The sequence below is a fragment of the Streptomyces sp. NPDC088923 genome (assembly GCF_044749745.1).
GTDB lineage: Bacteria > Actinomycetota > Actinomycetes > Streptomycetales > Streptomycetaceae > Streptomyces.
Window position 1 is genome coordinate 55,238 of sequence record NZ_JBIVIO010000006.1, and the last position, 46,736, is coordinate 101,973.

Here is a 46,736-nt window from a genome sequence, read left to right on the forward strand (position 1 = left end):
CTGAAGTCGAAGTAGCGGCGCCCGCGACCGACGGGGCTCCCTACGTCAGCCGCCGGTCCGGCTGGACCAGGTCCCAGCCGTCCGCCGTGAGCCGGGGCAGGAAGCGCCGCAGCGCTGCGACCGTCTGGGAGCGGTCCCCGCCGCCGTCGTGACACAGGACGACGGCGCCGGGGCGCGCCCCGGCGAGGACGCTGCGGGTGATCGCGGCGGCGCCGGGGCGGGACCAGTCCTGCGTGTCGACGCTCCAGGCGAGCGGTTCCATGCCGTGCCGGGCGCCGAGCGCGTACACGCTCGCGTCCCACTCGCCGTAAGGGGCGCGGAACCAGGCGGGGGCGCGGCCCGTGGCGCGGCGGACGGTCTCGCCGGTACGGACGATCTCCTCCTCGACGGCCGCGCGTCCGAGCCCGGTGAGCCTGCGGTGGTCCCAGGTGTGGTTGCCGATGAGGTGGCCCGCCTCGGTGATGCGGCGCAGCAGCGCCGGGTGTTTCGCGGCCTCCCTGCCGCACACGAAGAAGGTCGCGCGGACCTCGTGGGCCGCGAGCACGGCGAGGACTTCGGGGGTCCAGCGCGGGTCGGGCCCGTCGTCGAAGGTGAGCGCGAGCGCGTGCCCGGCGCGGGAGAGCCGGGCGAAGGGCGCGGTGCGGACCGGGGGCGCGGGGGCGGAGGTACGGGGGCCCGGGACGGGCTCCGGGGGCTTCGCGTCGCTCTTCTCGGGGGGCCGCGCCCGGTGGGCGCGGGGCGGGGGAAGACGGCGGGACGGGGTCGTCGCCCCGGGGGGCCGCGCGCCGGTCGCGCCCGAGCAGGCCGCCGCGAGGGGGGTGAGGGCGAGGAACCCGGCCGTGCGCAGCAGTGCCCGGCGCGAGGGGGCGCCGGGCGCGGGGTCCGGTTCGCGGCGGGGCGCGACTGTGCTTCGTACCGCGTGCATGGGCAGATCCCACGCACTCCGGACACTTCGGGCACCGGCGCAACGCCGTCACAAGGTGTGCGGTACACCCGGCCGGACCAGCACTGTGACCGGCCGGGGCCAGGCACTAACCTCACTGCGTGACCGAACAGAAGCCATCCCAGTTCGAACGCGGCACCGACGGACCGAAGGTGATCGTGGTCGGCGTCGACGGTTCCGCTTCCTCCTCCCGCGCGGCGGCCTACGGAGGCGGACTGGCCAGGCGGCAGGGCGCGCTCCTGGCCTTCGTGTACGTGCAGCCGCTGCTCTCGGCGGGGGCCGCGATGGGCGCCCCCGTGGCCGAGACGACCGACGAGATCGCCGAGTCCATCATGGAGGAACTGCGCCACGGCACCGAGCTCTTCAAGGGCATCTTCGACCTGCGCTGGGAGTTCCACACCTTCCGCGGCGATCCGTACACGGGCCTCGTGACGGCGGCGGACGAACTCAAGGCGGACGCGGTGGTGGTCGGGGCCTCGGAGCAGGCCGGCCACCGCTTCGTGGGCTCGGTGGCGATCCGTCTCGTCAAGACGGGCCGCTGGCCGGTCACGGTGGTGCCGTAGGCGGGGAGGGAAGCCGGGCGCGGGGCGGGGGACGCGCACCGCACCGGCGCGCGCTCCCGGCGGAGCGACCCCGCCCCTTCCCGCCCCGCGACGGCCTCAGCGGCCCTCCACGAGCCCGTCCTTCGCCGCGCCCCGGCTCAGGACGGCCTTGCGCAGGCGGTCGCGGACAGCGGTGAGGTCGCGGCCCTTCGCGATCGCGTCGTCCACGTCGACGACGCGGTTCACCTTGAGGTCGTACCACTGGGGCAGGAACTCGGCCTTGGTGACCTCCCAGCGGGCACCGGGCTTCGCGGGCGGGCTGAAGGTGAAGCGGCCGAGGGTGCTCTCGTTGCCGCGCGGGTCGTGCACGTCCTCGTCGTTGATCATCCGGCCGGCGATCTGGTCGCCCATGCCGTAGATCACCCACGTGCCGTTGACCTTCTCGTATGCCTGCGGGACGTGGGCGTGCGTGCCGACGACGAGGTCGATGTCGGGCCGCTCACCGGTGCGCGAGGCGGTGAGCGCCTCGGCGAGCTGGCGCTGCTGGGCGTCGGGGGCGGTCTGCCACTCGGTGCCCCAGTGCATGCTCACGACGACGACGTCGGCGCCGGCCTCGCGCGCGGCGCGCGCGTCCTGGACGACGCGGCCCTCGTCGATGAGCCGGACGGTCCAGGGCGCGTTCTTCGGCAGCGGCTTGTCGTTGGTGCCGTACGTGTAGCTGAGCTGGGCGACCTTCGCGCCGCCGGCGGTGAGCCACGCGGGCCGGTGCGACTCCGCCTCGCTGCGCCCGGTGCCCGCGTGCGCGATGCCCGCGCGGTCGAAGGCGCCGAGGGTGCGCGAGACGCCTGCGGTGCCGTCGTCGAGGCTGTGGTTCGACGCGGTCGAGCAGGAGTCGTAGCCGGTGGAGGCGAGGGCGGTGGCGACCTGCGGGGGCGAGACGAAGTCGGGGTAGCCGGTGTAGGGGCCGTCATCGTCCCCGTACACCGTCTCCATGTGGCAGATCGCCAGGTCGGCGCGCGAGACGACGGGTTCGACGCCCGAGAGCATCGGGCGGAAGTCGTAGCCCTTGCCGCCCGCGTCGGCGTGCGCCGCCCGGATGACCGAGTCGTGCGGGAGGACGTCGCCCGAGGCGAGGAGCGTGAAGGCGCGGCGGTTGTCGGACGGCGACGGCGAGGCGGGCGGCGAGGCGGGAGCGCCGCCCGCGCCGCTGGGGCGGGCGTGCACGGCCGGGGCGCTCTCGGAGCCGGTGAGTCCGGCACACGCGGTGGCGGTCGAGGCGAGGCCTGCGAGCAGCAGGCCGGTGCGCAGTCGGGCCAGGCGCGGCCGGACGGGGCGGGGGCGGGCGGCGCGGGGAAGCGCGGGGCGGGGCATGGCGACCTCCGGAGGACGACACACGTGCGTAAATATGACAAACCGACAAGACATAGCCGCGCCAGGGCACGCAAGTCCCCATCCCGGGCGGCGCGCGAATGCAACCGCAACAGCCCCGGCCCCCGGCGCACGCGCCCCCGTTCGCGCCGTCCGCCCGCTCCCCCGCCACCCGGTACGCGCCCGTGCCGACCGTTCGTCGCACCGCTCGTCGAGCGCTTCGACCGCCCGTCGCACAGCCGCGTACGGCGTATGTGCGCCCGGCGGCGGGTGCGCTGGCATACCGCCATGACACCGCCGACGACGACGATGCCTGCCGCCCTCTCCGCCATCCCGCGCCAGCGCTCCCCGCGCCGCGCGGGGGCGCTCGACGCCGAGCGGGAGCGGCCCCGCGAGCGCACGGGGGAACGCGAACTCGCCGAGTTGCAGCGGACACACGGCCACGCGCTCTTCGCGCTGCTGCTGCGGCTGTGCGACGGCGACCGGCAGCGCGCCGAGGACCTCGTGCAGGAGACCCTCGTGAGGGCCTGGCAGCACCCCGAGGCGCTGCGCCGTGCCGACTACGCCTCGGTGCGGCCCTGGCTCTTCACCGTCGGGCGGCGGCTCGCGATCGACGCGCGCCGGGCCCGCAGGGCGCGCCCCGCCGAGGTCGGCGAGGTGCTGCTCGACCACGCGCCGCCGTGCGCCGACCACGCCGACCGCTCCGCCGCCGCGCTCGACGTGCGCGAGGCGCTGCGCGGACTGAGCCCCGAACACCGTGACGTCCTCGTCGAGGTGTACTTCCGGGGCGCGAGCGTCGCGGAGGCGGCGGCGACGCTCGGCATCCCCGCCGGGACCGTCAAATCACGCGCCTACTACGCGCTGCGCTCCCTACGGAGCGTTCTGCCCGGATACACCCCCGCGACGCATTGAAACCGGACACTGAGTCAAGTCTCCGTAAAGACGCTTGCCGTGATGGCCCCTCGGGTAATCGGCTGTACTCGTCGATCTGAGGAGGACGTACGCGATGGGCAACGGGAGCGGGGAGACGGCCGGAACCGGCACACTCGTGGTTCCGATGGGCTGGCTGTACGCCGAGTACATCGCCGAGGAACTGCTGCGCAGCGGGGATCTGATGCCCCCGGACTCCTTCGAGTTCCGCGCCGGCCGCGACGCGCTCGCGCTGACGGTCTACCTGGCGGACACCGAGGACGAGCTGAGCGGCATCCGGGTCATCACGCAGCTGGAGACCTGGCTCGCGCTCACCGCGCACGACCAGCCGTGGCAGGACTGGGTGGCCGAGCGGCTCGCTCAGGCCGCCGCGTCCCGCCCGGGGCCGCGCCGCCGCGCCGAACTGCGGCTCGCGCGCGGGGCCTGGCGGTGGCTGCGCGAGACGGAGTTGCTGGCCCCGGACCTGGACGCGGTGCCGGGCGGGGCGGCGGTCCCGGAGGAGGAGCGGCCGAAGGTGTGGACGGCGGCGTGGCGGCTCGGGCTGCCGCTCGGGCACCTGGCGATCCACCTCTTCTGAGCGCTGCGGCGCGGGTGGCGCGGAGGCCGGGAACCGTCACGGTCACGCGCGGTGCGGCATCGGGGTCGAGTGCACGCCCGGGTGGTACTTCGGCAGCCGGACCGTGATGCGCGTGCCCGCGCCCACCCCCGTCTCGATCACGAGGCCGTGGTCCTCGCCGAAGACCTGGCGCAGGCGCTCGTCCACGTTGAGCAGCCCGATGCCCGCCCCCGGGCCCCCCTCGCCGCGCAGGACGCGGCGCAGCCGCTCGGGGTCCATGCCGACGCCGTCGTCCTCGATGACGACCTCGGCCTCCGCGCCCGCGTCCCGCGCCCCGATCGTGATGCGGCTGCGCGTCACCGCGCCCTCCAGACCATGCTTGACGGCGTTCTCGACGAGCGGTTGCAGGCACAGGTACGGGAGGGAGACGGGGAGCACCTCGGGCGCGATCTGAAGCGTCACCGAGAGCCGTTCCCCGAAGCGGGCGCGGACCAGCGCGAGGTACTGGTCGATCGAGTGCAACTCGTCGGCGAGCGTCGTGAAGTCCCCGTGGCTGCGGAACGAGTAGCGCGCGAAATCGGCGAACTGGAGCAGCAGTTCGCGGGCCCGCTCCGGGTCGGTGCGCACGAACGAGGCGATCGCCGCGAGCGAGTTGAAGAGGAAGTGCGGGGATATCTGCGCCCGCAGCGCCTTGATCTCGGCCTCGATCAGGCGCGTGCGGGAGTTGTCCAGCTCCGCGAGTTCGAGCTGCACCGAGACCCAGCGGGCCACCTCGTCGAGCGCGCGCGCGAGGACGGCCGACTCGCGCGGCGCGTACGTGACGAGCGCGCCGAGCACGCGCTCCTCGACCACGACGGGCGCGGCGACCGCCCAGCGGGACGTGCAGCCCGCCTCGGGGGCGCAGCCGCAGTCGAAGGCGGCGCTGCGCCCGTGCGCGAGCACCCCTTCGAGGCGCGCGGGCAGGTGCGCCGCGTGGTGTTCGCCGTGCCCGGCCCAGGCGAGCACGCGGTCCTCGTCGGTGAGGCACAGGGCCTCGGTGCCCAGAAGCGTACGGAGTCTGCGCAGCGCCTTGCGCGCGCTCTCCTCGCCGAGGTCGGCGAGCCCGGCGCGCAGCGGGGGCGCGGCGAGCGAGGCGGTGTGCAGGGTCTCGAAGGTGGCGCGCTCGACGGGTGTGCCGAGGTCGCTGCGGCCCGCCGGGTGGGCGGTGCGGCGGCCGAGGAGGAAGCCGCCCGCGAGGAGGAGCGGGCACAGGGCGAGGAGCAGGGCGGTCGCGGTCACGGGCGCCCTCCCGGGGCGGTCACGGGCGCTCCCCGAGGGGGTCGTCGTCGGCGCGCAGCGCCTCCGGCAGGTGGAGGCGGGCCATCGTGGCGCCCGCGTGCGGCGGGAGGCTCTTCGGGGTGGCGAGCGAGACGAGGATCATCGCGAGGAAGCCGACGGGGACGCTCCAGACGGCGGGCCAGGCGAGCAGGGTGTGCAGCCACCCGGTGCGCACGACGCCCGCGACGGTGAGCGTGACGGCGAGGAGCGCGCTGCCCCCGCCCGCGAGCAGCCCCGCGAGGGCCCCGGGCGGGGTGAGGCGGCGCCACCAGATGCCGAGCACGAGCAGCGGGCAGAAGGACGAGGCGGAGACCGCGAAGGCCATACCGACCGCGTCGGCGACCGGGACCCCGGCGACGAGCAGCGAACCCGCGAGCGGCACGCCGACCGAGAGCACGGCGGCGAGCCGGAAGTGGCGCAGCCCGCGCGGCGGCAGGACGTCCTGGGTGAGCACGCCGGTGACGGCCATCGTGAGCCCCGAGGCGGTGGAGAGGAACGCGGCGAAGGCACCGCCCGCGACCAAGGCGCCGAGCAGGTCGCCGCCGAGGCCCCCGACGACCCGGCCGGGGAGCAGCAGCACGGCGGCGTCCGCGTCCTGGGTGCGGCTCAGCTCGGGCGCGTAGTGGGTGCCGAGCCAGCCGTAGAGCGGCGGGAGGAGGTAGAAGGCGCCGAGGAGGGCGAGGACGACGACGGTCGTGCGGCGCGCGGTGCGCCCGTCCGGGCTCGTGTAGAAGCGGACGACGACGTGCGGGAGGCCCATCGTGCCGAGGAAGGTGGCGACGATGAGCCCGTACGTGGCGTAGAGCGGGTGGTCGGCGCGGCTCGTGGCGAGCGGCTGCCCGGAGCCGGCGCCGCCGAGGTAGGCGCTCTCGGCGGGGAGCCCGGCGGGCGCGGCCGGGTCGCCGTGCGCGGCGAGGAGGAGGAAGAAGGCGGGGACGAGGAGCGCGGTGAGCTTCAGCCAGTACTGGAAGGCCTGCACGAAGGTGATGCTGCGCATCCCGCCGGCCGCGACCGCGAGGACGACCACGGTCGCCACGAGCGCGCCGCCGAACCAGCGCGGCGCCCCGGTGAGGATCGCGAGTGTGAGCCCCGCGCCCTGGAGCTGGGGCAGCAGGTAGAGCCAGCCGACGCCGACGACGCAGCCGCTCACGGCGCGGCGCACGGTGGCCGATTCGAGGCGGCCCTCGGCGAAGTCGGGGAGCGTGTACGCCCCGGAGCGACGCAGTGGCGCGGCGACGAGCAGGAGCAGGACGAGGTAACCGGCGGTGTAGCCGACGGGGTACCACAGCATGTCGGGGCCGTGCAGGAGGACGAGTCCGGCGATGCCGAGGAAGGAGGCGGCGGAGAGGTATTCGCCGCTGATCGCGGCGGCGTTGAGCGAGGGGCCCACGGTGCGCGAGGCGACGTAGAAGTCCGAGGTGGTGCGCGAGATGCGCAGTCCGAAGCCGCCGATCAGGACGGTCGCGAGGACGACGGCGGCGACGGCGGGGACGGCGTACGCCTGGTTCACGCGGCACCGTGCCCGTCGTCGGCGCGGCGGGGCGCGGGGAGGGGGCCGATCCGCTCGTGCGGGTGCTCGGCGCCGCGCACGAGGCGGGCGAAGTCGCGTTCGTTGCGCTCGGCCCTGCGCACGTACGCCCACGCGAGGGCGACGAGCACGGGATAGCAGGCGAATCCGAGGACCGCCCAGGTGGTGGCGGGGCTGCGCAGGGCGCCGAGGAAGAGGGGGAGTGTGACGACGGGCAGCGCGAGGACGGCGAGCGCGGCGAGGCCCGTGCGCAGCTGACTGCGCATGAGGGAACGCACGTAGGCGGCACCGAGCGGGGTCTGCTCGTGGATCTCCAGTTGCGTGCGCCGCCCGCCGGGCCGGCGCACGGCCTTGCGGTCCCCCGTCACGACCTCGCGGCGGGGAGCTTGCTCTGCGGGCACGGGCGGAGTGTAGGGGTGACAGGGGCTGGGGCGAAAGGCGTGCAGGTGGAGCGCGGCAGTGCGCGCGAACGGGTCAACCCCCCGCCCGCTTGAGCAGTAACTCGCGCAGGCGGCTCGCGTGGCGGCGGGAGACGGCGAGGACCGCCGTGCCGATGCGGACGCTCATGCCGCCGCCGTCCAGGCGCAGTTCCTCGACGCGGTGGAGGGCGACGAGGTGGCTGCGGTGGATGCGGACGAAGCCGTGCGGCTGCCAGCGCTCCTCCAGGGTGGTGAGCGGGACGCGCACGAGGTGGCTGCCCTCGGCGGTGTGCAGGCGCGCGTAGTCGCCCTGGGCCTCGGCGTAGGCGATGTCGGCGACGGGCACGAGGCGCGTCACGCCGCCGAGTTCGACGGGGACGTGCGCGGCGGTCGTGGTGGCCGGGAGCGCGGGGCGCGGCTCGCGGGCCTCGACGCGCTCGACGACGCGGCGCACGGCCTCGGCGAGGCGGTCCCTGCGGACCGGTTTGAGGACGTAGTCGACGGCCTTGAGGTCGAAGGCGGTGACGGCGAAGTCCTCGTGCGCGGTGACGAAGACGACGAGCGGGGGCCGCGCGAACCCGGCGAGCAACCGTGCCACGTCGAGCCCGGAGAGCCCGGCCATGCGGATGTCGAGGAAGAGCACGTCGACGGGCTCCGCGCCGCCCCCGTCCTCCATCCCCTGCCCGAGCCTGCGCAGCGCCTCGGTCGCGTCGGTGGCGCCCTCGGCGCTCGTGACGCGCGGGTCGGCCCGCAGCAGGTAGAGCAGTTCCGCGAGCGCGGGTTCCTCGTCGTCCACGGCCAGTACACGCAGCATGGCGCTGGAGTCTAGGCGGTACGGGCCCGGGGCGACCCGGGGGCGGAGCCACCTTCTCGCGTCAACGGGGCGCCTCGCCCGTACGAGTGAGGTTCGGTGGCTCGCCCCACGGTGCCGGGACGCGCCTCAGACGCGGACCGTCAGCTCGACCGTCACCTCGTCGCCGGGGCCGATCGCGTGCGGGGTGCGCACCGCCTTCTTGAGGGGGAGGAGGTAGCCGCCTGCGCGCGGGATGAGCGAGGTCGTGAAGGCCGTCCCGGCGAGGCGGGCCTCGACGGGGACGCAGCCCCAGCCGTAGGTCGCGACGGCGGCGACCTCCCGGAGGTCGGCGGACTCGTCCTCGGGGAGCGGGAGGAAGTAGAAGGGCGCGGGTCCGCGCCACTCGATGACGCGGGCGGAGAAGACGGTGTCCACGGGCTCCCCTGGCGGTGGCGGCGGGCGGTGGGCCGCAGCGTACCCCCGGCCACCGAGGGCTACTTGATGAGCCGGGACAGGCGGCGGTCGGCGAGGGGTTTGCCGCCGGTCTGGCAGGTCGGGCAGTACTGGAGCGAGGAGTCCGCGAAGGAGACCTCGCGGATCGTGTCGCCGCACACGGGGCAGGGCTCGCCGGTGCGGCCGTGGACGCGCAGGCCGCTCTTCTTCTCGGCCTTGAGGCGGCCCGCCGCGAGGCCACGGGAGCGCGCGACGGCCTCGGTGAGGGTCGTGCGCAGGGCCTCGTACAGGCGGCTCGTCTCCTCCTCGGTGAGGCGGCCCGCGTTCTTGAACGGGGAGAGCTTCGCGGCGTGCAGGATCTCGTCGCTGTACGCGTTGCCGACCCCGGCGACGAGGCTCTGGTCGCGCAGGGCGCCCTTGAGCTGCCGGCGCTCGCCGCGCAGGAGTTCCGCGAAGGCCGCGCGGTCGAAGCCGGGGGCGAGCGGGTCGGGGCCGAGGCGGGCGATGCCGGGGACGGTCCGCGGGTCGTCGACGACGTACACCGCGAGGCGCTTCTGGGTCCCGGCCTCGGTGAGGTCGAAGCCCGAGCCGTCGTCGAGCTCGAGGCGCAGCGCGAGCGGGCCGCGTCCGGGCTTCGGCGGTGTGCCGGGCACCTTGTCCTGCCACCGCAGCCAGCCGGCGCGGGCGAGGTGCGTCACGAGGTGGGGGCCGCCGTCCGTGACGAGGTCGAGGAACTTCCCGTACCGGCGTACGTCCGTGACCTCGTGCCCCACGAGGGCGCTCGGCGGCGGCTCGTAGGTCTTGAGGACGTTGACCGCGACGGGCAGGACGCGCGTGGGGGTGCGTCCGACGAGGTGGTCGTCGAGGAAGTCCCGCAGGGCCTCGACCTCGGGCAGTTCGGGCATAGCTCCCAGATTGCCTCTCCGGCGGCGCGAAAGCCAGCCCCCGGCCGGGGGCCCGGCTCACGCCTCCCGGTGCGGCTCCGCGCGCTGCTCGCCCGGCCTTCGCACCTCGAACTCGCACCACACGCACTTGCCCGCGCCCCGCGCCTCCACGCCCCACGCGTCCGCGAGCAGGTCGACGAGCATGAGCCCGCGCCCCGACTGCCCCTCGGCGTCCGCCTCGCGGCGTCTGGGCAGGGCGCTGGAGGCGTCCTCGACCTCGACGCGCAGGCGGCGCACGGCTCCGGTCAGCACGCGCAGGGTGACGAGTGACGGGCCCTCCGTGTGGGTGAGCGCGTTGACGACCAGCTCGTCCGTGGCGAGCTCGATGTCGTCGGCACGGGAGCCGGCGCCCCAGGAGCGGACGGCGGAGCGGATCATGCGGCGGGCCTCGGCGAGGTCGCGCGGGTCGCCCGGCGCGACGTGCTGCTGGAGTCTGCCGCCGTAGAGCGGGGCGTCCGCCGTGGCGCGGCGGCGCAGGAGCAGTACGGCGACGTCGTCCTCGCCGCCGCGCCGCTCGACGCCGGTGGTGAGCAGGTCGGCGAGCAGCCGCAGGTCGCGCGGCCCTGTGCGCAGCTGTGTCGCGAGCTTCGCGAAGCCGTCGTCGAGGTCGGCACCGGGGACTTCGACGAGCCCGTCGGTGCACAGGAGCAGCGTCGCGCCCGGGTCCAGTTCCAGGGTCGAGACGGGGTAGTCGAGCGCGGCGAACTGCGAGGAGAGCCCGAGCGGCAGCCCCCCGGGGACGGGCACCCGCCGGGCGGAGCCGTCCGGCGCCATGAGGAAGGGATCGAGGTGTCCGGCGCGCACGAGCTGGAGCACGCCGGTGCTGAGGTCGGCCTCGGCGTAGAGGCAGGTCGCGAAGCGGTCGGTGTCGAGTTCGTCGAGGAAGAGCGAGGTGCGGGCCATGACGGTCGCGGGCGGGTGGCCCTCGGCCGCGTAGGCGCGCAGGGCGATGCGGAGCTGGCCCATGACGGCGGCGGCGTGCGTGTCGTGGCCCTGCACGTCGCCGATGACGGCGCCGGTGCGGCCGCCGGGCAGCGGCACGAGGTCGTACCAGTCGCCGCCGACGTCGCGGCCCGCGCTCGCGGCCCGGTAGCGCACCGCGACCTCGGCGCCCGGCACGTCCGGGATGGTGCGCGGGAGCATCGCCTGCTGGAGTCCCTGCGCGAGGTCCTTCTCCTGCTCGTAGAGCATGGCGCGCTGGAGGCTCTGCGCGAGGCTGCTGCCGAGGGCGATGAGGACGTTGCGCTCCTCGGCGGAGAAGGGGTGCGGGTGCCGGTAGAAGAGGCCGAGTGAGCCGATCGGCTTGCCCTGCGCGACGAGCGGCAGGTAGGCGGCGGCGACGAGCCCGAGGTGGCTGATGCCGGCCCACAGGCGGGGGTACTCGGCGGCGAAGGCGTCGGCGGTCTCCAGGTAGACGGGGCGCAGGGTGCGCACGACGTCGCTCATGGGGTACGGCTCGTCGACGCGGGTCCAGCGGGTGCCGGGGACGAAGCCGTCGGCCGGGCCGTCCGCGACGAGGCGGATACGGCCCTGTTCGAGGAGGCCGACGACGAGCGAGTCCGCGCCGAGGCGCACGAGGCCGTCCTGTTCGCGCAGGATGTCGAGGACGTCGCCGACGGTGCGGGCGGCGGCGAGGGCGGCGGTGGTGCGCTCGACGACGGTCGTGCGGCGGCGCAGTTCGGAGGCCTGCTCACGGCGGGCGGTGGTGTCGCTCAGCTCCTGGGTCGCGTCGCGCACGATGCCGAAGATGCGGCGGGCCCGGCCGTCCGCGTCGCGGCGGATGTAGCCCTGGGTGTGGGTCCAGCGCAGGGAGTCGTCCGCGCGGCGGATACGGAAGTAGCCGGCGTACGTCTCGTGGCCCGCGGTGATGGCGTCCTTGACGAGGGCGGCCATCCGGTCGCGCTCGGCGCGGGGCATCTGGGCGGACGCGGTGGTGGCCATGTCGTCGAAGCGCTCGCGGGGCAGTTCGAAGACGGCGAGCGCCTGCTGGTCCATGTGCATGCGGCCGCTGTCGAGGTCCCAGTCGAAGCTGCCCATGCGGTTCATGGCGAGGATCGGGTCGGGGCGGGCGGGCCAGTCGTCCGGGCGGGTGGCGGCCTCCCCCGTCGGGTCGCCGGAGGGGGCGGGCACGGGCTCGGGGCGCGGCGTGGGCTCCGGGCGGGGGCCGGTGGTCGCGCTGTGTCGCATCGCTCCCCGTTCTGCCATGAAGCTCCTCGGCCCTCGTCCGGTTCCGCCGGGTGGGGGCCTCTGCTCCGAGCACCCGCCCCCGAAAGGTAGGTTTTATACCATTTTGCTCCGTCGTGGAGGCGGGGGACAGCCCCGACGCCCGAAGCGTCGGCCTCCGCACCCGGCACCGCCCGTCCCGGGGCTCCCCCTCAGCCCTCGGTGCCCGGCCCGAGCCGCACGCTCCGGGCCGTCTCCTGACCGTCCCCGGTCGGGGTCTCGCCGGGTTCGGTGGAGGGCGGCACGGTCTCCCAGGGCCCGGAGGACTCGGGGCTCGGCTCCTCGTCGGGCGGCTCGGTGGGGGGCGCGCTGGGCATCGCGCTCGGCTCCCGTACCGCGTGGTCGTGGGTGCCGTCGTCGCCCACGGGCCGCTCCAGCCAGTGGCCGTGCGCGGGGTCCGCGAGGGTGAGCGCGGAGAGGGGGCGCGCGGCGGGCGCCACGGCGCGCACCTCGCCCCCCTCGTACCCCTTCCAGCGCGCGCCGCGCGGCGTCCCGACGCTGTCGCCGCTCGCGGGCCCCAGCGGGTTGCCGCAGACGCAGCGCACCCGGGGCACGCCGCGCGCGTCGACGAGCACGGAGGTGCCCGACTGGAGGACGGCGCGGTACGTGGTGACCTCGCCCCTGGCGTAGCCGTGGGCCGTGACGACGGTGTCGGCGCGCAGGACGACGGGGGTGAGGTCGTCGAGCCAGCGGTCGAGCCCGGCGGCGGGGGTCCCGGCCGCGCGGGCGAAGGCGGTGGCGCGCGGGCGGTCGGCGGTGAGCAGCCGGGACTGGGCGCGGACGTCGCAGCCGGTACCCGCCGGCAGGCCCGCGTAGAGCCCGGGGGTGTCCCCCGCGACCAGGCGGGGCTTGTCGTCCTCGCCGCCCTCGCCCTCGGGCAGCGGCTGCTCCGTCCGGGTGAGGGGCGTGGGCACCGCGCGGGTCGCCGAGGCCGTGAAGGGGTCGGGCCCGCGGGCCCCCGCGGCCTCCAGAACGGTGTCCTGCGCCGCCTCGGCGCGCTGCCCGCCGGCGCCGCACCCGGCGGCCCCGAGAGCGAGCAGGGCGAGCGCGGCCGACGCGAGGACGGCGGGGGTGGTCCGGAGAGCTGTGCGCACGGTGTCCTCCCGGCTCGGGCGGCGCCCCCGGTGGGCACGACCGCTCGGACCCGGCACGGACCGTACGGGACCGCTCCGGGTGCTGGGCCATTGTGTGCCGCCGGAACACGAAGTGCGCAAACGGGAGGAATCGCCACGCCGTGTCAGGAGGGCGCTCCTCGTCTTCCGGCGTCCCTCGTCTTCCGGGCGGCGCACGCTGCCGCGCGGCGGAGGCGGGGGACACGGGCGGCGAGCCGTGCCGCGTCCCCCGCCGGTGCCGCTCCTGATGTCCGGGGACGTTCCCGCCCCGGACGGCGGGTCGGGGTGGGGGGTCAGGGGTGGTCGGGCCGCTGCGAGGGGGGCGTGCCGCCGCCCTCGCCGCCGCCCTTGGCGCCCTTGTCGGTGCCGTGCGCCTGGTGGCCCGCGCCGCCGCGCGTGCGTTCGCCGCTCCGGGGGACGCGGTGTCCCGCGCCGTCCTGCGGAGCGGCGGCGCGCCGGTCGCTGCGCCTGTGGTCGGGTCCGGGGGAATCGGACATGGGGTTCTCCTCTCGTGGGAGGGTCCCGCACGGGTTCGTACGGGAAGTTCGTCGGCCTCAGGGAACCGGGCGCACCCGGGCCGCGCGCACCGGCCGCCAGGTGGAGACGAGCGCGGCGGCGAGGAGGAGTTCGGCGATGTCGCCGCCGTAGTACATGAGTTGCGCACCGGCGCGTACGTCGTCGACGGGCGCGTGCACGACGGTGCCCCAGCCCCCGTAGAGGGCCTGCGAGAGCAGCGCGTGGACGGCGATGGCTCCGCCGAGCCAGACGAGGCGGGTGCGCACGGCGGCCCGCGCGGGCAAGGGGTCGGGGCCGGCGACGACGTGGGCCCACAGGCAGCCGGCGAGCAGGAAGTGCAGGTGGAGCAGGGGGTGGGTCCAGGGGTGGGCGGCGCACCAGTCGTAGAGCGGCGTGCAGTAGAGCGGCACGAGGCTGCCCGTGGCGAGGAGGAAGGCGGGCGCGGGACGGGCCAGGAGGCGGCAGGGCGCGCTGGCGAGGACGGCGGTGAGACGGCGGGCGCGGGCGGCGGGCAGGGCGCGCAGGGTGAGGGTGAGGGGCGCGCCGAGCACGAGGGCGAGCGGCGCGTACATGCCGATCAGCAGGTGCTGGGCCATGTGTCCGGCGAAGCCGGGGTGGTGCCCGGCGCCGCCGAGGGGAGGCAGGAGCGCGACGGCGAGCAGGGCGAGCCCCGTACCGAAGGCGGCGGTACGGGCGACGGGCCAGGGGGCGCGCCGCCCGGCCCGTACCGTGAGCGCGAGGTAGGCCGCCGCGGCGCCGAGCAGGAGCGGGACGAGGAGGAGCGGGAAGAGCCGCTCCCAGGCCCCCGCCTGCCCGCCCGTCATCCCTGTCATCGCCGTCGCCCCCGCCCTCACGCCCCGGTCCCCCGCGCCGTGGGGGCCTCACCCGGTCGACGAAGCGGGCCACCGCCGCCGCGCACGAGGAGCCCGAGGACGAGCAGGACGGCGCCGAGTGCGAGGAAACCGAGGTCCCACCACAGCTGGTGCGGACCGCCTCGGACGTGGTGGATACCGAGCACGTGGTGGTCGAGCACGCCCTCGACGAGGTTGAAGAGGCCCCAGCCGACGAGCACCCACCCCCACAGGGCGCGCGAGGTCCACACGGCCCTGCGGCCCTCGGTCACCCTGTGGTGCAGGACGGCCAGGCCGCCCAGGACGCTCAGCCAGCACACGGCGTGGAAGATCCCGTCCCACACGGTGTTCATCTCCAGCCCGGAGACGGTGTGCGGGTCGTAGTAGCGCACCCCGATGTGGTCGTGATCGGTGCTCGTGAGCATGTGGTGCCACTGGAGCAGCTGGTGGAGCAGGATGCCGTCCACGAAGCCGCCGAGGCCCACACCGAGCAGCAGCCCGGGGAACCTGAGCGGGTCGGCGGTGGAGACGGGGGCCACGACGCGGGCCGTTGCCATGGGGTTCCTTCCGGAGCGGGCGGGTGGCGGCACCCCGGACGGGGAGCAGCCGTGGTGCCCGAAGAGCGCGGGACCGACCACGTCCGGTGCTCTCCGGAACATCGGGAGACGGCTGGGTACCCGCCTCAGGGGCGGTTGACACGTACGCGCAGTCGTTTGCCGCGTTTCCCGCCCCCCAGCGCGCGTCGGTGATACCGCGTGCCCGGCGCTCGCTTCCTCACGCACCCGGCTCCGGCGCCACGCACCGGATACGCCGGGTGCCGGGCACGTCCTCCCCCGTGGGGCGTGCCCGGCACCCGGCCGGGGGTCCACTCAGCTCAGCCCAGCCACCACACCGTGGTGTCCGGCGTGAGCACCACGTTCCCGTCCGCGCCCGCGACCGGGAGCGTGTCCCCGCTGCTCAGCAAAGCCTCACCGGGGCACGGGACGGTGACCGGGGCGCTTCCCGTGTGGGCGGTCACCACGATGGGCCGCCCGTCCGCCGTCTCCCGGCGCAGCGCGAGCACGCCCTCGGGCGCGTGGAGCCAGGTCACCTCGGTGCCCGCGCCGAGTGCGGGCTGTGCGCGGCGCAGGGCGAGCGCGGCGCGGTAGAACTCCAGCGTGGAGCCCGGGACGCCGGTCTGCGCCTCCACGCTCAGGCCGCCCCAGTCCGCGGGCTGCGGCAGCCAGCTCCCGCCGGGCCCGAACCCGTACGAACTCCCCTCGCGCGTCCAGGGCAGGGGCACCCGGCACCCGTCGCGGAAGCCGTCCTGGCCCGCCGCGCGGAAGTACGAGGGGTCCTGGCGCACCTCGTCGGGGAGGTCCACGACGTCCGGGAGGCCCAGTTCCTCGCCCTGGTAGAGGTACGCGGAGCCGGGCAGCCCGAGCATCAGGAGGGTCGCCGCCCGCGCGCGGCGCAGGCCGAGCGCGCGGTCCCCCGGGGTGCGGAGCTGGGTGCCGAGCCCCGGCGGGTTGCCGAAGCGGGTGGTGTGCCGGGTGACGTCGTGGTTGGAGAGCACCCAGGTGGCGGGGGCTCCGACGGGCCGCATCGCCGCGAGGGTGCGGTCGATGACCTCGCGCAGCGCGGGCGCCGACCAGTCCGTGCTGAGGTACTGGAAGTTGAACGCCTGGTGGAGTTCGTCGGGGCGCACGTAGTGGGCGGTGCGTTCGACGGTGGGGGTCCACGCCTCGGCGACGAAGACGCGGGCGCCGTCGTACTCGTCGAGGACGCGCCGCCACGAGCGGTAGATCTCGTGGACACCGTCCTGGTCGAAGTACGGCGTCGCCCCGTTGCCGAGCAGCTTGACCTGTTCGGCGTCGCCGACGTCGGGCAGCCCGGGCGCCTTCACGAGCCCGTGCGCCACGTCGATGCGGAAACCGTCGACGCCCATGTCGAGCCAGAAGCGCAACACGGAGCGGAACTCGTCGTGCACCGCCGGGTGTTCCCAGTTGAAGTCGGGCTGCTCGGGCGCGAAGAGGTGCAGGTACCACTCGCCGTCGGCACTGCGGGTCCAGGCGGGGCCGCCGAAGACGGACTCCCAGTCGTTCGGCGGGAGTTCACCGTTCTCGCCGCGCCCGGGCCGGAAGTGGTAGCGCTCGCGCAGGGGCGAGCCGGGGCCCTCGGCGAGGGCGCGCTTGAACCACTCGTGCTGGTCGGAGGAGTGGTTGGGCACGAGGTCGACGATGACGCGCAGCCCGAGCGCGTGCGCCTCGCGCAGCAGCCCGTCCGCGTCGTGCAGATCGCCGAACATCGGGTCCACGGCACGGTAGTCGGCGACGTCGTAGCCCGCGTCGGCCTGCGGCGAGGCGTAGAAGGGGCTCAGCCACACGGCGTCGACGCCGAGGTCGCGCAGGTGCGGCAGACGGGCGCGGATACCGGCCAGATCGCCCATGCCGTCGCCGTTCGCGTCGGCGAAACTGCGCGGGTAGACCTGGTAGATGACCGCCTCGCGCCACCAGTCGGCGCCGGGCGCCGGGGCGGCGGGCCCGGCCTGGGCGGGGAGGACAGCGGGGGCGACGGCGGCGCTGGAGTCGGCGTGGTGCTGGCTCATGGGGTCCTTGCTGGTGACGTGTACGTACAGGTGGTGCGTCGTGCGGTACGGGAGCGGGCCGGCCCGGCCCGCGCGGCCCCGGGCGGCTCAGCCCTTCGCCGCGCCCGCCGTGAGCCCCGTGACGAGGTGGCGCTGCACGAGGTAGAAGAAGATCGTGACCGGCACCGCGATGAGCACGGCGGTCGCGGCCATGAGGTTCCACTGGGCGTCGTGCTCGCTGACGAAGGTCTGGAGACCGACGGCGAAGGTGTACTTCTCGTCGTCGAGGAGGAAGGTCGAGGCGAAGGCCACCTCGGCCCAGGCGGTGATGAAGGTGTAGAAGGCGGCGACGGCGAGTCCGGGCCTGGCGAGCGGCAGGATGAGCCGCCAGAAGGTGCCGAAGGGGCTGAGCCCGTCGATGCGCCCGGCCTCGTCGATCTCGAAGGGGATCGTGTCGAAGTAGCCCTTGAGCAGCCAGGCGCTGTACGGGATCGCGGTCGTGCAGTTGAGCAGGATCACCCCGAAGTAGCTGTCGATGAGCCCGAGTTCGGAGAAGATCTCGTACATCGGCACGATGAGCACGGCGATCGGGAACGCCTGCGTGAGCAACAGCACCCACATGAGGGAGCGTTGACCGGGGAAGCGCATGCGCGAGACGGCGTAGCCGGTGGTCGCGGCGAAGGCGACGCCGAGCAGCGTGGTGCCGAGCGAGACGATCAGGGTGGACTGCAACCAGTCCCAGAACTTGGTGTGTTCGAGGACGTAGGAGTAGTTGTCGAAGGTGAGCCGGCCGAAGATGCGGCCGGGGTGGAGGTAGTCGTCCTTCCCGGGCCCGAGCGAGAGGAAGGCGAGCCAGACGACGGGCACGAGCGCGACGAGGCTCGCGAGGACGAGTACGGCGTGGGTGAGGACGGTGGCGAGCGGGCCCCGCTCGCCGCGGCGGCGCACGCGCGCGGGGCGGGCGACGGGACGGGCGGCCGCGGCGACGGGCGCTGCGGGCAGCGTGGTGGACTCGGTGCTCATGGCGTGATTCCTGTCGGCCGGTTCAGAGGGTGGACTGCTCGTTGCGGTTCAGCCACCTGCGGTAGAAGGTGGTGAAGACGACGAGGATCGACAGGAGCAGGACGCCGTACGTGGCCGACTGGGCGAAGTCGCGGGGCTGTTGGCCGAAGCCGAGGCGGTAGGCCCAGGTCACGAGGATCTGCGCGTCGGGGGCGCTGGTGCCGCCGAAGAGCAGGAAGATGATGGCGAACTGGTTGAAGGTCCAGATCACGCCGAGCAGGACGACGGTGGCACTCACCGGGCGCAGGCCCGGCAGGGTGACGTGCCGGAAGCGCTGCCAGGCGCTCGCGCCGTCCATCTCGGCCGCCTCGTAGAGGTTCGCGTCGATGGACTGGAGCCCGCCGAGCAGCGAGACCATCATGAACGGCACACCGCACCACGTGTTGACGAGGATCGCGGCGACGCGCTGCCAGGAGGTGTCCTCCAGCCAGGCCGGCTGCGGCAGGTGCAGGTGGCCCAGGACGGTGTTGACGAGGCCGCCGTCGGCGAGCATGATCCGCCACGAGAAGACGGTGACGAAGGCGGGCACCGCCCAGGGCAGGATGAGCAGCATCCGGTAGACGACCCGGCCGCGGAACTTCTGGTTGAGCAGCAGCGCGAGGCCGAGACCGAGGCAGTAGTGCAGCGCGACGCAGGCGACGGTCCAGCCGACCGTCCACAGGAAGTGCGACCAGAAGCGCTCGTAGGCGGTGGGGCCCCACAGGATGTCGGCGTAGTTGTGCAGGCCGATGAACTCGTAGGTCGCGTCGATGTGGTTGACGCCGATGGTGCGCGCCGAGTTGAGGCTCGTGGCGTCGGTGAGGGTCAGGTAGAAGCCGCGGGCCAGCGGGTACGCGACGAGGACGCCGAGCACGATGACGACCGGGGCGATCATCGCGTACGCGTACCAGTGTCTCTGGCTGCCGCGGCGCAGGCGGCTGAGCGGCCCGGTCCTGCGGCCGGGGGCCCGCTGCTGCCGCGGGGGCGCGGTCTCGGTGTCGACGGCGACGGTCATGGCGGCCCTTCCGGGGCGGGGATGGTGTACGGGGGAAGGCGGCGTGGTGCGGGGGGCGGGGCCGGCCCGTCAGGTGGCCGGCCCCGCCGCCGCGCCGGTCAGCGCTTGTAGTCGGGGAGGAGCTTCTGCATCGCGTCCCCGGCCTTGCGCAGGCCGTCGTCCAGCGATTCCTTGCCGCTCGCGACGCGCGGCAGTTCGGTGTCCATCGGGCCCCACAGGGAGCTGTACTCCGGCAGCGCGGGGCGCGGCTGGGCGGCGTCCAGGACCTGCTGGAAGCCCGCGGTGCCCGGGTCGGCCTTGACGGCTTCGGTGTAGGCGTCCTGGCGGGTGGGCAGGGTGCCGTTCTTGAGCGCGATCTGCTCCTGCGTCTTCGCCGAGGTCATGTACTTGACGAAGGTGAAGGCGGCCTTCTGGTGGGCCTGGTCGGAGCCCGCGTAGACGGACAGGTTGTGGCCGCCGGTCGGGGCGCCGGGCTTGCCGGCCGATCCGGCCGGGACGACGGCGACGCCGAGGTTCTTCCGGTCCTTGAAGGCGCTGCCCTTGTAGTAGTTGGTCAGTTCCCAGGGCCCCTGGATGGTCGCCGCGACCTTGCCGCCCGCGAAGGCGTCCTGGATGTGGGCGTAGCTGTCGGCGGTGATGTCGGCCTTGTGCAGGCCCTTGCCGGAGAAGAGGCCCTGCCACTCCTTGAGCGCCTTGACCGCGGCGGGGCTCTCGATCGTGAGCTTCTTCGCCTTCGCGTCGACCGTGTCGGTGCCCTCGCCGAAGAGGTAGGGCTGCGCGTAGTACCCGGCCGTCGAGCCCCAGTAACCGTCCACGCCCGTCTTGGACTTGACGGTCGCCGCGTCCTTCTTGAGCTGCTCCCACGTGGTGGGCGCGGTCTTGATCCCGGCCTCGGCGAAGAGCTTCTTGTTGTAGACGAGGGCGAGCGTGTCCGTGACGAGCGGGACGCCGTAGGTCTTGCCCTCGTACCGGGCCTGCTGGATCAGGTTGGGCTGGAAGGAGTCCTGCTCGGCGAGCGCGTCCGTGCCGTCGAGCGGCGCGAGGTAGCCCTTCTTCGCGAAGGCGGGCGTCCAGCCGACCTCGGCGCGCAGGATGTCGGGCGCGCCCTTGGCCCCGGCGGCGGTGTCGAACTTGTTCTGCGCCTGGTCGAAGGGCACGTTGACGTACTTGACCTTGATGTCCTTGTGCGACTTCTCGAACTGCTCGACCAGCGCCTTGTAGGTCGGGGCCTCGTTGGTGGCGTTGGAGGTGTCCCACCAGGTGAGGGTGACCGGTCCGCCGCCGGAGGCGCCGTCGTCGCCGTCGTCCCCGCCGCAGGCCGTCGCCGCGAGGGCGAGCGATGCGAGCAGTGCGGTGGCCGCTATGCCACGCCGCATGAGTACTCCTTGAGGGTGTGTGAGCCCGTTCTCGGCGGATGGCCGCCGCCGGCCGCACCATCGCGACGGCCGGGCGAACGAGAAAGTAACAGCGTCGCAGCCGTTGCGAAAGACCTTGCAGCAAGAATCTGCAAGAAACCTTCCCGGCGCCCTGAACGTCAGTTCACCGTCTCCACCTGCGGCATACTCTCCTCGTACCAGCCCGGCACGCACCCGCTTGCAAGGCTTGTGCAAGAATCCTCAGGCCCTTGTCAGTCCGCGCCCGAACGGGAATCATCAGAGGGGCCGTCAGGGACCCGTGACCTGGGCAGGGCTGTACATCGAGGCAGGGCCAGTCGAGGGGACCCCATGACACAGCAGTACGGGCGCAGGCCCGCGGCATCCCGTCGCGCGGGGGCGCGCCCGGAGCCCCAGGGCACGGCCCGTCTCGCTGATCTCGCCGCCCAGGCGGGGGTGAGCGAGGCGACTGTGAGCCGGGTGCTCAACGGCAAGCCGGGCGTAGCCGACGCGACCCGGCAGGAGGTGCTCGCCGCGCTCGACGTGCTCGGCTACGAGCGCCCGGTGCGCCTGCGGCGGCGCAGCGAGGGGCTGGTCGGGCTCATCACGCCCGAGTTGGAGAACCCGATCTTCCCGGCCCTCGCGCAGGTGATCGGGCAGGCCCTGACCCGCCAGGGCTACACCCCGGTCCTCGCGACGCAGACGCCCGGTGGGTCCACGGAGGACGAGCTGACCGAGATGCTCGTGGACCGGGGCGTCGCCGGGATCATCTTCGTCTCGGGGCTGCACGCGGACACCACCGCGGACACGGGACGCTACGAGCGACTGCACGCGCAGGGCGTCCCGTTCGTCCTGGTCGACGGCTACTCCCCCAAGGTCCGCGCCGTCTTCGTCTCCCCGGACGACCGGGCCGCGATGCGCCTCGCGGTCACCCACCTGCGGGCGCTGGGCCACCGCGAGATAGGTCTCGTGCTCGGCCCGGAGCGCTTCGTGCCCGTACAGCGCAAGGTCGAGGGGTTCACGGCGGCGCTGCACGAGGAGTTCGGTCTCGGGGCCGCCGAGGTGCGGAGCCGGTACGTGCGGCACTCGCTGTTCACGCTCGAAGGCGGCCAGGCCGCCGCCACGGCCCTCCTGGAACGCGGCTGCACGGCGCTCGTGTGCGCGAGCGACATGATGGCGCTCGGCGCGATCCGCGCGGCCCGCGCCCGCGGCCTCGCGGTCCCCGAGGAGGTCTCCGTCGTCGGCTTCGACGACTCCCCGCTGATCGCCTTCACCGACCCGCCCCTGACCACGGTCCGCAAGCCGGTCCCCGCGATGGGCCAGGCCGCGGTCCGCGCCCTCCTGGAGGAGATCGGCGGCACCCCGGCCCCACCGAGCGAGTTCGTCTTCATGCCGGAACTGGTGGTCAGGGGCTCAACAGCAGCCGCACCACTCGCCAGCCCCTCCGGCGATTGAGGAGCGGGGTCCGGGGCGGAGCCCCGAAAAGGCCCGCGCCCGACAACTCAGCCGCACTCAGCATCCCGGACCAGCCAAAAACTCAGCCACACTCAGCATCCCGGACCGGCCAAAAACCCAGCCCCTCCGGCGATTGAGGAGCGGGGTCCGGGGCGGAGCCCTGGAAAGGCCCGCGCCCAAAACTCGGCCGCACTCAATATCCCAGGGCGGCCAAAATCAAGCCCCTCCGGCGATTGAGGAGCGGGGCCCGGGGCGGAGCCCCGGAAAAGGCCCCGCCCCGGACACGCCCACCTATTCCACTCAGCCCCGCCGCAGGCGCAGCGTCACCAACTGGAACGGCCGCAAGGCGACCTTCAACTCCCCGTCAACGGCAACCACTTCCGCCGCCCCCTCGGAGAGATCCCGCTCCAGCAGGTCGGTGACCCGCACCTCGGCCACCTCGAACCCAGGCCTGAGCGAAGCGACCCCGCGCCCGCCCCGCGCCTCGTGGAACCGCACCACCACGTCCCCGCTGCCGTCGTCGGCGAGCTTGACCGCCGTGACCACCACGGAGTCCTGCCCCACGGTGACGAGCGGCGCGATCTCCGCCCCCGCACCCCGCACGACACGGCGCGGCAGGTTGACCCGCCACCCCTCGCGGACGGCGTCGTCGATCGTGGCGCCGGCCACGAGACCGTGCCGGAAGCGGTGCACGCCCTGGTCGGTCTCCGGGTCGGGGAAGCGCGGCGCGCGCAGCAGCGAGGCGCGGACCGTGGTGGTGGTCCCGCCGTCCTCGCGCACCGTGCGGCTCACATCGTGCCCGTACGTCGAGTCGTTCACGACGGCGACGCCGAAGCCAGGCTCCTCCAGGTGCACGAAGCGGTGGTTGCACGCCTCGAACTTCGCGGTCTCCCACGTGGTGTTGGTGTGGGTGGGCCGGTGGAAGTGCCCGAACTGGGTCTCGCTCGCGTACCGTTCGGCGTGCAGGTCGAGCGGGAAGGCCAGCTTGAGGAACTTCTCCGTCTCGTGCCAGTCCACCTCGGTGTCGATGTCGAGACGCTCGGCGCCCTCGGCGAGGCTCAGCGTCTGGACGACGCGCGAGTCCCCGAAGGCCCGTACGATCCGCACCCCTTCGGGCGCCGCGCTCAGTTCCTCGACGTCCGTGAGGTCCGTGACGGTGTTGCGGTAGAAGGAGTCGACGTCCCAGGCGTCCCACTGGTTGGGGAAGTCGGTGTGGAGCTGCAGCAGGTTGGCGGCCTGTCCGGGGGCCACGGCCTCGCGGCCCGAGTCGTGGCGCAGCGCGGAGACGACGAGCCCGCGCGCGTCGATCTCGATCCGTACGACCCCGTTGTCGAGGACGAAACCGCCCCCCGTACGCGCGACGGGCACGACCACGGCGGGAGCGGGCGCGGTCCCCGCGGCGCCTGCCGCGATCCCCGCGTCCGCGTGCGGCGCCGAGTTGAAGCGCACCTCGGTGTCGCCCTCGCCCGCGAGCGCCCGCTGCGCGGCGCCGATGATCTCGTTCAGCTCCTCGGCGAGCGCGGCATACGTGCGCTCCGCCTCGCGGTGCACCCAGGCGATCGACGAGCCCGGCAGGATGTCGTGGAACTGGTGGAGCAGCAGCGTCTTCCACAGCCGGTCGAGCCGCTCGTACGGGTACGGGAAGCCCGCGCGCACCGCGGCGGTCGCCGACCACAGCTCGGCCTCGCGCAGCAGGTGCTCGCCACGCCGGTTGCCCTGCTTGGTCCTCGCCTGGCTGGTGAGCGTGGCGCGGTGCAGCTCCAGGTACAGCTCGCCGACCCACACGGGTGGCTCGGGGTACTCGGCCTCGGCCTTCGCGAAGAAGGCGGCCGGGGTCTCCCAGTCGACGCGCGCGGGGCCCTCGGTGTTCTTGAGGCGGGCCGCCTTCGCGACCATCTCGCGGGTGGTGCCGCCGCCGCCGTCACCGAAGCCGGTGGGGGCCAGGGAGCGCGTGGCGCGCCCCTTCTCCTTGAAGTTGCGTGCCGCGTGCCCGAGCTGGCTGCCGAGCATCTCGCAGTTGTAGGAGTCGACGGGCGGGAAGTGCGTGAAGATCCGGGTGCCGTCGATGCCCTCCCAGCGGAAGGTGTGGTGCGGGAAGTCGTTGGTCTTGCTCCAGGAGATCTTCTGGGTGAGGAGGTACTTGGAGCCCGCGGCCTTGATGATCTGCGGGAGCCCGGCGGCGAAGCCGAAGGTGTCGGGGAGCCACGCCTCCTCGTTGTCGATGCCGAACTCGTCGAGGAAGAAGCGCTTGCCGTGGACGAACTGGCGGGCCATCGCCTCCGAGCCGGGCATGTTGGTGTCGGACTCGACCCACATGCCGCCGGCCGGGACGAAGCGTCCGTCGGCGACGGCCTCGACGACCTTGTCCCACACCTCGGGGCGGTGCTCCTTGAGCCAGGCCCACTGCTGGGCCTGGGACATGGCGAAGACGAACTCGGGGGCCTCTTCGAGGAGCGAGACCATGTTGGAGCTGGTGCGGGCGACCTTGCGGACCGTCTCGCGCAGCGGCCACAGCCAGGCGGAGTCGATGTGCGCGTGGCCGACGGCGCTGATCCGGTGCGCCGAGGCCTGGGCCGGTACGGCGAGCGCGGGCGCGAGGAGTGCGCGCGCGGCGGCGGCCGTACCCGCGATGTCCTGGAGGTCGAGGGCGTCGAGCGCGCGGTCGGCCGTGCGCAGGAGCTCCCAGCGGCGGGCGGAGTCGGCCGGGAGTTGCGGCATCATCTCGCCGAGGACTTCGAGGTCCATGACCAGCTGGAAAACGTTGTCGTCGAAAACGGCCAGATCCATCCGGCCGAGGACGTACTGCGGGGCACTGCCCGCCGTCGCGGGGTCGCCCATGTCGGTGGGCGCGAAGGGCCGGTTACCCAGGATGACCGGGTTCGACGCGGCTTCGACGCGGAAGTCGATCTCCTCGCCGCCCCGGGCCGGGTCCCCGACGCGCACGTAGCGGTTGCGCGGGTGGATGCCCTTGACCGGCGTGCCATCGGGGGTGTGCACGAGTCCTTCGCACTGGAAGCCGGGCGTGTGCCGGCTGAAGCCGAGGTCGAGCACGGCCTCGACAGTGCGGCCGGCCCACGCGGCGGGCACGGTGCCGGTGACCTTGAACCAGCTGGTGCCCCAGGGCGGGCCCCAGGGGGTGTTCGGGGTGATGGGTTCGTAGGGGGCCGCCAAGCCCTCCGCGACCGGGACGGGCTCACCGGGAGCCGTCCAGATCGCCACGTCCAGGGGGACCGTCTCGGCGTACACCGCCGGGCGGATGCGTTCTTCCAGCACACGCGCGAGGCGTGCCTCGACCAGGGCCCGGTCGTCATGCATGGGCGAAGCTCCGTAGGAAGGAGAGGTGATCAGGAGTGGCGGCCCGGTCAGTCTAAGTCCGTCCCACCTCGGCGTTCCTGGCCCGGGTGCTCCCTCGGCCACCTCCCCGGCCCCGCTCCCCCGGGGCCGGCGCACGAAGGCCCCCGCCCCGTGGGGGGCGAGGGCCTTCACGGACCGTACGGAAAGGGCGGTCAGTCCACGCTGGGCAGGATGTGCGGCTCGGCGAGATCGTCCTCGTACCCGGCGAGGCGGATGGGCGCCGAGCGGGCCCACACCTCCAGCGAGCCGATCTCCTGGTGACGGCGGCGGGGTGGGGACGTCGTCCCCTGGCTCCGCTGCTCCGTGTGCTTCGTCTCCTGTGTCACCGCGCACTCCTCATGTGTCGGGTAACCCCCGGTACGGCACCGAGCCGCTCCCCGTCACCGGGACCTGGCACCGGGCCGCCGCCGGAATTCGCGTCTGGGGCGGTACGGGCGCGGTGGCGCCGGTGGTTCGTACGGAGCGGGGCGAGGTGCGCCCTTCGTCCGGGGACGGACGTCGGGTGAGGGTGTCCACCCGTGTCTGCTGTCCGTTGCAACAGCCTAACCACATGAGCGCGGGTGCGCTCGATGGCGCGGAAATCGGCACTCCGTGCCGCGGCGCGACCCGCACGATTCAGCCATCCGGATCAGGCCGCACCCGTCCCGTCGGCCTCCCGTGTCACCCGCCGAGGCAGCCGTTCACCAGCGCGAGACGCCGTAGTCCTTGAGGAAGACGCCGTACAGGTCCTCGCCGGCCTCGCCGCGCACGATCGGGTCGTAGACGCGTGCCGCGCCGTCGACGAGGTCGAGCGGGGCGTGGAAACCGGCCTCGGCGAGGCGCATCTTGTCGGGGTGCGGGCGCTCGTCGGTGATCCAGCCGGTGTCGACGGCGGTCATGAGGATGCGGTCCTGCTCGAACATCTCCTGCGCGCTCGTGCGGGTCAGCATGTTGAGCGCGGCCTTCGCCATGTTCGTGTGGGGATGTCCGGCGCCCTTGTAGCCGCGCGCGAAGACGCCCTCCATCGCGGAGACGTTGACGATGTAGGTGCGGTGGGCGCCGCTCGCCGCCATGGCGGGGCGCAGCCTGCTGATGAGGAGGAAGGGCGCGGTGGAGTTGCAGAGCTGCACCTCCAGCAGCTCGACCGGGTCGACGGTCTCGACCGTCTGCACCCAGCTGTTGCTGTCGTGCAGGTCGGGGACGAGTCCCCCGGCGTCGATGGCCGTCCCTGCGGCGATGCGGGCGGGGCTCGCCGAGCCGCTGACGAGGGCGAGGTCGGTGACCTCACGGGCGCTGAGGCTCTCGCCGAGGCGCGGTCCCGGCAGGGCGGCGACGGCGCCGGAACCGAAGGTGCCGATGACCTCGGTGGCGGGGAGTTCGCCGCGCGGCGGCTCGGCGGACTCGGCGGCGAGGAGTTCGCGGTAGGCGCCGGTGGAGCGGCGTACGGTCTGGGCCGCGTTGTTGATGAGGATGTCGAGCGGGCCCGCCCCGCTCACCGAGTCGGCGAGGGCGAGCACCTGGGCGGGGTCGCGCAGGTCGATGCCGACGATCTTGAGGCGGTGCATCCACTCGGCGCTGTCGTCCATCGCCGCGAAGCGGCGCACGGCGTCCTGCGGGAAGCGGGTCGTGATCGTGGTGTGCGCCCCGTCGCGCAGCAGGCGCAGGGCGATGTACATGCCGATCTTGGCCCGGCCGCCGGTGAGCAGGGCGCGCTTGCCGCTGAGGTCGGCACGGGCCTCGCGACGCGCACGGTTCTCCTCGGCGCACTTCGGGCAGAGCTGGTGGTAGAACGCGTCGACCTCGGTGTACCTGGCCTTGCACACGTAGCAGGAGCGAGGCCGCTTGAGTATCCCGGCGACGCGGCCCTCGGAGCGGGAGCTGGGCAGGGTGCCGCGCGTCTCGTCGTCGATGCGCTCGGCGGAGCCGGTCGCGGTGGCCTCGGTGACGGTGCGGTCGTGGGCCGTCTTGGCGGCGCGGCGCTCCTGGCGGCGGCGCTGCTTCACGGTGCGGTAGATACCGGCGGTGGCGCGGCGGACCGTGACGGCGTCGGGGTGGTCGACGTCGAGCTGGTCGAGTTCGGCGAGGACGTCGAGGCAGACGGCGAGCCGTTCGGGGTCGATGCCCGGTCCGAAGGCGGGCGTCCCGTCAAGGTCGCCGGGCAGCTGCCCGGCGGGCTCGGGGGTCGCGGGCGCGGTCTCGTCGCTCGGGAGGGTGGGCACCGTCATCGCTGTTTCCTTGTGGTCCTGAAGGCCGCACGCCACCGGCGTGGCCCCCTGTGCGCTCCGGCGCACCACGGCGCGGGACCGGGGTGGTGGGGAGCGGGGCAGCTCCCGAGGGTACGTGGCACCTCAGCGGCCCGACAAACCGTCGGCCCCGCCCGCGCCCTCAGCCCCGCTCCCCCACCCGCGCCCCCTTCCCCAGCGCGACGACGCCGCCGGGCGAGATGGTGTACAGCTCGGCGTCCCGGTCCGGGTTCACGCCGATCGTGGCGCCCGGCGGCACGTCGATGTTCTTGTCCAGGACGGCCCCGCGCACCACCGCGCCGCGCCCGACCCGCACCCCGTCGTGCAGCACCGAGCCCTGCACGACGGCGCCCGGCTCGATGACGACGCCGGGCGAGAGCACGGAGCCCGTGACCTGGCCGCGGATGACGCACCCCGGGCTCACGACGGACTCGCCGGCGAAGCCGCCCGCGCAGAACTTCGCGGGCGGCAGGGCGTCGTTGTAGGTGTAGACGGGCCACTCGCGGTTGTCGAGGCTGAAGGCAGGGCGGTCCTTGACGAGGTCCATGTGGGCCTCGTAGTAGGCGTCCAGGGTGCCGACGTCGCGCCAGTAGCCGTGCTCGTACGGGGTCTCGCCGGGGACGCGGTTGTCGTCGAAGTCGTAGAGCTGTGCCTCGCCGCGGCCGGTGAGCAGCGGGAGGATCGAGCCGCCCATGTCGTGCGCGGAGGCGGGGTCGGCGGCGTCCTGGTGGAGGGCGTCGACCAGGACCTTCGTGGTGAAGAGGTAGTTGCCCATGGAGGCGTGGACGTGCTCGGGGTCCCCGGGCAGTCCCGGCGGGTCGGCGGGCTTCTCCAGGAAGGAGGTGATGTGCCGGGAGTCGGGGCGCGGGACGATCACGCCGAAGGCGGAGGACTCGGCACGCGGCACCTTCAGCCCCGCGACGGTGACCCCGGCGCCGCCCTCGATGTGGGCCTGGAGCATCTGGCGCGGGTCCATGCGGTAGACGTGATCGGCGCCGAACACGGCGACGTAGTCGGGCTGTTCGTCGTGGACGAGGTTGAGGGACTGGAGGATCGCGTCGGCGCTGCCGAGGTACCAGCGCGGGCCGAGCCGCTGCTGCGCGGGCACGGGCGTCACGTAGTTGCCGAGCAGGCTCGACATGCGCCATGTCGTCGTGACGTGCCGGTCGAGCGAGTGCGATTTGTACTGGGTCAGGACGCAGATCCGCAGGATGTCGGCGTTGACGAGATTGGACAGGACGAAGTCCACGAGCCGGTACGTGCCGCCGAAGGTGACCGCGGGTTTCGCGCGGTCGGCGGTGAGCGGCATGAGCCGCTTGCCCTCGCCGCCCGCCAGGACGATCCCCAGAACCGAAGGTCCGCCGCGCATGACGCCCCCCTCCCGGCGGCTCCGTCGCCGCCGTGCCGTCCCGCCGCCCGGCGGGTGCGATGCCTCGTGTGGTGCGGGTGGTGCTCTCGTGGTGCCGGTGGTGCTCTCGTGGTGCGGGTGGTGCGGGTCCGTGCTCGTGGTGCGTGGTGCGGGTGTACGTGGGGCACGGCTTCTCAGGTGCGGGCCAGGACGTGTTCGTACACCTCGACGGTGCGCCGGGCGACGCGGTCCCAGCCGAAGTCGCGGACGGCGACGCCGCGCCCGGCCGCGCCCATGAGCGCCGCCGTGCGCGCGTCCGTGACGAGACCGCCCAGCGCGCTCGCGAGTCCGTCCTCGAACGCGGCCGGGTCCTCGGGGTCGTACGGGACGAGCAGCCCGGTCTCACCGTCGCGCACCACTTCGGGGATGCCGCCGACGGCCGAGGCGACGACGGCGGTGCCGCAGGCCATCGCCTCCAGGTTGACGATGCCGAGCGGTTCGTAGACCGAGGGACAGACGAAGGCCCGTGCGTGACTGAGCAGTTGGACGATATCGGGGCGCGGCAGCGGTTCGGGTATCCAGTACACCCCGTCCCGCGCGGCGCGCAGTTCGGCGACGAGGGCGCGGAACTCGGCGTCGAGCTCCGGGGTGTCGGGGGCCCCGGCGCAGAGCACGAGCTGAGCGGCGGGATCGAGGGAGCGGGCCGCGCGCAGGAGGTGCGGGACGCCCTTCTGGCGGGTGACCCGGCCGACGAAGAGGACGTAGGGGCGGTCCGGGTCGATACCGAGGCGGTCGAGCGCGGCGGTGCCGGGGCTCGCGCGGTAGAGCTCGGTGTCGATGCCGTTGTGGACGACGTGGACGCGCTCGGGGTCGAGGTCCGGGTAGCAGCCGAGCAGGTCGGCGCGCATGCCGTGCGAGACGGCGATCACGGCGTCGGCGGTCTCGACGGCGGTGCGTTCGGCCCAGGAGGAGAGCGCGTAGCCGCCGCCGAGTTGCTCGGCCTTCCAGGGGCGCAGCGGTTCGAGCGAGTGCGCGGTGAGCACGTGGGGGATGCCGTACTGGAGCTGGGCGAGGCGGCCCGCGAGGGCGGTGTACCAGGTGTGCGAGTGGACGAGGTCGCGGTCCGCGAGGGCGGCGGTCATGCCGAGCCCGGTCGAGAAGGCCCGCAACGCCTCGCCTGCCGCTTCGGGCAGCGGGGCCGCCCGGTGCCGTACGACGCCCGGGCGGGCCTCGGCGCCCGACGCGTCCCAGGCGTGCACGACGAGGTCGGTGAGGCCGCGCAGCTCGCGGGCGAGGAATTCGACGTGGACCCCCGCGCCGCCGTAGACGTGCGGCGGATACTCCCTGGTCAGCAGTCCTACCCGCATACGTCCCCCGTCCGCGTCGTCCCTGACGTCCCTGCGGCACCGTCCATGCTCGCCCACCGGGGCGGGTCGTGGAAGACCGCGTACCCGCGCCGGGCGGGACGTCTCTCGTCCCCCGGATGCCCCCTCACGGCCCGTTCACCCGTGCGGAGGCGGCGCGGAGGCTCCGCGAAGGCCCTGCGGAGCCCGTGCGAGGGGCGGGCCCGTGGGTCGTGCGGGCGTCGTCGTACGGGAGTCGTACGTCCCAGGGGGCGCGCGCCGCCGTCGCGCGCCCTCCCCGCGCCGGACACACCCCCGTGTGTACTCCCACAGCAGTACGTCGATGCGGGTGCCCTGGGATGACGACGGGATGCCGGTCGGCGGGGAAGAGTGAACCGTATGAGTGCCGATCGACCGCCGCAGCGCCGGAGTGCTTCATGAGCGATGTCCCGCTGTCCGTGCTCTTCGCGCTGGTCTCCGCCGTCGCCTACGCGGCCGGGGCCGTCGTCCAGGAACGGGTGGCGGTCCAGCAGGGGCCCGGGGGGTACGCGCCGTGGCGACGGCCCGCGTGGTGGGGCGCGGTGGGGCTCAACGGGCTCGGCGCGCTGCTCCACGTCGGGGCGCTCGCCTTTGGGCCGCTGAGTCTCGTCCAGCCGCTCGGCGCGCTGACCATCGTCTTCGCGTTGCCGATGGCGGCGCTGCTCGTGCGGCAGCGGGCGAGCGCGGCGGCCTGGCGCGGGGCGCTGCTCGCGGCGGCCGGGCTCGCGGGGCTGCTCGCGCTCACCGGGAGCGGCGGCGAGCGGATGCCGCGGGGGCAGGAGCTCGCTGTGCTCGGCCTCGTGACGCTCGGCACGGTGCTGGCGCTGCTGCTCGTGGCGCGCGGGGTGCACCACCACCCGGCGGCGCGCGGCGGTTTCGTCGCGGCGGCGGCCGGGGTGGCCTTCGGGATGGCGTCGGTCTACACGAAGACCGTCACCGACCGCATCGCGCACGAGAGTCCCCTGGAGATGCTGCCGCTGCTCGGCGCGGTGAGCGTGCTCGCGTGCGCCGGGATGCTCCTGTCCCAGGCGAGCTACCGGGGCGCCGGCCTCACGGCCCCCCTCGCGACCCAGACGGTCGTCAACCCGGTGACGGCGGCGGCGGTGGGATTCGCGCTCTTCGGGGAGCACATGCGATTCGGCGTCCTGGGCGAGGCCGGAGCGGCGGCGGCGGGGGCCCTCGCGGCGGTGGGCCTGGTCAGGCTGACGGTGGGCAGGACGGCGGCACCACCGGCCCCCGAGCCGCCCGCGACGGTCACGGAGTCGAGCCCGTCGGGGGTGTGAGGCGGAAGTCCCCGGGGCCGGAGGGGCCGGTCCCGGGGACTCGCGCTCAGATGTGGACGCCTCCCGCGCGCAGATAGGCCAGGGGGTCGATGTCGGAGCCGAAGCCGGGGCCCGTGCGGACCTCGAAGTGCAGGTGCGGCCCCGTCACGTTGCCCGTCGCCCCGGAGCGGGCGATGCGCTGGCCCTCGGCCACGTGCTGCCCCGCGCGGACGTTGAGCGCCGAGAGGTGCGCGTACTGGCTGTAGCGGCCGTCCGCGTGGTGGATGACGACCTGGTAGCCGTACGAGCCGCCCCAGCCGGCCGAGACCACCGTTCCGGCGCCGATCGCCTTGACGGTCGTGCCGGTGGGGACCGGGAAGTCGACGCCCGTGTGGTACCCCTTCGACCAGGAGGAACCCGCCGCCCGGTACTGCGTGCCCGTGCTCGCCGAGACGGGCGCGGTGAGTTTGTGGCCCGTGCTCGCGGCCTTCTTGGGAGCGGCGGCCTTCTCGGTCTTCTTCGGCTCGGTCTTCTTGGGCGCGGCCTTCGGTTCGGTCCTCCTCGGCTCCGCCTTCTTCGGCGCGGCCTTCTTCTCCGGCACCCGCTCGGCCGTACGGGGGCCCGGTTTCCCGGAGAGCGCGAGGTGCTGACCCGGGCGGATCAGGTCGGGGTCGGCGCCCACCGTGCCCCGGTTCAGCGCGTACAGCTGCTCCCAGCCGCCCTCGACCTGCCGCTCGGCCGCGATGCCCGAGAGGCTGTCCCCGGGAACGACGGTGTACAGCTGAGCCGTGCCCGCGCGGGACTGCGGGGTCTTGTCGGGGCCGTGGCTCGCGGGCGGCTTGCGGGTCGTCAACCGCTCGGCCCGGGCCGCGGCCTTCTCCTTCGGCTGGGCCTTGGGAGCCGCCTTCGCAGCCGCCTCGGCCTCCGCCCTGGTCGCCGTCTTCGGCTCCGCCCGCGCGCTCGCCGGCCGCACGGCGGGGGCCGGGCCGCCCCGCGCGAGCCCGGCGCGCGGGCCGCACGTGGGCCAGGCGTTCGGTCCCTGGCTCTTGAGTACCTTCTCGGCGACGACGATCTGCTCGGCGCGCGTCGCCTGGTCGGCGCGCGCGGCGTACGCGCTGCCGCCGAACGCCTTCCACGTGCTGGTGGTGAACTGGAGCCCGCCGTAGAAGCCGTTCCCCGTGTTGATGTCCCAGTCCCCGCCGGACTCGCAGCGGGCGACCTTGTCCCAGGTCTGTTCGGTGGCGGCGGTGGCCCCGCCCGCGGCGACGAGCGGCAGGGCGAGACCCGCACCGCCCGCCGTGACGGTGAGCGAGGCGCGCTGGATGCGGGGCGGCTGGGGACGCCGGTGACGGCCACGTAACGCCATGAGGACTCCCTCGTACGACGGCAGCTCCGCAAAGTTAAGGGGCGCGCACCCTGCGCGACAAGCGGTTCGGGACAAGACGCAGCTCAGGAGGGGCCCCGAAGCGGACGTGCGGCGGGCCGCGAGCGGGCCGCCGCACCGCGGTCGCGACCGGCGGCGCCCCCTTCCCCAGGAGATTCCGGCCCGGCGCGGACATACTTGTGTGCGAATCGGTGTTGTGACGCCTGACACCGGCGGTTACGCCGGGCAGTGACAAGGAGTGACACACATGAGCGCTTCCGCTCAGATCGGTGTGACCGGGCTCGCGGTCATGGGCCGCAACCTGGCCCGCAATTTCGCGCGTCACGGTTACACCGTCGCCCTGCACAACCGCACCGCGGCGAAGACCCGCGCCCTCGTCGAGGAGTTCGGCGACGAGGGCACCTTCGTGCCCACCAAGAGCGCCGAGGAGTTCGTGGCGGCCCTGGAGCGGCCCCGGCGGCTCGTCGTCATGGTCAAGGCGGGCGAGGCGACGGACGCGGTGATCGACGAGTTCGCCCCTCTCCTCGAAGAGGGCGACATGATCGTCGACGGGGGCAACGCCCACTTCGCCGACACCCGCCGCCGCGAGCGCAAGCTGCGCGAGCGGGGCATCCACTTCGTCGGGACCGGCATCTCGGGCGGCGAGGAGGGCGCGCTCAACGGGCCGAGCATCATGCCGGGCGGCTCGAAGGAGTCGTACGAGTCGCTCGGACCGATGCTGGAGAAGATCGCCGCGAAGGCCGAGGACGGCGCGCCCTGCGTGACGCACATCGGCCCGGACGGCGCGGGGCACTTCGTGAAGATGGTGCACAACGGCATCGAGTACGCCGACATGCAGCTCATCGGGGAGGCGTACCAGCTGCTGCGCGACGTCGCCGGGTACTCGCCCGCGCGCATCGCGGACGTCTTCCGCACGTGGAACACGGGCCGCCTCGACTCGTACCTCATCGAGATCACCGCCGAGGTCCTCAAGCACACCGACCCGAAGACGGGGAAGCCCTTCGTGGACGTCGTCGCCGACGCGGCTGAGCAGAAGGGCACGGGGCGCTGGACGGTGCAGATCGCGCTCGACCTCGGCGTGCCCGTCTCGGGGATCGCCGAGGCGGTCTTCGCGCGCGGGCTCTCCGGGCACACCGCGCTGCGCGAGGCGTCCGGGCACCTGAGCGGGCCGACGCCGAAGCCGCTGGAGGAGGCGGAGGCCGCGCGCTTCGCGGACCAGGTGGAGCAGGCGCTCTACGCCTCGAAGATCGTCTCGTACACGCAGGGCTTCCACGAGATCGCGGCGGGCAGCGCCGAGTACGACTGGGACATCGACCTCGGCGCGGTCGCGTCGATCTGGCGCGCCGGGTGCATCATCCGCGCCGCCTTCCTCGACCGCATCACGGCCGCCTACGCCAAGCAGCCCGGGCTGCCGAGCCTGCTCTCGGACCCGGCGTTCGCGAGCGAGGTGGAGGGGGCGCAGGGCGACTGGCGGGACGTCATCCAGACGGCGGTACGGCAGGGCGTCGCGACACCCGGCTTCTCGACGGCCCTCGCGTACTACGACGCCTTGCGCGCCCCCCGGCTCCCGGCGGCGCTGACGCAGGCCCAGCGGGACTACTTCGGGGCGCACACGTACCAGCGCGTCGACCGCGAGGGCACGTTCCACACGCTGTGGGGCGGGGACCGCTCGGAGGTGGAGTCCTGACCGGGGGCTGACCCGGCCGCAGGGGCGCCCATGGCGAAGGGCGGCCGCCCAGGAGGGAGGCCGCCCTTCGCCATGGGCGCCCGGTCGCGGTACGCCCGTCCGGGTCTACACCGGTCCCGGCTGGGGCTCCGGGTCGGGACCCGGGGACGGTGGTACGGGGGACGGGGCCGGGCCGGGGAGCGGGGGTTGCGGCTGGGGGTCGGGGACGCCGGGGCCCGGGCCGGGGACCGGCGTCGGGGACGGCGGTACGGGGTCGGGCGTGGGCGAGGGGCCCGGGCCCGGAGGCGGGGTCGGGCGCGGCGGTTCGGGGTCGGGTACGGGGTCCGGCGGCGTGGGCGTCGGGCCCGGTGTCGGCGCGGGCGGCATGGGATCGGGCGGGCTCGTGAACCCCGGCTCCGTGCCCGGGGCGCTGCCCGCAGCGGTGACGGTCATGACGGGTCTCCTTCCGGCCTGTGGCGACTGCGGCTTTCGGAGTCCTCCCCCGCCTACCCCTCCCCGTCGCGGCCACGCGGCCCGCCTGAGCCGGATGGACCAGCCGCACGCGCCCGCCTCCCGCGCCGGAAGCCGCCACCGCGGGTCCCGTCACCCCACCGGCGCACCGATCTCCCTGGCGGCTCCGCCCACCCCGCTCCCCGCCTCCGTCACCCGCGCCTCGTGCAGTGCCGTGTAGCGGCCACCGCGCGCGAGGAGTTCCTCGTGGGTGCCGCGTTCGGTGATCCGGCCGTCCTCGACGACGAGGATGAGGTCGGCGGCGCGGATCGTGCTCAGGCGGTGGGCGATGACGAGCGCCGTACGGTCCGCGAGGGCTTCGGCGAGCGCCTCGCGCACGGCGGCCTCGGAGGAGTTGTCGAGGTGCGCGGTCGCCTCGTCGAGGATGACGACGCGCTGGCCCGCGAGAAGCAGGCGCGCGAGCGTGAGCCGTTGGCGTTCGCCGCCCGAGAGCCGGTAGCCGCGCTCGCCGACGACGGTGTCGAGACCGTCCGGGAGACGCGCCACGAGGGTCTCGACACGGGCGCGGCGCAGCGCCTCCCACACCTCGGGCTCGCTCGCCGTGGGGCGGGCGATGAGGAGGTTGGCCCGGACCGTGTCGTGGAAGAGGTGGCCGTCCTGCGTGACCATGCCGACGGTGGCGCGCAGCGAGGCGGCGCTCAGGTCGCGTACGTCCACGCCGCCGATCCGCACGGCGCCCGCGTCGGCGTCGTACAGGCGTGGGAGCAGTTGGGCGAGCGTGGATTTCCCCGCACCCGAGGGGCCGACGAGCGCGACGGTCTGCCCGGGCTCGGCGCGGAAGCTGACGCCGTGCAGGACTTCCTCGCCGCCCCCGCCGTCGAGCGTCGCGGCCTCTTCGAGCGAGGCGAGCGAGACGGCGTCGGCGGCCGGGTAGCCGAAGCGGACCTCGTCGAAGGCGATGCCGACGGGGCCCTCGGGGACGTCCTCCGCGCCGGGGCGTTCGCGCACGAGCGGGACGAGGTCGAGGACTTCGAAGACGCGCTCGAAGCTCACGAGCGCGCCCATGATCTCGACGCGGGCCCCGGCGAGCGCGGTGAGCGGGGTGTAGAGGCGCGTGAGGAGGAGGGCGAGCGAGACGACGGTGCCGGTGTCGAGGCTCCCCGCGAGGGCGAGGGAGCCGCCGAGCCCGTAGACGAGGGCGAGCGCGAGGGCGGAGACGAGGGTGAGGAGGGTCAGGAAGACGGTCTGCGTCATCGCGACGCGGACGCCGATGTCGCGCACGCGGGCGGCGCGGGCCGCGAACTCGGCCGACTCGGCGCGCGGGTCCCCGTACAGCTTGACGAGCGTCGCGCCGGGGGCCGAGAACCGCTCCGTCATGCGGGAGCCCATGGCGGCGTTGTGCTCGGCCGCCTCGCGGCTGAGCGCGGCCATGCGGCGGCCCGTGCGGCGCGCGGGGACGACGAAGACGGGCAGGAGGACGAGGGCGAGGAGCGTGATGCGCCACGAGAGGGCGAGCATGACGGCGAGGGTCAGCAGGAGCGTGACGAGATTGGTGGCGATCCCGGAGAGGGTGCTGCTGAAGGCGCGCTGGGCGCCGATGACGTCGTTGTTGAGACGGCTGACGAGCGCTCCGGTGCGGGTGCGCGTGAAGAAGGCGACGGGCAGTTTCTGGACGTGGTCGAAGACGGCGGTGCGCAGGTCGAGGATGAGTCCCTCGCCGATCGTGGCGGAGAGGCGGCGGCCGACGAGGGTGAGCGCCGCCTCGGCGAGCGCGGCGAGCGCGATGAGCCCGGCGAGGGTGACGACGTGGGCGCGGGTGCCGCCCGAGCCGATCGTGTCGACGACGTCGCCCGCGAGGAGGGGCGTGGCGACGGTGAGGAACGCGGCGCCGATGCCGGTGAGCAGGTAGGCGAGCAGCGCGCGGCGACGGGGCCGGGCGAAGGCGGTGATACGGCGCAGGGTCGCGCGGGCGAGGGGGCGGGCGGCCTGTTCCTGGCGGAATGCCTGGAGTTGCGACCAGGCGGTCATGTCGAGGCTCATGCACGGGACGCTAGAAGCTCAAGCAATGTTGAGGTCAAGTGCGCCGGTACGGAGGAGGCGCGCACGTCGGGGCCGGGCGGCGCCCGGCCCCGTACCGGCGTCCCTCACTTCCCCGCCGTCGTCCCCGTCCGTCCCGAGGAAACGCCGTAGTACTGGAGGTCCTGCACCTTCGGCTTCGCCTCGACCGGGTACTGGGTGCGGACCGAGGCCGTACGGGTGCCGTCGCGCCAGATCTCGCCGGTCGCCGTGCCGGTGCGGAGCGGGACGACGAGGGGGTGGACGCCCGTGTTGAGGCGCTCCTCCTTCGTCGCCCCGTCCTGGAGGACGCGGACGGCGGCGGGGGCGCTGAGGAAGGCGAGCGCTTCGACGGTGTCGCGGGCCGGGGCCGAGTTGCCGCGCAGCCGCATCGTCTTGGCGGCGCCCTGGGCGGGCGAGGCGGCGGCGAACTGGGTGCGTGAGGTGACGTACACGGTGTCGCGCACGATCTTCGGCCAGTTGCCGGTCTTGAAGCGGGTCAGGTAGTACGAGGAAAGGTCGAGGTAGGTGTAGCCGTTGTGGAGCGAGGGCGCGAACTGGGTGCCCTCGCTGTAGTCGTTCCAGGTCGTGAGCTGGACCCAGTCGGCGTCCGTGTCGATGGCGGCCTGCCAGCTCGCGCGGAGCGTGCCGGTGTTGCCCGCCTCGTCGTAGACGCCCTGGTTGGGCCGCGCGTCCTGGACGGAGACGGGCTGCATCCACAGCTTGCCGAGGCCCTTGGCGCGCGCGACGTCGGCCGCGGCGCCGTCCTGTGCCGTGTAGCTGCGGTTGCCCCACTCGCTGAAGCCCTCACTGAGCGGCGCGAAGCGGTCGGCGTTGGCGGGGAAGTTCAGGAAGACCGGGAGGAGTGCGGCGTCGGTGCCGTGCTGGGTGCGGAGGGTGTCGAGGACCTGGCGCCACCAGCCGGGGTCCTTCGCCTCGGCCTTGAACGGCGAGACGACGAGGCGTCCGTCGGCGAAGCGCCCGGCGGCGGGCGAGGCGGCGAGTTCGGCGAGGCGGGCGGCGAGCGTGCCGGGGTCGGTTCCGGCGAGGGCGACCATGTCGGGCATGAGGACGACCCGGAACCCGGGGTCGACGGTGTGGGCCGCCGCCATGAGGAGCTTGACGCGGTCCCAGTTGGGCCCGGAGAGCGAGAGGAGGTCGACGGTGAAGCCGTCGAGCCCGGCGTCGCGCGCCGTGCGCACCTCCTGTTCCAGGTTGGCGCGCTGCCAGTCGCCCTCCCCCGGCGCGACGGGGCGCGGGCGGTCGCGCAGCAGGCCGCCGTACGCGGCGTGCTTGCCGCTCTCGCCCTCGGGCCGCAGGTAGTTGCGTGCGTAGTAGTCCGCGCCGGGGGCCTGGTTGTCGAGCGAGAGCGGGTACGGCGTGAAGTAGTGGGCGTAGACCTTCTTGCCGCTCGCGTGCAGGGTCTTGACCGCGGGAAGGTCGAAGGGCAGCGCCTCGGCGGCGGGGCGGACGGCCTTGGGGAGCGGCGAGGCGGCGGCGCTCTGGGGCAGCGGGCGTGCGGCGGCGGCCTGTTGGCCGCCCTCCCTGCCCCCGAGGGCGAGCCCGGTACCCGCGACGAGGCCCAGCAGGGCGAGCCCGAGCAGGACGGCGAGCGGCAGCCGCAGGCGGCGTACCGGCGGGATGCGGCGGTGCGGCGGCAGCGACACGGCTGTCCCCCTCGGTCACGGGCGCCCGCGGTACGGGGCGGCGTCAGCAGTGGTGGTACGGGCGCCAGTAGTACAGCGGATCGCGCGCCATCCCACAACAAGAGGCCGAAAGTCGGCCACTTGTGTCACTTCCATCCAAAGGCGATCAAGCTCGCCCGCCGCACACCCCTTCGCACAGCTCGGGCATACTGGAGCCACTTCGTTCGCTCAACGAACACCCGCGCGAACAGATACCGGAACGCCCTGCCGCCTCCCCCGCAACGTGGGGTTAACCGCGGGTCACCGGATGCGGACTTTCCTGTAAACGGAGGTACACGCGGCCCGATGCGTGGCTTAGTGTTCTCCCTTGCCACACTTGTTCGCCGTTCGGGGATTCGGCCGATGGGTCGTGGTTCGTCAACACGTGCCGGGGGGGTACATGTGGCATGTCCAGTCGCCTGAGACCAGTGCGTCCGCTGTCAGCCGGCTGCCCAGGGGGCTGCCTCCAGGCAGCAAACCGCGCTGGTACCAGCCGGTGGCGCTCTTCGTCGACATCGCCGGTACGGCCGTACCGGTCGCTGTGCTGTTCCGTCACCACGGCCAGCCGCATCCACTGATCAGCGCCGTCGTCGCCGCGCTCGCCTGGCTGCTCGTGCAGGCGTTCCGGCAGCGGTACACGCGCCGCGCGATCGGCGAGTCGCGCGGGGCGCTGCCCGTCCTGCACGACTGGCTGATCCTGCTCGGCGTCCTCGCCTTCGTCTACGTCGCGGCCGATCTCCACCACGGCCAGCTCGTGAGCCTCGGCGCGCTCGTGCCCGCCCTCCTGCTCACGCTCGCCTGCCGCAAGCTGACCTTCCGCCACCTCGCCAAGACCCGCAGGGCCGCGCAGGGCGTCGTGCGGGTGCTCCTGCTCGGCGAGCCCTCGGCCGTGGAATCGGTCGCCGGGCACCTCGCGGGACACACCAACCACCCGTACGTCGTGGTCGGGGTCGTCGCGCTCGGCTCCGCTCCGCTCGACGCGGGCCTGCGGCTCGCGGCGCGGCTGCCCGACGAGGCCGAGACCGCGCCGGGCGCCGACACGACGCTCGTCCTCGCCGCCTCCGCCGAACTCCGCGTGGACCTGGTCCTCGTCGCCGCCGGACGTGTCATGTCCGGGGCACGGCTGCGGCAGCTGTCGTGGGGCCTGCACGACGCCGGCCTCGAACTCGCCGTCGCCCCCGGGCTCGTCGAGGTCGCGCCGAAGCGCGTCGAGACGACCTCGGCCGCCGGGATGGCGCTGCTGCGCATCGCGCCGCCCGTGCGGCGCGGGATGCAGCCGGTGCTCAAGGCGGTCCTGGACCGCGTGCTCGCCGTGCTCGGCATCGCCGTCGTCTCGCCGCTCCTGCTCGGGATCGCGCTCGCCATCAAGCTCACCTCGCGCGGCCCGGTCTTCTACCGCAGTGAGCGCGTCGGGCAGAACGGCGTGCCGTTCATGATGTGGAAGTTCCGCTCGATGAAGGTCGGCGCCGACAAGATGAAGGCCGAGCTCGCGAGCGAGAACGAGAACGACGGAGCCATGTTCAAGATGCGCAAGGACCCCCGCGTCACCCGCGTGGGCCGCCTCCTGCGTCGCACCTCGCTCGACGAACTGCCCCAGCTGCTCAACGTCGTGAGCGGGCAGATGTCCCTCGTCGGGCCGCGCCCGCCGCTGCCCGACGAGGTCGCCACGTACTCGGAGACCGAGCGCCGCCGCCTCGCGGTGCGCCCCGGGATGACGGGGCTCTGGCAGATCAGCGGGCGCTCGGACCTGTCCTGGGACGAGACGGTCGCGCTCGACCTGAGCTACGTCGACAACTGGTCGTTCACGAGCGACGTGGACGTCATGGCCCGTACGCTCCGCGCCGTCGTCGACGGTCGCGGTGCGTACTGACCGGGGGCGGGCCGCCGGGGGTACGGTCCCCGGCGCGCCGCGCCCCGTACGCGCCGTCTCAGAGCGTCGCGCGCCACGCCTCGTACGTACCGGCGACGCCCTCGCGCAGGCCGATGCGCGGCTTCCAGCCGAGCGAGGCGAGCCGCGAGATGTCGAGCAGCTTGCGCGGGGTGCCGTCGGGCTTGCTCGTGTCCCAGGCGATACGGCCCTCGTAGCCGACGACGTCGCGGACCGTCTCGGCCAGCTCGCGGATCGTCAGGTCCTCGCCGCAGCCGACGTTGACGGGCTCGGCGCCGTCGTAGGAGCGCAGGAGCAGGGCGCACGCGGCGGCGAGGTCGTCGACGTGCAGGAACTCGCGGCGCGGGCTGCCCGAGCCCCACAGCACGACCTCCTCGCGGCCCTCCGCCTTCGCCTCGTGGAAGCGGCGGACGAGGGCGGGCAGGACGTGCGAGGTCTCCAGGTCGAAGTTGTCGCCGGGCCCGTAGAGGTTCGTCGGCATGGCCGAGATGTACGCGGCGCCGTACTGGCTCCGGTAGGACCGCACCTGCGTGATACCGGCGATCTTCGCGAGCGCGTACGCCTGGTTCGTGGGCTCCAGGGGCCCGGTCAGGAGCGCGTCCTCGTGGATGGGCTGCGGGGCGTGCTTGGGGTAGATGCACGAGGAGCCGAGGAAGAGCAGGCGCTCGACCCCGGCGGCGTGGGCGCCCGCGATGACCGAGAGCTGGATCCGGAGGTTCTCCTCCAGGAACTGCACGGGGTAGGTCGAGTTCGCCATGATCCCGCCGACCTTGGCGGCGGCGAGCACGACCGCGTCGGGGCGGGTCTCCTTCAGGTACGCGGCCGTGGCGGCGGCGTCGCGCAGGTCGAGTTCGGTACGGGTCCTGGTGAGCACCTCGTGGCCGTCGGCGCCGAGTCGGCGGGCGACGGCGGAGCCCACGAGGCCGCGGTGCCCGGCGACGAATATCCGGGCCCGCTCGGGCAGGAGCTGCGATTGCGTCATGGACCGGATCATGCCAGGACGAGCGGCGCCGCGGGCAGCCGGGCGGTACTTTTCCGCGCGGACCGTGACAGAACACAACAGAACCAGCACCGCACCCGCGGTCTCAACCACAGCCACAGCCACAGCAGAAGTCAGAACCACCAAGGCGGCCCCTCCGGCCGGCCGGTTCAGGAGGGGAACCACCCATGAGCAAGACCGCGCTGATCACCGGTATCACCGGGCAGGACGGCTCGTACCTGGCGGAGCTGCTGCTCGCCAAGGGCTACGAGGTGCACGGGCTGCTGCGCCGCTCGTCGAGCTTCAACACGGAGCGCATCGACCACATCTACCAGAGCCCGCAGGAGGACGACCGCCGCCTCGTCCTGCACCACGCGGACCTCAGCGACGGGGTCGCGCTCGTGAACCTGCTGCGCGAGATACGCCCCGACGAGGTCTACAACCTCGGCGCCCAGTCGCACGTCCGCGTCTCCTTCGACGCCCCGCTGTACACGGGCGACGTCACGGGACTCGGCGCGCTGCGGCTCCTGGAGGCGATCCGCGCCTCGGGCGTGGACACCCGCATCTACCAGGCCAGTTCCTCGGAGATGTTCGGCGCCACCCCGCCGCCGCAGAACGAGGGGACGCCCTTCCACCCGCGCAGCCCCTACGGCGCCGCGAAGGTCTACGCCTACTGGGCGACGGTCAACTACCGCGAGGCCTACGACATGTTCGCGGTCAACGGCATCCTCTTCAACCACGAGTCCCCGCGCCGCGGCGAGACCTTCGTGACCCGCAAGATCACCCGCGCCGTGGCCCGGATCAAGGCCGGACTCCAGGAACACCTGTACCTCGGCAACCTCGACGCGGTACGGGACTGGGGCTACGCGCCCGAGTACGTCGAGGCGATGTGGCGGATGCTCCAGCACGACGAGCCCACCGACTACGTCGTGGCCACCGGGGTGCCCGCCACGGTTCGCCAGTTCACGGAGACCGCGTTCGCGCACGCCGGGCTCGACTGGAACGCGCACGTGCGCTACGACGCGAAGTACGAGCGTCCGAGCGAGGTGGACGCGCTCATCGGCGACGCGAGCAAGGCGCGCGAACTCCTCGGCTGGAAGCCCGCGGTGCTCGTCGAGGAGCTGGCCCGGATCATGGTCGACGCCGACGTGCGCCAGGTCGAGGACCAGCTCGCGGGCGCGACGGTGCGCATCGACCGCTGAGGCGGGACGGACATTTCGGGTACCGCGAAGAGCGGCACACGCGCCCGACGCACGAGGGGTCCCCGGGACAACCGCTTTCCCGGGGGCACTCGCGCTTTTTCATACCAATCAGGTCAAGGAAGCCCCATGAGACGGCACCCCGGGCTCACGTGACTGGGTATCTCCTGCGAAGATACGACCACTTCGGCCAGAGCAGGCCGCTTGCCGGGCCCAACGCCTTGGGGGATAGATGCAAAGATCCAAGGGGCTCTCCGCTGCCCTTGTCCTCTCCGCTTCCGTCATGGGGCTGGGGGCGCTCGCCGCCCCCCAGGCCGCCGCGGTCACCGCGCCGGTCGCCTTCACCGCGGACGACCTGCCGACGTGGCAGACCAACGGCATCGTCTGGGCGCTCGCCCAGTCCGGTGACACGGTCTTCGTCGGCGGTACGTTCTCGCAGGTGCGCCCGCCGGACGGACAGGCCGGGACACCGAAGAGCGCGGTGAACTTCGCCGCGATGGACGCGTCGACGGGTGCGCCCATCGACTGCGACCTCTCCTTCACCGTCGCGAGCGGAACCGCGACGGTGCGCTCGATGGCGGTCTCCGAGGACGGCAAGACGCTGTACGTCGGCGGTTACTTCGGCGCGGTCAACGGGGTCGCCGCGAGCAGCCTCGCCGCGATCGACGTCGCGACGTGCAAGCCGAGGACGGACTTCAAGGCGAGCTTCCCCGCGACCGTCCGGGCCCTCGCGGTCTCCGGGAACACGGTCTACGCGGGCGGCGACTTCACCAGCGTCGGCGGACAGTCCCACAAGCGCTTCGCCGCCGTGAACGGCACCACGGGCGCGGTACTCCCCTGGCAGGCCGACGCGGACCAGCCGGGCCGGGCCATCGCGGTCACGCCCGACCACCAGCACGTCCTGCTCGGCGGCGACTTCTTCACCGTCAACGGCGCGGACTCGCACGCACTCGGCGTGGTCGACGCGACGACGGGCGCCAACGTCAAGACATACCCGAACAACTTCGTGCCGCAGAACTCGGTCGTGAAGTCGATCGCGACGGACGGCACCGGGTTCTACACGGGCAACGAGGGCACAGGCGGCGGCGTCTTCGACGGCCGTATCGCCGTCGACCTCGACACCTACGCGCAGCGCTGGCGCGACACGTGCCTCGGCGCCACGCAGTCGGTGCTCCCCTACGACGGCGTGCTCTACAGCGCCTCGCACGCGCACGACTGCTCCAGCGTCGACGAGTTCCCCGACGGGCGCCGCCACCACCTGCTCGCGCAGCCGGTGGACGACGTGCACAAGCTCGGCTGGATGCCGGACACCAATGACGGCCTCGGCGAGGGCATCGGCCCGCGCGCGATGTCCATATCCGGCAGCGGGTCGACGAAGTACCTGTGGGTCGGCGGCGAGTTCACCACCGTCAACGGCGGTGCGGCCCAGGGCCTGACCCGCTTCGCGACAGGGCCCGACACCGGGGCGCCGGGGGCGCCGCAGGCGAGCGCGGCGAGCGTCAAGCCCGGCGCGGTGCAGGTGCGCTGGCGTACGGGGCTCGACCTCGACGACAGCCGCCTGACGTACAAGGTGTACCGCAACGGCTCGGCCACGCCGATCCACACCATGACGGGCGACTCGCTGGAGTGGTCGCGTCCCCAGCTCTCCTTCACGGACACCACCGCGAAGGCGGGCGAGACCTACACGTACCGGGTCACCGCCACCGACGCGGCCGGGAACACGAGCGCGCAGTCGAACGCCGTCAGCGTGACGGTGCCCGAGTCCGCGCAGGCGTACCCGAACGCCGTCCTCGACGACGGCGCGTCGATGTACTGGCGCTACGACGAGACGAGCGGGCCCTTCGTCGGCGACCTCTCCTCCGGCGACCTGCACGGCCTCGGCCGCAACGCGCCCTCGACGGGTTCCGCCGCGGGCGTCCTGAACGACTCGAAGGCGCTGAGCCTCAACGGGACGAACCAGCAGGTCAACTCCGACCGCAGGACGACCGTCAAGGGCGCGTACACGCTGGAGACGTGGTTCAAGACGACCACGACGCAGGGCGGGAAGCTGCTCGGCTTCGGTGACCAGACCGGCACCCGGGGCAGCGGCAACTACGACAAGCACCTGTACATGACGGACTCCGGGAAGGTCGTCTTCGGCGCCCACCCGGGCATGCCGAAGACCGTCGCCTCCAGTGCCGGCCTCAACGACGGCAAGTGGCACCACGCCGTCGGTACGCAGGACGGCTCCGGCATGAAGCTGTACGTGGACGGCAAGCTCCAGTCGAGCAACGACGTCACGGGCAACCAGGCGTACTCGGGGTACTGGCACGTCGGCGGCGACAACATCAGCGGCTGGCCCGAGGCCCCCTCCAGCCAGTTCTTCAACGGCCAGATCGACGAGACGGCCGTCTACGACAAGGCGCTGACGCCCGAGCAGGTCAACAGCCACTACCAGCTCGCGACCAACCCGGCGCCCGCCGACACCATCGTCAAGGTGACGGCGAGCGAGGACGCCTACGCCAACGCGGGTGCGCCGAGCACCAACTACGGCGCGTCCAGCTCGCTCGCCGTGCGCGGCACCTCCGCGTACGAGAGCTACCTGCGCTTCACGCTGCCCAAGGCGCCCGCCGGGACCGTGCTCAAGAGCGCGCGGCTCGCGGTGAAGACGTCCACGCAGGCCGGCGCGGGCTCCGAGGACGACCAGCGCATCCGGCCGGTCACCGGGGACTGGACGGAGGCGGGCGTCACGTACAAGAACAAGCCCGCGCTCGGCACCACGACGCTCGGCACGCTGAGCGGCGCGACCGAGGGCTCGACGGTGTACTCGGCGCTGCTCGACACGAGCGCGATGAAGGCGGCGCTCGGCGGCGAGTACAGCATGGCGATGACGAGCGAGGGCACGGACCCGCTGTGGCTGTGGTCGAGCGAGGCGAGCGCGGGGGCGCAGACGCCCCAGCTCGTCCTGACGTTCGGCGCGCCGTAGCCCCGGGTCGGCTGACACACGCGGGGCCGGACGCCTTCACAGGGTCCGGCCCCGCGCCCGTACCCCCCGTCCCTTCCGTACAGGAGTAGTTCCATGCGCACCACCACTCGCCGGCCCCTCGCGGGCGCGCTCGTGCTCGGCACGGCGCTGCTCGCGCTGAGCGCCTGCGGTTCCTCGGACGACGGGGACAAGGGCGACTCGACCGCCGGGCAGCCCCTGGCCCCGTCGTCGGCCGCCTCGCCGAGTCCCTCGGGCTCCAAGGCCCCCGCCCGCAACGAGGCCGCGAAGGAGGCGAAGCCGAGCGGGCCCGTCGAGTCGGACGACAAGCTCAAGCCCGCGACGGGGACCTTCACGAAGAAGGAGAAGAAGTACCTCAGCGGCCGGGTGCCCAAGAACATGGACCCCGCGGCGGTGCTCCAGACCGGGCAGGAGGCGTGCGACCGGCTGAAGCTGACGGCCTCGCACGACAAGGACGCCGCCGTGGGCGCGCTCATCGCGGGCGAGATCCCCGACGCGGTGGCCGCCATCGGCCAGCTCTGCCCCGAGCAGCAGCCGCTCCTGGACCGGGCCCGGCAGGGCTTCACGGAGGGCACGAAGAAGAGCCCGTCGCCCGGCACGTACCGCGCGCTCACGGCGGACGCGAGCACGTGCACGTGGCAGGCGCTCGGCGCGGGGGGCAAGACGCTCGCCTCGGGGCCGCCGCAGGGCACGAAGCCCGAGAAGGTGACGGTGGACATCCCCGCGGGTACGGAGAAGTTCGTCTCGCAGGGGTGCTACGCCTGGCTGCCCGCCTGAGCCGGGGCCGGGGGTACGGGGTCGGGGGGGGGGGGGGGGGGGGCGCCCCCCCCCCCCCCCGCGGTAGCGCGCCGGGGCACACCCGCGCGCCCGGGCGGGGCCGCCGCCCGGCCCCGGGGGGGGGCCCCCCGGCGGG

The 46,736-nt window shown here is 73.7% G+C and carries 37 protein-coding genes (1 of these 37 cut by a window edge); 11 read left to right on the plus strand and 26 right to left on the minus strand.

The genetic code is table 11. The annotated features are described in order from the left end of the window. Positions 1–15, plus strand: the end of a protein-coding gene (locus tag ACIP4O_RS22540) for an alpha/beta hydrolase family protein (RefSeq protein WP_401576920.1). Its footprint begins 903 nt before the window's first position; the window shows 15 of its 918 coding nt (coding positions 904–918); the start codon falls outside the window, past its left edge; it ends in the stop codon at positions 13–15. 25 nt (positions 16–40) lie between these two features. On the opposite strand, the gene ACIP4O_RS22545 is transcribed toward ACIP4O_RS22540, so the two are convergent. Continuing rightward, positions 41–925 (minus strand): polysaccharide deacetylase family protein, encoded by an 885-nt coding sequence (locus ACIP4O_RS22545; RefSeq protein ID WP_401576922.1) that lies wholly within the window; start codon positions 923–925, stop codon positions 41–43. A 119-nt stretch (positions 926–1,044) separates the two neighbouring features. On the opposite strand from ACIP4O_RS22545, the gene ACIP4O_RS22550 reads away from it, so the two are divergent. Further along, positions 1,045–1,506: a universal stress protein gene (locus tag ACIP4O_RS22550; RefSeq protein ID WP_361333325.1), complete on the plus strand. Its 462-nt coding sequence runs from the start codon at positions 1,045–1,047 to the stop codon at positions 1,504–1,506. Between the two features lie 96 nt (positions 1,507–1,602). Here ACIP4O_RS22550 and ACIP4O_RS22555 read toward each other — a convergent pair whose 3' ends face one another. After that, a complete protein-coding gene (locus ACIP4O_RS22555; RefSeq protein WP_401576924.1) occupies positions 1,603–2,856 on the minus strand; it encodes a CapA family protein in 1,254 nt (417 codons plus the stop codon). A gap of 285 nt (positions 2,857–3,141) precedes the next feature. Here ACIP4O_RS22555 and ACIP4O_RS22560 point away from each other — a divergent pair, with 285 nt between their 5' ends. Further along, on the plus strand, positions 3,142–3,765 hold the full coding sequence (locus ACIP4O_RS22560; protein ID WP_401576925.1) for a sigma-70 family RNA polymerase sigma factor: 624 nt from the start codon (positions 3,142–3,144) through the stop codon (positions 3,763–3,765). Positions 3,766–3,859: 94 nt separating this feature from the next. Next, the gene (locus ACIP4O_RS22565) at positions 3,860–4,360 is read left to right on the plus strand and encodes a hypothetical protein (protein WP_361333318.1); all 501 of its coding nucleotides are present in this window, start codon (positions 3,860–3,862) and stop codon (positions 4,358–4,360) included. A gap of 42 nt (positions 4,361–4,402) precedes the next feature. Here the strand turns inward: ACIP4O_RS22565 and ACIP4O_RS22570 are convergent, their stop codons facing one another. The 15 genes from ACIP4O_RS22570 to ACIP4O_RS22640 all read right to left on the minus strand — a co-directional run bounded on the left by ACIP4O_RS22570 (position 4,403) and on the right by ACIP4O_RS22640 (position 20,493). Continuing rightward, complete coding sequence (locus ACIP4O_RS22570; protein WP_401576928.1) at positions 4,403–5,617, minus strand: histidine kinase; 1,215 nt, start codon at positions 5,615–5,617, stop codon at positions 4,403–4,405. A 19-nt stretch (positions 5,618–5,636) separates the two neighbouring features. Next, entirely contained in the window at positions 5,637–7,166 is a 1,530-nt protein-coding gene (locus ACIP4O_RS22575) for a cation acetate symporter (protein ID WP_361333313.1), read from the minus strand. After that, complete coding sequence (locus tag ACIP4O_RS22580; protein WP_401577290.1) at positions 7,163–7,552, minus strand: hypothetical protein; 390 nt, start codon at positions 7,550–7,552, stop codon at positions 7,163–7,165. The genes ACIP4O_RS22575 and ACIP4O_RS22580 overlap by 4 nt, the downstream gene beginning before the upstream one ends. Before the next feature lie 106 nt (positions 7,553–7,658). Then, positions 7,659–8,417, minus strand: coding sequence for a LytTR family DNA-binding domain-containing protein (locus ACIP4O_RS22585; protein ID WP_361333310.1), 759 nt, complete (start codon positions 8,415–8,417; stop codon positions 7,659–7,661). 126 nt (positions 8,418–8,543) lie between these two features. Beyond that, positions 8,544–8,831: a DUF1905 domain-containing protein gene (locus tag ACIP4O_RS22590; protein WP_401576931.1), complete on the minus strand. Its 288-nt coding sequence runs from the start codon at positions 8,829–8,831 to the stop codon at positions 8,544–8,546. Between the two features lie 59 nt (positions 8,832–8,890). Further along, a complete protein-coding gene (locus ACIP4O_RS22595; protein ID WP_401576932.1) occupies positions 8,891–9,754 on the minus strand; it encodes an Fpg/Nei family DNA glycosylase in 864 nt (287 codons plus the stop codon). Between the two features lie 57 nt (positions 9,755–9,811). Further along, positions 9,812–11,980 (minus strand): SpoIIE family protein phosphatase, encoded by a 2,169-nt coding sequence (locus tag ACIP4O_RS22600; RefSeq protein WP_401577292.1) that lies wholly within the window; start codon positions 11,978–11,980, stop codon positions 9,812–9,814. Between the two features lie 188 nt (positions 11,981–12,168). Further along, on the minus strand, positions 12,169–13,110 hold the full coding sequence (locus tag ACIP4O_RS22605; RefSeq protein WP_401576933.1) for a DUF6777 domain-containing protein: 942 nt from the start codon (positions 13,108–13,110) through the stop codon (positions 12,169–12,171). A gap of 311 nt (positions 13,111–13,421) precedes the next feature. Further along, positions 13,422–13,625 (minus strand): hypothetical protein, encoded by a 204-nt coding sequence (locus tag ACIP4O_RS22610; protein WP_401576935.1) that lies wholly within the window; start codon positions 13,623–13,625, stop codon positions 13,422–13,424. Between the two features lie 57 nt (positions 13,626–13,682). Further along, positions 13,683–14,477, minus strand: a complete 795-nt coding sequence (locus tag ACIP4O_RS22615) for a cytochrome c oxidase assembly protein (protein WP_401576937.1) — start codon at positions 14,475–14,477, stop codon at positions 13,683–13,685. Positions 14,478–14,494: 17 nt separating this feature from the next. After that, complete coding sequence (locus ACIP4O_RS22620) at positions 14,495–15,052, minus strand: DUF2243 domain-containing protein (RefSeq protein ID WP_401576938.1); 558 nt, start codon at positions 15,050–15,052, stop codon at positions 14,495–14,497. 317 nt (positions 15,053–15,369) lie between these two features. Then, on the minus strand, positions 15,370–17,082 hold the full coding sequence (locus ACIP4O_RS22625; RefSeq protein ID WP_401576940.1) for a glycoside hydrolase family 13 protein: 1,713 nt from the start codon (positions 17,080–17,082) through the stop codon (positions 15,370–15,372). 87 nt (positions 17,083–17,169) lie between these two features. Further along, positions 17,170–18,084, minus strand: coding sequence for a sugar ABC transporter permease (locus ACIP4O_RS22630; RefSeq protein WP_401576942.1), 915 nt, complete (start codon positions 18,082–18,084; stop codon positions 17,170–17,172). A gap of 22 nt (positions 18,085–18,106) precedes the next feature. Further along, entirely contained in the window at positions 18,107–19,117 is a 1,011-nt protein-coding gene (locus tag ACIP4O_RS22635; RefSeq protein WP_361333288.1) for a sugar ABC transporter permease, read from the minus strand. A gap of 98 nt (positions 19,118–19,215) precedes the next feature. Continuing rightward, a complete protein-coding gene (locus tag ACIP4O_RS22640) occupies positions 19,216–20,493 on the minus strand; it encodes an extracellular solute-binding protein (protein ID WP_401576944.1) in 1,278 nt (425 codons plus the stop codon). 348 nt (positions 20,494–20,841) lie between these two features. On the opposite strand from ACIP4O_RS22640, the gene ACIP4O_RS22645 reads away from it, so the two are divergent. Then, entirely contained in the window at positions 20,842–21,945 is a 1,104-nt protein-coding gene (locus ACIP4O_RS22645; RefSeq protein ID WP_401576946.1) for a LacI family DNA-binding transcriptional regulator, read from the plus strand. 300 nt (positions 21,946–22,245) lie between these two features. Here the strand turns inward: ACIP4O_RS22645 and ACIP4O_RS22650 are convergent, their stop codons facing one another. The 5 genes from ACIP4O_RS22650 to glgA all read right to left on the minus strand — a co-directional run bounded on the left by ACIP4O_RS22650 (position 22,246) and on the right by glgA (position 30,236). Then, on the minus strand, positions 22,246–25,260 hold the full coding sequence (locus ACIP4O_RS22650; protein ID WP_401576948.1) for an alpha-mannosidase: 3,015 nt from the start codon (positions 25,258–25,260) through the stop codon (positions 22,246–22,248). Positions 25,261–25,451: 191 nt separating this feature from the next. Then, complete coding sequence (locus tag ACIP4O_RS22655) at positions 25,452–25,625, minus strand: hypothetical protein (RefSeq protein ID WP_203606516.1); 174 nt, start codon at positions 25,623–25,625, stop codon at positions 25,452–25,454. A gap of 354 nt (positions 25,626–25,979) precedes the next feature. Further along, positions 25,980–27,503 carry an SDR family NAD(P)-dependent oxidoreductase gene (locus ACIP4O_RS22660; RefSeq protein WP_401576950.1) on the minus strand — a complete coding sequence of 508 codons (1,524 nt, stop codon included), beginning with the start codon at positions 27,501–27,503 and terminating at the stop codon, positions 25,980–25,982. A 160-nt stretch (positions 27,504–27,663) separates the two neighbouring features. Next, entirely contained in the window at positions 27,664–28,890 is a 1,227-nt protein-coding gene (locus tag ACIP4O_RS22665) for a glucose-1-phosphate adenylyltransferase (RefSeq protein WP_401576951.1), read from the minus strand. A gap of 173 nt (positions 28,891–29,063) precedes the next feature. Beyond that, positions 29,064–30,236, minus strand: coding sequence for a glycogen synthase (glgA, locus tag ACIP4O_RS22670; RefSeq protein WP_401576952.1), 1,173 nt, complete (start codon positions 30,234–30,236; stop codon positions 29,064–29,066). A gap of 413 nt (positions 30,237–30,649) precedes the next feature. Between glgA and ACIP4O_RS22675 the strand changes: the two genes are divergently transcribed. Next, positions 30,650–31,534 carry a DMT family transporter gene (locus ACIP4O_RS22675; RefSeq protein WP_401576953.1) on the plus strand — a complete coding sequence of 295 codons (885 nt, stop codon included), beginning with the start codon at positions 30,650–30,652 and terminating at the stop codon, positions 31,532–31,534. A gap of 46 nt (positions 31,535–31,580) precedes the next feature. Here the strand turns inward: ACIP4O_RS22675 and ACIP4O_RS22680 are convergent, their stop codons facing one another. Next, on the minus strand, positions 31,581–32,879 hold the full coding sequence (locus ACIP4O_RS22680; RefSeq protein ID WP_401576954.1) for a transglycosylase family protein: 1,299 nt from the start codon (positions 32,877–32,879) through the stop codon (positions 31,581–31,583). 265 nt (positions 32,880–33,144) lie between these two features. On the opposite strand from ACIP4O_RS22680, the gene gndA reads away from it, so the two are divergent. Further along, positions 33,145–34,584: an NADP-dependent phosphogluconate dehydrogenase gene (gene gndA, locus ACIP4O_RS22685; RefSeq protein WP_401576955.1), complete on the plus strand. Its 1,440-nt coding sequence runs from the start codon at positions 33,145–33,147 to the stop codon at positions 34,582–34,584. A 582-nt stretch (positions 34,585–35,166) separates the two neighbouring features. On the opposite strand, the gene ACIP4O_RS22690 is transcribed toward gndA, so the two are convergent. Beyond that, entirely contained in the window at positions 35,167–37,074 is a 1,908-nt protein-coding gene (locus ACIP4O_RS22690; protein WP_401576956.1) for an ABC transporter ATP-binding protein, read from the minus strand. A gap of 104 nt (positions 37,075–37,178) precedes the next feature. Further along, positions 37,179–38,756, minus strand: a complete 1,578-nt coding sequence (locus ACIP4O_RS22695; RefSeq protein ID WP_401576957.1) for a glycoside hydrolase family 71 protein — start codon at positions 38,754–38,756, stop codon at positions 37,179–37,181. 403 nt (positions 38,757–39,159) lie between these two features. Here ACIP4O_RS22695 and ACIP4O_RS22700 point away from each other — a divergent pair, with 403 nt between their 5' ends. After that, positions 39,160–40,644, plus strand: coding sequence for a sugar transferase (locus ACIP4O_RS22700; protein WP_401576959.1), 1,485 nt, complete (start codon positions 39,160–39,162; stop codon positions 40,642–40,644). A gap of 58 nt (positions 40,645–40,702) precedes the next feature. Here the strand turns inward: ACIP4O_RS22700 and ACIP4O_RS22705 are convergent, their stop codons facing one another. Beyond that, a complete protein-coding gene (locus ACIP4O_RS22705) occupies positions 40,703–41,644 on the minus strand; it encodes a GDP-L-fucose synthase family protein (RefSeq protein ID WP_401576961.1) in 942 nt (313 codons plus the stop codon). Positions 41,645–41,829: 185 nt separating this feature from the next. Between ACIP4O_RS22705 and gmd the strand changes: the two genes are divergently transcribed. From gmd to ACIP4O_RS22720, 3 genes are all read left to right on the plus strand, one after another. Beyond that, positions 41,830–42,843, plus strand: a complete 1,014-nt coding sequence (gene gmd / locus ACIP4O_RS22710) for a GDP-mannose 4,6-dehydratase (protein ID WP_401576963.1) — start codon at positions 41,830–41,832, stop codon at positions 42,841–42,843. A gap of 229 nt (positions 42,844–43,072) precedes the next feature. Next, positions 43,073–45,805: a LamG-like jellyroll fold domain-containing protein gene (locus ACIP4O_RS22715; RefSeq protein WP_401576965.1), complete on the plus strand. Its 2,733-nt coding sequence runs from the start codon at positions 43,073–43,075 to the stop codon at positions 45,803–45,805. A 93-nt stretch (positions 45,806–45,898) separates the two neighbouring features. Then, positions 45,899–46,600: a hypothetical protein gene (locus tag ACIP4O_RS22720; RefSeq protein WP_401576966.1), complete on the plus strand. Its 702-nt coding sequence runs from the start codon at positions 45,899–45,901 to the stop codon at positions 46,598–46,600. The last annotated feature ends 136 nt before the right edge of the window (positions 46,601–46,736 follow it).

Excerpts from the sequence above, each read along its gene's own strand:
- ACIP4O_RS22545 (WP_401576922.1), bottom strand. The coding sequence starts at position 925 with ATGCACGCGGTACGAAGCACAGTCGCGCCCCGCCGCGAACCGGACCCC.
- ACIP4O_RS22555 (WP_401576924.1), bottom strand. The coding sequence starts at position 2,856 with ATGCCCCGCCCCGCGCTTCCCCGCGCCGCCCGCCCCCGCCCCGTCCGG.
- ACIP4O_RS22560 (WP_401576925.1), top strand. The coding sequence starts at position 3,142 with ATGACACCGCCGACGACGACGATGCCTGCCGCCCTCTCCGCCATCCCG.
- ACIP4O_RS22565 (WP_361333318.1), top strand. The coding sequence starts at position 3,860 with ATGGGCAACGGGAGCGGGGAGACGGCCGGAACCGGCACACTCGTGGTT.
- ACIP4O_RS22585 (WP_361333310.1), bottom strand. The coding sequence starts at position 8,417 with ATGCTGCGTGTACTGGCCGTGGACGACGAGGAACCCGCGCTCGCGGAA.
- ACIP4O_RS22595 (WP_401576932.1), bottom strand. The coding sequence starts at position 9,754 with ATGCCCGAACTGCCCGAGGTCGAGGCCCTGCGGGACTTCCTCGACGAC.
- ACIP4O_RS22600 (WP_401577292.1), bottom strand. The coding sequence starts at position 11,980 with ATGCGACACAGCGCGACCACCGGCCCCCGCCCGGAGCCCACGCCGCGC.
- ACIP4O_RS22610 (WP_401576935.1), bottom strand. The coding sequence starts at position 13,625 with ATGTCCGATTCCCCCGGACCCGACCACAGGCGCAGCGACCGGCGCGCC.
- ACIP4O_RS22615 (WP_401576937.1), bottom strand. The coding sequence starts at position 14,477 with ATGACAGGGATGACGGGCGGGCAGGCGGGGGCCTGGGAGCGGCTCTTC.
- ACIP4O_RS22620 (WP_401576938.1), bottom strand. The coding sequence starts at position 15,052 with ATGGCAACGGCCCGCGTCGTGGCCCCCGTCTCCACCGCCGACCCGCTC.
- ACIP4O_RS22625 (WP_401576940.1), bottom strand. The coding sequence starts at position 17,082 with ATGAGCCAGCACCACGCCGACTCCAGCGCCGCCGTCGCCCCCGCTGTC.
- ACIP4O_RS22630 (WP_401576942.1), bottom strand. The coding sequence starts at position 18,084 with ATGAGCACCGAGTCCACCACGCTGCCCGCAGCGCCCGTCGCCGCGGCC.
- ACIP4O_RS22635 (WP_361333288.1), bottom strand. The coding sequence starts at position 19,117 with ATGACCGTCGCCGTCGACACCGAGACCGCGCCCCCGCGGCAGCAGCGG.
- ACIP4O_RS22640 (WP_401576944.1), bottom strand. The coding sequence starts at position 20,493 with ATGCGGCGTGGCATAGCGGCCACCGCACTGCTCGCATCGCTCGCCCTC.
- ACIP4O_RS22645 (WP_401576946.1), top strand. The coding sequence starts at position 20,842 with ATGACACAGCAGTACGGGCGCAGGCCCGCGGCATCCCGTCGCGCGGGG.
- ACIP4O_RS22650 (WP_401576948.1), bottom strand. The coding sequence starts at position 25,260 with ATGCATGACGACCGGGCCCTGGTCGAGGCACGCCTCGCGCGTGTGCTG.
- ACIP4O_RS22660 (WP_401576950.1), bottom strand. The coding sequence starts at position 27,503 with ATGACGGTGCCCACCCTCCCGAGCGACGAGACCGCGCCCGCGACCCCC.
- ACIP4O_RS22665 (WP_401576951.1), bottom strand. The coding sequence starts at position 28,890 with ATGCGCGGCGGACCTTCGGTTCTGGGGATCGTCCTGGCGGGCGGCGAG.
- glgA (WP_401576952.1), bottom strand. The coding sequence starts at position 30,236 with ATGCGGGTAGGACTGCTGACCAGGGAGTATCCGCCGCACGTCTACGGC.
- ACIP4O_RS22675 (WP_401576953.1), top strand. The coding sequence starts at position 30,650 with ATGAGCGATGTCCCGCTGTCCGTGCTCTTCGCGCTGGTCTCCGCCGTC.
- ACIP4O_RS22680 (WP_401576954.1), bottom strand. The coding sequence starts at position 32,879 with ATGGCGTTACGTGGCCGTCACCGGCGTCCCCAGCCGCCCCGCATCCAG.
- gndA (WP_401576955.1), top strand. The coding sequence starts at position 33,145 with ATGAGCGCTTCCGCTCAGATCGGTGTGACCGGGCTCGCGGTCATGGGC.
- ACIP4O_RS22690 (WP_401576956.1), bottom strand. The coding sequence starts at position 37,074 with ATGAGCCTCGACATGACCGCCTGGTCGCAACTCCAGGCATTCCGCCAG.
- ACIP4O_RS22705 (WP_401576961.1), bottom strand. The coding sequence starts at position 41,644 with ATGACGCAATCGCAGCTCCTGCCCGAGCGGGCCCGGATATTCGTCGCC.
- gmd (WP_401576963.1), top strand. The coding sequence starts at position 41,830 with ATGAGCAAGACCGCGCTGATCACCGGTATCACCGGGCAGGACGGCTCG.
- ACIP4O_RS22715 (WP_401576965.1), top strand. The coding sequence starts at position 43,073 with ATGCAAAGATCCAAGGGGCTCTCCGCTGCCCTTGTCCTCTCCGCTTCC.
- ACIP4O_RS22720 (WP_401576966.1), top strand. The coding sequence starts at position 45,899 with ATGCGCACCACCACTCGCCGGCCCCTCGCGGGCGCGCTCGTGCTCGGC.